Source organism: Corynebacterium sp. LaCa_205 (assembly GCF_057458085.1).
In genome coordinates, this window is the sequence record NZ_CP190931.1 from 502,839 (window position 1) to 558,772 (window position 55,934).

Below are 55,934 nucleotides of genomic sequence, written 5' to 3' on the forward strand. Positions count from 1 at the left end.
TCCAACACGCTGAAAATGGCTCTTGTCTTGTACCAATTGTGTGGGCCACTATGTGACCTATGACTGAACAGGTAAATGAACAAGGACGCGCCACTACGCGCGTGAAGCGAGGACTAGCCGATATGTTGAAAGGCGGCGTCATCATGGACGTCGTCACGCCGGAGCAGGCGCGCATCGCGGAGGATGCGGGTGCGTCGGCAGTCATGGCGCTCGAGCGCGTGCCGGCCGATATCCGTGCGCAGGGCGGGGTGGCCCGCATGTCGGACCCAGAACTAATTGAGGGCATCGTCGAGGCGGTGGACATCCCGGTCATGGCCAAGGCCCGCATCGGCCACTTTGTGGAGGCTCAGATCCTCGGCGAGCTGGGTGTGGACTTCATCGATGAGTCCGAGGTGCTCAGCCCGGCCGATTATGTCAACCACATCAATAAGTGGGACTTCGACGTGCCATTCGTGTGTGGCGCGACCAACCTGGGTGAGGCGCTGCGCCGCATCACCGAGGGTGCGGCCATGATTCGTTCCAAGGGCGAGGCCGGCACGGGCGATGTCTCGGAGGCCGTGAAGCACCTGCGCACGATTAAGGCCGAGATTGCCCGCCTGCGCCACCTGGATCGCGATGAGCTCTACGTCGCGGCCAAGGAGCTGCAGGCGCCGTACGACCTGGTCGCAGAGGTTGCGGAGACCGGCAAGCTCCCGGTTGTGCTTTTTGTTGCCGGTGGCGTGGCCACGCCTGCCGACGCCGCCCTTGTCCGCCAGATGGGCGCCGAAGGTGTCTTTGTCGGCTCGGGCATCTTCAAGTCCGGCGAGCCCGCCAAGCGTGCGGAGGCCATCGTCAAGGCGGCGACCCTCTACGACCAGCCCGCCGAACTAGCCAAGCTCTCCCGCGGCCTGGGCGAGGCCATGGTGGGCATCAATGTCAACGACGTGCCCGCGCCGCACCGCCTGGCTGAGCGCGGATGGTAGCCACCGTTGGGGTGCTGGCGCTGCAGGGCGGCGTCGAGGAGCACCTGCGCATTCTTGATGAGCTCGGTGTTGCTACTCGCCGGGTGCGGGTGCCGCGGGACCTGGACGGGCTCGACGGGCTGGTGATTCCGGGCGGCGAGTCGAGTGTCATCGACAAGCTGGCGCGCAGCTTCGATCTGGCCGAGCCGCTGCGCGACGCCGCAGCTGCAGGCCTGCCCGTGCTCGCGACCTGCGCTGGGCTCATCTACTGTGCCCGCGAGCTCGATAACCCCGCGCCGGGCCAGCAGACCTTGGGCCTGCTGGATGTGACGGTGCGGCGCAATGCCTTTGGCAACCAGCGTTTTTCCGCCGAGCGGACAGTGGACGTGGTCGTTGCTAAAGACCAGTCGCTGCCGATTGAGGCGAGCTTTATCCGCGCACCGCTGGTCACCCGCGTAGGCGAGGGCGTCGAGGTCATCGCGACGGCGCCGGGCGAGGACGGCGACGCGGTGGTCGGTGTGCGCCAAGGCCGCGTGACGGCGCTGAGCTTTCACCCAGAAGAAAATGGCGACGCTCGCGTGCACGCCGCCTGGCTCGATAGCTTCTAAATCTGCGCGCATACCAAAGCCGCCCCGCAGCGAATTGATGAACGCTGCGGGGCGGCTTTTGCCTGGGAAGAATTACTTCTTCAGTCCGTCAATGATCTCGTTGAACCTAGCAACTGGGCGCATGACGGCAGAGGTCTTCTCGTCATTTGGCCAGTAGTAGCCGCCGAGGTCGGCGGGGCTGCCCTGGGCGTCTACAAGCGCCTGGGCGATCTCGTCTGCCTGGGAGGACAGCTGGGAAGCCACGTCCTTGAAGGCTGCGGCGAGATCGGCATCATCGGTCTGGTTAGCCAGCTCTTCGGCCCAGAAGGTGGCCAGGAAGAAGTGGGAACCGCGGTTGTCGATTTCGCCTACCTTGCGGGACGGGGACTTGCCCTCATTGAGTAGGCGCTCGGTGGCCTTGTCCAAGGTAGCGGCTAGGACGCCGGCTTTCTCGTTGCCGTTGGTCTGCTTTTCGTGGCGGAAGGACTCGGCCAGGGCCAGGAACTCGCCGAGGGAATCCCAGCGCAGGTGGTTTTCTTCTTCTACCTGCTGGACGTGCTTCGGGGCGGAGCCGCCGGCACCGGTCTCGAAGAGGCCGCCACCTGCCATGAGTGGAACCACAGATAGCATCTTGGCGGAGGTGCCCAGCTCGAGGATGGGGAAGAGGTCCGTGTTGTAGTCACGCAGCACGTTGCCGGTAACGGAGATGGTGTCCTCGCCGCGGCGGATGCGCTCGATGGAGGTCTTGGTAGCGGTTACCGGGTCCTCGATGGAGATGTCTAGGCCCTCGGTGTCGTGGTCCTTAAGGTACTTCTCCACTAGGGACTTGATGTTGCGGTCGTGGCCGCGCTCTGGGTCGAGCCAGAAGATGGTCTTCATGCCGGACAGGCGAGCGCGGTTGACGGCGAGCTTGACCCAGTCCTGGATCGGGGCATCCTTGGTCTGGCAGGCGCGCCAGATATCGCCTTCCTCCACGTCGTGGGAGATGAGGACCTCGCCCTGGGAGTTGCGAACCTCAACAGTGCCCGCGGCCGGGATCTTGAAGGTCTTATTGTGGGAGCCGTACTCCTCGGCCTTCTGCGCCATCAGGCCAACGTTCGGCACGGTACCCATGGTGGTCGGGTCGAAGGCACCATTTTCCTTGCAGTCCTCGATAACAGCCTGGTACACGCCAGCGTAGGAGGAATCCGGAATGACGGCGAGGGTGTCCTGCTCCTCGTCGTTCTTATTCCACATGTGGCCGGAGGTACGGATCATGGCGGGCATGGAGGCGTCAATAATGACGTCGGAAGGCACGTGCAGGTTGGTGATGCCCTTGTGGGAGTTGACCATGGCAAGGTCGGGGCCGTCGGAAAGCGCGGCATCGAAAGCGGCCTTGATTTCTTCGCCATTGTCCAGGTTCTTCAGGCCCTCGTAGATAGCGCCCAAGCCGTTCTCGCCGTTGAGGCCGGCAGCCAGCAGCTCCTCGCCATACTTGTCATATACATCAGCAAAGAAAGCGCGGACGACGTGGCCGAAGAGGATGGGGTCAGAGACCTTCATCATGGTGGCCTTCAGATGGGTGGAAAAGAGCACGCCCTCTTCCTTGGCGCGCTTGACCTGTGCGATGAGGAACTCATCCAGAGCCTTGGCGGACATGAAGGTGCCGTCGATGACCTCGCCCTTGAGAACCGGCAACTCCGGCAGCAGGGTCTGCTCGCCGTCGGCGGTCTTAAGGACGATGGACAAGGTGTCCTCGTTTTCCAGGATGACGGACTTTTCATTGTGGCGGAAGTCGTTGTCCGCCATGGTGGCAACGTTGGTCTTGGAGTCCTTGGACCACTCACCCATGCGGTGCGGGTGCTTCTTGACAAAGTTCTTCACGGCCTCCGGTGCGCGGCGGTCGGAGTTGCCCTCACGCAGCACCGGGTTAACAGCGGAGCCCTTGACGGAATCGTAGCGGGTAGCGATGTCCTTTTCTTCCTCGGTGGAAGGGTTATCCGGGTAATCAGGCAGGTCGTAGCCGGCAGCCTGCAGCTCCGCGATGGCCTTCTTCAGCTGCACCAGGGAAGCGGAAATATTCGGCAGCTTGATGATATTTGCTTCCGGAGTCTTGGCCATCTTGCCCAGCTCTGCCAAGGCGTCTTCGACCTTCTGCTCTTCGGTCAGGCGCTCTGGGAACTGCGCGGCGATGCGGGCGGCCAGCGAAATATCTCGGGTTTCTACGTCAATGCCCGCAGTAGAAGCGAAGGCCTCCACGATGGGCTTGAGGGAGTAGGTCGCCAGCAGCGGCGCCTCATCGGTACGGGTCCACGTAATCTTTGCCATGATTCTCCTAATTAACGTTGGAAAATTGCTCAAGTGCCCAGAATACCGATTTTGTGGGCGGCATGTGGGCCAGTTTGCTGATAGTGATCCCCCATTTGTTCCCCTTGAAAAGGGTTGCGTGGCTAGCATCACCCACTGGCTGGCGGGGTGGAGATATTCACGGCCTCCCGCTGCGGGCATGCTGCAGATAAACGCGGGGTGTACCCTCACTCTCCATGAAAATCATCGACGAGCTAAGCCCGCGCAGCGCCCATGAACCCCGCATTCGGCGTCGTCCGTTGCCTTTACAAACGGAGATTACCGCTGGTCGCCGCGCTATTGTCATGGTGGCGATGGCGCTTGGTGCCTTTGCCATTGGCACTACGGAGTTCGTGTCGATGGGCCTGCTGCCGCTTATCGCGGATGATTTTGGCATTTCGGAAGAAAACGCCTCGACTCTCATCACCATTTACGCGATGGGCGTGGTGGTCGGTGCCCCGCTGATTGCGGCCTTTACCGGCAAGCTCCCACGCCGTCGCTTGATCCTGCTGCTCATTGGATTCCTCGTGGTGGGAAACCTGCTATCGGTGGTGGCACCGAATTACGCCATCCTCATGGTGGCGCGCTTCATTGCGGGTATGCCGCACGGTGCTTATTTCTCCGTGGCGAACCTTTCGGCCGCATCCATGGCGCCTCCAGGCGGCCGCGGCAAGGCCATGGCCTACGTAGGCATGGGTCTGGCCATCGCCACGGTCATTGGGGTGCCGGCCGCGCAGGCGCTTGGCTCCGCGTTAGGCTGGCAGGCGGCCTACCTTGTGGTTGTGGCGCTGGGCATTATCACCGCCATTGCGTTGTTTTTCCTGATGCCGCACATGACGGAGATGAAGCAGACCGATATCCGCACGGAGTTCGGGGCGTTTAAAAACAGCCAGGTGTGGTTCACCGTCATCATGGGCGTGGTGGGCTTCGGCGGTATGTTCTCCGTCTATACCTATATTTCCTGGACCATGACCGAGGTCGCCGGCATGGATCAGAGCCTCATCTGGGTGGTGCTCATGGCCTATGGCATCGGCATGACCATCGGCAATGCCTTCGGCGGCTGGCTGGCGGACCGCAACCTGGAGTTTGGCATCATCTTTGCCTTGGCCTGCCTTATCGTTATCCTTACCGCTTTTTACTTCCTCTCTGGACACGCCATCCCGGCCACGATTTGCTTTGGCTGCGTGGCATTTATGGGCTCGACTCTGGTGCCTTCGCTGCAGCTGCGCTTGGTGCATGTGGCTGGCGACGCCCAGACTTTGGCCGCCGCGCTCAATCAGTCCGCGCTGAACATTGCGAATGCAGCGGGCGCGACCATTGGCGGTGCCGTCGTGGGTGCTGGCTTGGGCTACTCCGCTCCGGCACTGGCGGGTGCTGGCCTGGCGGCTGCGGGTTGCCTGGTGTGGGCTGCGACGATGTGGGATAAAAAGCGTCTTGCTCGCCATTCATAAGCGGACCGATATGCTGTTGGCATGACCCTTACCATCGCGAGCGTTAACGTCAACGGAATCCGCGCTGCGTGCAAGCAGCGCAATGAAAATAACCCCGGCATGAATGCCTGGTTAGAAGAGACTTCAGCCGATATCGTGCTCATGCAAGAGGTGCGCGCTACCCCGCAGCAGGCCGAAAAGGCCTTGGCCCCGGCCCTGGAGGCGGGCTGGCATTTGGCTCTTGCCGACGCCGCCGCAAAAGGCCGCGCCGGCGTGGGCATTTTGTCTCGCACCCCGCTTGCCGACGTCGAAGTGGGCTTCGGCTCCTTTAGCGACGCCGGCCGCTGGGTTGCGGCCACCACCCGCGATATCCGCGTCGCTTCTCTGTACCTGCCTTCCGGTGATACGGATTCGCCGAAGTTGGATGAAAAGTACCGCTTCTTGGACGAGTTCCAAGACATTCTGGCGGATAACGCGGCGCGCACCAATCCCGATGGCAGCCCGGCCGAAATGGTGATCGGCGGCGATTGGAATATCTGCCACCGCGCCCAGGACCTAAAGAATAATAAGGCCAATGAAAAGAAGGCCGGCCACCTGCCCGAAGAGCGCGCCTTCATGGACCATGTCTTTGGGGCGTTCCCGGATGATGAGCCGCAGGAAAAGAAGAACCTGGGGCAATGGCAGGGCGTCGTCGACTACGCCGGCGGCGAGCCGTGGGCCCCAACCACAGAGCCACAGTGGTTCGACGTAGCCCGTCGCCTCCATCCGGACGAAGACGGACCCTATACCTGGTGGACCTACCGCGGCCAGGCCTTTAATAACAACGCCGGGTGGCGCATCGATTACCAGGCGGCTACCCGCCCGATGCTGGAGCGCGCGCAGCGCACCTGGGTGGAAAAGGCCCCCACCGTGGAGCAGCGCTGGTCCGACCATTCCCCACTAGTGGTGGAGTACAGCTGATGACGCCACTATTTAGCGTCCTTTATGTAGTCGGCATTACGGCCGAGTCCATGACTGCCGCATTATCCGCTGGACGCCAAAAACTCGACCTATTTGGTGTCACCATGATCGCCTCCATGACTGCGCTAGGCGGCGGCACGGTGCGCGATATGATCCTCGATGATCCTCCATTTACTTGGGTAGAACACCCCATTTATCTGGTGATTGTCATCGTGGCAGCAGTGGTGACGGTGGGCATGTCCTTCCTTATGCACTACTTCCGCCATCTCTTCCTCATCTTGGATGCCCTAGGGCTCGCGGTCTTTTCGGTGCTGGGCACCCAAATCGCAGTCCACCTGGGCCACGGGTTCATTATTGCCTCGGTGTCTGCGGTGATTTCCGGCGTCTTTGGTGGCGTGCTGCGTGACCTGCTGTCAGATCGCATTCCGCTGGTCTTTTCCGGCGAGTTCTACGCCGCTATCTCGGTGCTGGCCGCGGTGCTCTTTATGACGCTCTACCACGGCGGTCTGGCCGAGGAACCGGCCGCGATCATCACCGCCTCTGTGTGTTTCATTGCCCGCTTGGCTGCGATTTACTTCAAGAAAGGCCTGCCCGTCTTTGAATATCGCGATGCCGAACAGCAGATGGACCCGCGCCTGCGGTTGTCCGCGCGCATCGTGCGCGATGGCGCCCGCAAAGCCAAGCGCAAGGCAGGCGCGGCCACGCGTTACGCCAGCCCCATCACGCGTCCGTTGACTAGGCCTTTAAGCCGCCCGTTTAAGAACAAGACACGAGCTTTTTCTACTGCGGCAGAGGGGGCGGACTACGACGATGTTTCCAGCAACCGCATCGCGCGCCGCCCGAAGCAACAATCGATTACCCGGCCGAGTGGCCGGCACTCGCCAGGGGCGAGGGGAGTAAACGTGGAGCAGCAGTGGAGCTTCAATAAGGGGGACGTCGGCAAGCGCAAGGCGCCTAAACACAAGCAGTAGTGCTACCATAGGCAGGTCAAAAAAATCAGTAATCTGCAACGGAGAAAGTTCATGGCTCGCGCAATTATTTCTTTCGTCCTCGGCGCTGTAATCCTCGGCCTGAGCATTTGGTGGTGGACCATTGTTGGTCCGTCCTTCGCTTTCCTCGGCCCCATCGTGCTCATGGGCGTAGGTGGCGCGCTGATGGTTTCCGGTTGGGCCATCCTGATGGACGTGGTCAGCCCCACCTCCCGCAAGATTTAAAATCTTTGCGTCGCATTCCCTCTGCCCTCCGGGCGGGGGGGAATTTTTCGATCCGGGAGGGGCACTGCTGGGGGAAGGATGTGGACCGCGCGCGGGAGCTAGGGGGTAGGATAAAGCACCATGACTGCAGACAATTCCACCGTTTCCCGCGTCCTGTCCGGTATCCAACCCACCGCTGATTCCTATCACCTGGGTAATTACCTGGGAGCGCTCAAGCAGTGGATTGACCTGCAGGACGGCTATGATGCCTTCTACTTCATCCCTGACCTGCACGCGATAACCGTAGAACAAAATCCCGAGGAGCTGCGCAACCGCACCATCGCGGGTGCCGCCCAGCTTATTGCCCTAGGCATTGACCCGGACAAGTCCACGCTCTTTGTCCAGTCGCACGTGCCTGCGCACACGGAGTTGACCTGGGTCTTTCAGTGCCTGACCGGTTTTGGTGAGGCCTCCCGCATGACCCAGTTCAAGGACAAATCCGCCAAGCAGGGAGCGGACCGCACCTCGGTAGGCCTATTTACCTACCCGATCCTCATGGCCGCAGATATTTTGCTGTACTCGCCGGATTATGTGCCCGTGGGCGAAGACCAGCGCCAGCACCTAGAGTTGACCCGCAACCTGGCCGAGCGCTTCAACAATAAGTACGGCGATACCTTCAAGGTACCGGAGCCGTTTATCCCAGAGGGCGCGGCCAAGATTTATGACCTGCAGGAGCCGACCTCCAAGATGTCTAAGTCCGGTGCCAACCCCAAGGGCTTGGTCAATCTCTTGGACGCGCCGAAAACCTCAGCCAAGCGCATTAAGTCCGCCGTGACGGATGACTTGGGTTCGGTAGCCTTTGACCGCGAAAATCAGCCGGGTGTGTCTAACCTATTGGTCATCCAGTCCGCGCTGACCGGTGAATCCATCGATTCCCTGGTGGAGAAGTACGCCGACCAGGGCTATGGCCACCTCAAGGTCGATACCGCAGATGCGCTGCAGGAATTTACCACTCCGCTCAAGGCACGCTACGACGAACTGATGGCGGATCGCGGCGAGCTCGAGCGCATCCTGGCCAAGGGCGCAGAAACGGCGCAAGAAATTGCCCAGCCGCTTGTCGACGACGTCTATGAAAAGGTCGGCTTCCTTCCCCGCCTGCGCAAGTAGCAAGGGGGCTGCTTCCCCGTGCTCCACCCTACAAAGGGACAACAGGGCATTTGCCAGTTACTCTAGGTGGGATAAATACTGTGCGAGCAAGAAGGGAAGCACGTGCCTACCACCACGCAATCCTCCTCGAAGAAGACGGACCACTACGGCATCGAACGCGCCAATGCCGACGATCCTGGTGCGGTAGATAAGATCCGCGCCAAGTCCGGATTCGTTGATCATCTGATGCGCATGAACGAGCGCTATGGTGCAGAAGGTGGCAATCAGTTTGCCGCCGGCATCACCTATTACTCGGTGCTATCCATCTTCCCGCTCGCGATGCTGATCGTGGCTACCGTTGCCGCCGTCTTGGCTAACCGCGAGGACTTGCTCAATGATTTGCAGTCCCAGATCACCAGCTCGCTAGATGGAGATATGGGCGATACGGTCAACGAGATTCTCGATACGGCCATTGAGCAGCGCGGGGCCATGTTTGGTATCGGTGGTTTGACCACCCTGTGGTCCGGACTGGGCTGGATGAATAACCTGCGCATCGGCATCTCGGCTATGTGGGGCATCGACGCCAACGAAGGCGGTTCCTTCCTGAAGAAGAAGCTTTCTGACTTGGTAGGCCTCATCGGCCTGATCCTGGCGTTCCTCATCGCCTTTGGCGTGACTGCCGCCGGTTCCTCTGGTCTTACCCAGAAGATTTTTGAGAAGGTCGGCATCGAGTCCTTCCCGGGCATGGATTTTGTGATTTTCTTTGTCGGCTTGGCAGTGGGCCTCTTGGCTAACTTCATCGTCATGTGGTGGATGATTATGATCCTGCCGCGCACCAAGGTGCCGAAAAAATCTGGCCTCATCGGTGCGGCCATCGGTGCGGTGGCTTTCGAGCTGCTCAAGCAGCTGTCTACGGTCATCATGTCTTCTGCTACCGGCAGCCCGGCCGGCGCGGTCTTCGGTCCGGTCATCGTGCTCATGGTGGTCATGTACCTGATTTGGCGCGTGGTGCTGTATATCTCTGCGTGGACCGCCACCACCGCCGAGTCCCTGAAGTTTGCGCACCCGCCCGTCCCAGAGCCAGCCGTTATTCGCGTGCGCAATGAGGTCAAGGAGGGCGCACCGGCAGGCGCGACCTTTGGCATTGGTGCTGCTTTGGGTGCTGCGGCCGTGGGTGCGTTTAGCTTGCTGCGCCGCAAGTAAATCTCCTCCTAAGGGGTGAGGACGCCGCTGCTATTCGGCTTTAAGATAGAACATTATGAACGCCAATGACATCGCACCGAATCTTTATGAAGAATGGGGACTAGACCGCCGCGATGGCGAGCGGGAACTCTTAGTTTTACTGGAGTCCAAGGATTTGTCGCTAGAGCAGCAAGGTCAAGACATCGAGGACCCGCGGCGTGCGCAGCTCCGCATCGCCGCCAGCGTCTTGGGGTCTGCTGCGAAGCGCGCGGAATACGATAAGGCGTGTGAGACGGGTCTGCGCCCCACGTGGGGTGACTTGGGACAGCTGGGCGCGATAGGCCAGTGGAGCCCGCGGCCGCAGCAACAGCACGCTCAGTCCTTCCAGCCCGGTCAGCCGGCAGGACCGGGGCACCAAGCGCACCAAGAACCACGATTTGCGCAGACTGCTAGCCCTTATGGGTCGCCGTATTCACGCAACCCCTTTGCCCCGCAGCACAATCCTTTCCCTCCGGCGGCGGCGAATGCGTCCATGCCCGCACCGCAGATACAGCACCCAGCGCCTGAAATTAGTCAGCGCGCCGGTCAAGATGCGCGTATCGGAATGGCCATTTTGGATCTATTCTTTTTCTCACTTATCAGTGGTAGCTTCGGCGGCGCGCTGCTTTCTGGTGGTGTGGATGAACTCTCGACGTTTATCGGTGGTGTCATCATCTTGCTGCTCTACGTTTTGGGCACTGAGTGTTGGCTCGGCGCCAGCCCGGCCAAGCTGCTGATGGGCTACACAGTGCGCGATGTCGATACCAAAGAGCGGCTTAGCCTCACCCAGTCCGCAAAGCGTCAGTGGTGGCGCCTAGTCAATATTGTGCCGGGCCCCGGCACCTTCGCCAGCTGGGTGGGTGCCGGCGTGCACACCTTCACCATTACGGAGAAAAATAACCGCCGCGGCTCCCACGATGAGTGGGCTAACGCCGAAGTAGTGAAAAAGCACCCACGCAAATAGCCAGCAAAGCTACAGCGCCAGCGATGACCCAGCCAAGCCACCCCTGCACCCCAGCTAAAGAGGAGTTTGCAGATTGTTCCTGGGTATCGGGCGCAGGTGTGGGTGCGGGGGAGGCAGGGGAGTCGGCGTCGGAAAGCAGCTGGCCTACGCCATCCCCAGGGGAAACCTTATAGGCCTCGTACAAAAGCTTTTGGGCCTGTTCCCAGGCACGCGGGCCGTGCTCCACGGTGGTATCGAGTAAGACCGCCTGCAAGCGCCGGCCGTGGCGGTCGAGCGCACCGACGAAGGTATGGTGCGCATCATCGGTAAAACCCGTCTTGCCACCAATGCCGTCCGGATCGTTGAGGAAGAGCCCGTTATCGTTGCCTAATTGGTAGCCGTCAAAATCTCCCCAGCCGGGAAAATCTACGGACTCCGTATCGACAATGCGCGCAAAGGTCGGGTTATGGAAGGCCGCGCGGTAAATGAGGGAAATATCCTTGGCCGAGGTAGACATGCCGGGGGCGTCGAGCCCAGAGTAGCTGGCCGCAAAGGTGGAATTCGTGCCAATCTCGGCCGCCTTGTCATTGACCTTGCGCAAAGTGACCTCGTCGCCACCCAATTCCTGAGCCAGCGCGTGCGCGGCATCGTTGCCGGAGGCCATAAGCAATCCTTCAAGGAGCTGCTCCACCGTGTATTTGCCACCGGGACCGATGCCCACCGCAGAGCCGTCAATCTGTGCAGATTCTTCGCCTACCTCGACCTTCTTGTGCAGATCCAGTTCGTCGATGACCACGAGCGCCAGCAGCGCCTTAATGATAGAGGCCGGCCGGTAGCGGCCGTTAGGGTCCTTCATCGCGATAATCTCGCCGGTATCGATATCGGAGACCATCCATGCTGCGGCCACTACATCCTTGTCCACATGGAACCCCGCAGGCAGGGTAGTGCCACAGGCCTCATCGCTATCCACCGGCGGCAGCGGGGTGGGAGAGGCTTGCCCGGGGGCGAGCCGCTCCGAGGTGGTAGTGGCCTTTTCCGGCCGCTCGGCGTGGGGGCACCTATCGGTATCCGGGGCAGTGGTTCGCGTGGTGGTAGGAGTAGTCGGCGCTTCCGCCAGCGCGAGCGGTGGGCCGCTCAGCAAGACGGCGGTGAGAGAACTAGCGAGAATTCTTTTCATGACATGACACATCTTAGGCCCGTGCCTACGATGGGACGCATGCATGACGCGCCTTTGATTAGCCCTGAAAACAAGGACTCCGCCGCCGACGTGGTGGCCAAGCTTCCTAAGGTCTCCCTCTTTGAGACCATTACCTCCACGGCCGCTACGCCGGAGGAGCTTACCGCGACCATCCGTGAGCGCTACGAGGCCTTGGCCGCAGACGGCGTGGTCTACGCAGAGGTGCACCTAGACCCCGCAGAGCTTGGCCTCGACGCTGCCGCTGTGGTGGAGGCCGCCGCAGCCGCCTGCATCGCTGGTCTTGACTCCCGCCTTGTCCTCGCTGGCTCGGCCCCAGAGGAAGCAGTGCCTGATGATGCCCCCGTGGTGGGTTATAGCCTGCCGCAGGGCCAAGCGAGCGGGGCCGCAGATTTTCGTGCGGCTTACCTGCCCACCCAGATCCAGGTGGGAGAAGACTTCGCAGAAGTAGAACGTGCCGCCCAGGCAGGCGTGAATCGCCTGATCCATCCGGTCAATATGATCGATGACTTCAGCGCGAATATTGAGGGCATTGTGCCCGGCCAGGCCTCTGGATACATCCGCGACCGTCACATCCCGCTCGTCTTTACTCCCCTTGAGGAAACCGAGGACCTCAATGACCACCCGCTGCCACTGTTGCAGCAACTGGGCTTTACCTGCACTATTTCCTCTGGTGATACCACGCTGACCAAGCAGTTCCTCGCGCTAAGCGAGGCCTTTGGGTATGGGCTGGAGGAATTTTTCGATCTCACCGTCAAAGCGATAGAGAATTCCTTCGCTGACCAGGAATTACGGCAGCATCTGCTAGAAACGGTTATCCTGCCAGCATACGAGGAACTATCTGATCCGGAGCTTGCCGGCCCGGATACGGAGGAATCCCTCGCTGATGCGGCAGAAGCCGCTGAAGAATGAAAACGATTAGAGGAGATTTAGATGCCTTCTGTACTTTTTGTTGTTACCGCCGCTGAGGAATGGACGCTGGCCGATGGCACTAAGCGCCCTACCGGCTACTGGGCCGAGGAGCTTATTGCTCCGCACCGCGTCTTCCAGGGCGCGGGCTGGGATATCCACTTCGCTACTCCGGGCGCGAAGGCTCCTGTAGTAGACGAGTACAGCCTGGAGGTTCTGCCAGACAATGTGCGCGAAGCGCAGGAAAATTACCTCGCAGAATTGGGCGTAGCACTGGAAAACCCGATGAACCTGGCCGATGTCAATGAGGAAGACTATGACCTCATCTTCTACCCAGGCGGCCACGGCCCAATGGAGGATCTGGCCTATGACCAGGATTCCGCTAAGCTTCTGCAGGCTCGCATGGATTCTGGCCGCGCCCTCGGTTTGGTCTGCCATGCCCCGGCTGCGCTCTTGGCAGTAGATAACGAGAATTGGCCGTTCAAGGGTTACAAGATGACCGCCTTTAGCAATGCCGAAGAAGGCGAGGAGATGGTGGCCGCAGCTAAGTGGGCGCTGGAGACCCGCCTGCGCGAGCTCGGCGCGGATTACCAGGAAACCGATCCCATGTCCCCGAACGTCATCGTGGACCGCAACCTCTACACTGGCCAGAACCCGGCATCTTCCGAGCCGCTGGCACAGCGCATCTTGCGCGACTTCTAAATGCGCATGCCGCGATTTCTCAAGGCCGGGGCAGCCCTAACCGGGGTTGCCGCGGCCGCTGGGGCGGTGGCATATGCACTAAGTCGGCGGCCGTACCTGCGCGAGGTAGCACCGGGGTTGCGCAGCCCGGTTTTATATCTGCCGATGCACGTGCTTCCCGACGCCACCTTTGCCCGCGCCAGCCGCTTCTTCGCCACCATCGACTTTTCTCGGCCGATCCGGCATGCGGTGGACATTACGGAGCTTTCCGCCTCCTTCGATGGCCACGCTTTTAGCGCCCGCGTACTTACCCCACGCAGTGCTTCCGCAGGAGCAGCCGCATCAGGACCGCGCCCCGTGGTGGTGTGGACGCACGGCGGCGGCCATCTCATCGGTGGTCCGGCCATGTATGACCCGCAAAATGCTCGTATGGCGGCCGAGCTGGGCGCGATCGTGGTAGCCCCGCGCTACCACAAATCCACCCAGGAGCCGTTTCCAGCAGACCATCATGAATGCTATGCCGCGCTGCGTTGGGTACAAGAACACGGCGATACCTTGGGCGGAGATACCTCGCGCATCGCCGTCGCCGGTGATAGCGCAGGCGGCGGACTCGCCGCAGGCTTGGTCCAGCGTGCTTTCGACGAGGGCCATCCGGTCCGCGCACTCGGCTTGGTCTATCCCATGCTCGATCACCGCACCACGGATAAGTCCGGCGCGGTGGGCCAGTTCATCTGGACGGCCGGCTCGAACCGCGGCGCGTGGTCCATGTACCTGGGAAACGATCACCTGGATGTTGACCTGCCGCGCTATGCTTCGCCGGCCACGCGAGCCGATCTCTCCGGCCTGCCGCCGACCTGGATCGGAGTCGGTGGCATTGATCTTTTCTGCGATGAATCCGTCGCTTTTGCTCGAACCCTCGACGCAGCCGGCGTGGAAACCACCCTCGATGTATGGGCCGGTGCCTACCACGGGTTTGACCAGATTAAACCCAAAGCCCCGCAATCGAGTGAGCTTATCGACGCCCTCATTGACCACCTCCGCCGCCACCTTTAAAGTCACACTCAGGGAGGTCAAGCGGTGAACTACAACACGCACGTATCGTGGGTCGTATTCTTCGTCAGCGCTATTGTGCTCGGCCTGATACTGGGCGGGGTCTTTGGACTAGGGACCCTGGCCCGGTCCATTGTCGGGCTCGGCTTGTTTATCGTATGGCTGCTTTTCGATAAATACATGCGCGACCGGAGCCGACGCCAAGAAAAAGAAGAACGGGGCCACTAAACGCAGAAAGCCGCCCCGCTCCTCCCACCTGTTGTGTGGTAGAGAAGAAGTGAGGCGGCACAGACCGTGCTGGTTTAGAACTTGGAGAAGCGCTTGATGAGCATGTCTTCCAAGCCCTTCCACGACTCGGCGTGCTCGGTATAAGGCTTGGAGGGAACGTAGCCGGCGTGCTCGGTAGAGCCGAGCATGTAGCCCAAGTAGTCCTGCAGGCGGGGGTTGGCCAGCATATAGGAGTTAATGGAATCGTCGCCGGCCCAGTCGGCGGCATCGGCGCATACTTCGTAGCAACGCGCCATCTGATCGGAATCGACAGCCTCTGGGCCCTTTTCAATATCGCGCACAATGCCATTGAAAGAGTACTGGTTATCCGGGTGGACCTGTACCTCCAATTCGCCGGCGTTGGCAGCGGAGACAACCTCTTCCCAGGTGGATACGCGGGCTAGGTCGTGGTCATCGTTGTCCATGATCCAGCGCACCAAGGTCTTCGGAGAATCGAAGGTGAAGATTTCGCCCCACTTGCCCAAGAAGATGGGTTTGCCGTCCAGGTAGGTGCGCAGGGTGTAGACGGACTTGGATTGCGCGGTGATCTTGATGGGATCGATGCCGGCGGCGGCCCACGGGGAGTTGTCGTACGGGTCGGCTGCCTCGGCGGCGGCCTTGCGCTTTTCTTCGGCTTCCTTAGCCGCTGCTGCGGAGGCGGCGGCAGCAGAAGAGATGCGCTCCTTGGCATCGGAAACCTTGGCCGCGTCAAAGTCATCGGTGGAGACCACGCGAACGTGCTGATCCAGATCCTCGATGACTCCCTTCCAATTGCCGGCGATGACGTGGCCCACGCCGGACCACTCGCTCATGCCCTGCTCGCCGGAGTAGTGGTCGGCGCCGCGGGAAACATTGCGCAGGATGGAGTGGGAAGCGAAGAAGATGGTGGTGTGTTCTGCACCGGCGACGTCGGCAAGCGCGGAGGCAATCTCCAAGTTGCGGGCCACGGTGGAGACGTTCTGGTGGCTCGGGCGACCAGCCAGAGCCTCCGGCATGCCGATGAGGTCATACTCATGGCGCTCGGCAGGGGTAACGCGGTCCGCATCGCGGCCGGCGAATTGGTCCCACTGCGGATGGTCCAGCAAATCGTGCTTGGTGCCAGACTCCACGAAGCACAGCAGCTCGGCCGGCGAGTTAAAGGCTAGGACATCCTCATCATCGCCCAGAAAGGCCTGCCACTCGGAGCCATTTTGGCGCCACTTGGGTGCCCAGAGGGTATAAAAATCGCCCTCGGTCAGCGAGAGCTTTACAGGTACAATTGCGCGGGTGCTCATGGCGTTTTAGTCTACCCAACGCCCCAAGTAGCGCGCGAGAGAGCATCGGCCTTAGGCCGTAGGGCGCCAAAAGCCTTTGAACTGCATACCCATATTTGTAGTGCGCAGCGGGTTAGTTTGCACCGGATCTCCAGCCTCCACGATTTCGCCATTGCCGGAATACATTGCCACGTGCCCGTCCCATACCACCAGGTCACCAGGCTGGAGTTGGTCCGCGCTGACTTGTTGGCCCACCGCTTGTTGATCCGCGGTGCGGGGTAAGTCCACCCCGGCCTGCGAATAGGCCCATTGGGTAAGTCCCGAACAATCAAACCCGCCGTTTCCGGTACCGCCCCATACATAGGGCTGGCCCACTTGGCTCTTCGCGGCGGCGACGGCAGCCTGACCCGCGGCCGAACCACCTTCGGCCGCGGGCTCTGGTGCGGGGGAGGGAAAGGGAGCCTCGTGTGCCGTGGCGTCGGCACCAGCGCCCGCCGCGGATTGTTCCGGAAGAGCGGTGGCTTGCTGGGCGCCGGTGGGGCTTACGGGGGCGTCGGCAAGCGCGGAGTGCACCGGCCGTTGCGCTACCGGCTGCAAGGATTGAGCGGCAGCGCTGAGATCACCCATCAGGCGTTGCACGCGAGCAGAGGCCATGCCCAGGTGCTGGGAGATAAGTGCGCGAAGCTGAGCCAGAGCGGCTGCACGCGCCGACGGATCCAGCGAAAGGAGACCCAGCGCGGTGGGAAGTCCCTGGCGCAGCAATTGTGTCGCGATGCCCACCAGATCCCGGATGGTGCCTGTCACTAAGGTGCGGGCCTGGCCGAGCGCAGCCGAGATGGTTTCCTTATCGAGGTCGATGTTTTTCGCTGACTCGAGTAAAGGAGCGGGATTGCCGTGGGCGATGGCTGCCAAAGGCGCGGCGGCGGAAAGGTCCGGTACGCGGGGAAGCTCTACCTCCGGAAGCTGCGCCGGTTGCATGGTGGCCATCTGCTTGAGCGCGGTATCGAGCATCTACATCGCCGCCCCAAGATGCTGGCCTAGCGCGGCATCGGTATCTTCTGCCTCGCGCGACATGCGGAAACCGGAGTGGGCTACCTGCCCCATATCGTTGCGTAGCACGCTCATGCGCGCGCCCACATTATCGAGCGCGGCATGCACGGCCTCATTAAAAGCAGTGAAAGTGGAATCTTCAGGCAAAACGGGATGGGGCGGATTCTCTCCTTGGGACTGGGCATGCAGGTCGCGGGCGAGGTGGCGGGCATAGTCGGTATCGATCGTGAAAGGTCTCATGCCCTATTGGACTGCCCAATGGCCCATTTGGTTCCCAAAAAGTTTAAAGTGGTGGTCATGGACATCCACGTAGTAGACCACCCGCTAGCCGCCGCCCGCCTGACACTCATGCGCGATGCGCGCAGCGATAACTCCGCCTTCCGCGCCGCTTTAAAAGACTTGGGCGCCATGCTCGTATACGAAGCATCCCGCGACCTTGCCGTGGAGAACTTCGACTGCGCCACCCCGGTTTCTACCGCACAAGGCACCCGCCTGCAGGACCCGCCCATTATCGTGCCGATCATCCGCGCCGGGCTGGGCATGGTGGATCCGGCCCTGTCCATGATTCCGGATGCACAGGTCGGCTTTATCGGCATGGCCCGCAATGAAGAGACACACGAACCGGTGCCGTACTTGGAAGCACTGCCGGAAGATCTCACCGGCCGCACTGTGTTTGTGGTGGATCCGATGCTGGCTACCGGTGGTTCTCTGCTGCACGCATTGCGCCTACTTGCTGACCGCGGCGCCACCGATATCACCGCCATTTGCATGGTCTCGGCACAGCCAGGCGTGGATGCACTGGCCGAATCCGGCCTGCCGGTACGTTTGGTTACCGCCGCCATCGATCCTTCCCTGAATTAAGATGCTTATATCGTGCCGGGATTGGGCGATGCTGGCGACCGCCTCTACGGCCCGCGCAATATCGACCTTTAAGGTAGTGTTCTCCCTGGAAAGGCGACCGCACTTTCCAGGGGGAGTATATGAGTTTCATTCATTTAATGTGGTCGAGTTATGGCCACGGATTTTCACAGCAATTGCGGCGCGTGCGGAAACGTAGGGGGATTTCGCAACAGGCGCTCGCGGAGATTTCTGGGGTCTCCCGCAGCCAAATTTCCAATTTGGAGCGCAATGAAAATGGCGTGCATGCCATGGCCGACCCGCAGCTTTCTACGGTATATAAGCTGGCCCTAGCCCTAGAGATCCCGCCGGCGGTATTGCTGCCAGCCGGCGGAGACGTGGTGGAAGGGCACTTAGCTGATTCCGCGGTGGCGGCCGCCGAGGATGTCGCGCCCTTCCCACAAGGCTATGTGGATCAGCGTCGGTTTGCCGCTACGTGGAATGGGGCCTCGGCCTAGCGCGAGCCGTATCACCACCTGAGTTACTGAACCGCATGGTCTAGTTGTAGACTTTGCACCCAGACGTATTTCAACGACAGGGAAGGCACGCGGATGATCTCGGAATTCATCAACGAGTGGTTCAATGCCCACCGTGCGGAGGTCATCGCGTGGCGGCGCCATATCCACCGCCACCCGGAAACCGCGAACCAAGAGGTAGAAACCACCAACTTTCTCGCCTCAATCCTGCAGGACTACGGTCTGGTGCCCCAGCGTTTCCCACAGACCGGCCTCATGGTAGACATTGGCCCCGATACGGAATTAGGCCGATTAGCTTTCCGCGCGGATATTGATGCCCTGCCAGTCACCGAGGTCACCGGCCTGGAATATACCTCTGAGGTGCCCGGCAAGATGCATGCTTGCGGCCACGATGTACACACCACCGTGGCGCTCGGCTTGGCCTGCGCGTTGGCGGATTTTCAGCGTGTCCACGACCTGCCGCTGGGTATTCGAGTCATCTTCCAACCCGCCGAAGAAGTATGGGTCGGCGGTGCGACCGACGTTATTGAATGGGGCGCGTTGGAAGGCGTGCATTCCATTTTTGCTATCCACGCCGAGCCCAAGCTGCGCGTGGGCCGAATTGGCATTCGCGCCGGGGCGATAACCTCCGCTACTGACGTAGTGGAGCTCAATATCAAGGGTCCGGGCGGGCATACCTCCCGTCCGCACCTGTCCGCCGACGTCGTCTATGCCCTGGGCAAGGTCATCACCGAACTGCCCGCGCTGCTCTCGCGCCGCGTTGACCCGCGCACCGGCACCGTTTTGGTCTTTGGCCAGGTCAACTCGGGGTATGCACCCAATGCCATTCCAGAGACCGGCAGCCTGACTGGCACCATGCGCACGGCCGATATTGGCATCTGGCGCGATATGCAAAGCCTCTTTACCGAACTGGTGGATCAAATCCTCGCGCCGGTAGGCGTAGAACATGAGCTGACCTATAACCGCGGCGTACCACCGGTGCTTAACGACGACGTCGCAACCGCCCTGCTTGCCTCCGCCGCCCAATCCATCGATCCGCAGGCCGTGGTCCAGGCCCCGCAGTCCTCCGGTGGCGAAGACTTTTCTTGGTACCTGGAAAAGGTCCCTGGTTCCATGGCGCGGCTGGGCTGCTGGTCCGGCGAAGGCGAGCAGCATGACCTGCACATGGGCGATCTCATCGTGGACGAGCGAGCCATCGGCGTGGGCATCAAACTCTTCGGCGCCGTGGTTGAGCAGTTCATAGGGGAGAATGCGGAGACAGACTAACGCGCTTTAAGGTCCCACACGTTAGACTCGTAAGCGACTTTTAAAGTGGAGCCGATAAAGGAGCAAGTGCGTGTTGAACCAGACCAAGCGAATCGTCATCATCGGCGGCGGCCCAGCCGGCTATGAGGCCGCGTTGGCAGGTGCTAAATATGGTGCAGAAATCACCATTATTGAAGACCAGGGCATGGGCGGCAACAGCGTTATCTTGGACTGTGTTCCTTCCAAGTCCTTCATCGCTGGTGCCAATATCAAGACCGACCTGCGCCGTGCCGAGGATATGGAACTTAACCAGGGCATTGGTCAGGCCCATCTTTCCTTGACCGCACTGAATAAGCGCGTGCAGGATCTGGCAAGCAAGCAGTCCTCCGATATCCGCGCCACTGTGGAGTCCCTGGGCGCACGCGTTATCGATGGCCGCGGCTATTTCCCAGAGGATCAGGAAGCCGATGCCTTCGGCGGCCATAAGGTCACTGCCGTATTCAATGAGGATGGCCACGAGGAAACCATTAACGCAGATCTCGTCTTGGTAGCTACCGGCGCCACCCCGCGCGTGCTACCTGGTGCGCAGCCGGATGGCGAACGCATCCTTACCTGGCAGCAGGTTTATAACCTCACCGAGCTGCCGGAGCACCTCATCGTCGTCGGTTCCGGCGTCACCGGTGCCGAGTTCGTCTCCGCCTTTGCGGAGCTGGGCGTTAAGGTCACCATGGTTGCCTCCCGCGACCGCATTTTGCCGCATGACGACGCCGACGCTGCCGACGTCCTCGAGACCGTGCTTAGCGAGCGCGGCGTTGAGCTGGAAAAGAACTGCCGCGTGGAAACCGTCAATCGCACCGAGGACGGCAATGTGCTGGTGACCACTCAAGACGGCCGCGAAATTACCGGTTCCCATGTCATCATGTCTATCGGCTCCATCCCGAATACCAAGGACTTGAAGCTGGAGAACGTTGGCGTGGAAACCGCCAAGTCTGGCCACATTCAGGTTGACCGCGTCTCCCGCACTAATATCGCGGGCATCTACGCCGCTGGCGACTGCTCTGACCTCTTCCCGTTGGCTTCCGTTGCTGCAATGCAGGGCCGCGTAGCTATGTATCACGCCCTCGGTGAGGGTGTGTCCCCTCTGCGTCTAAAGACCGTGGCTAACGCCGTCTTTACCCGCCCAGAGATTGCCGCTGTAGGCTTCACCCAGGCAGAAATCGAGGCCGGTGAGGTAGCCGCCCGCACCATCACCATGCCGCTGAATACCAACCCGCGCGCCAAGATGCGCTCGCTCCAGCACGGCTTTGTCAAGCTCTTCTGCCGCGCGACCTCCGGCCGCGTTATCGGTGGCGTCATCGTTGCACCGACCGCCTCCGAGCTCATTCTGCCCATCGCCATGGCCGTGACCAACCAGCTCACCGTAAATCAGCTGGCCGATTCCTTCGCCGTTTACCCGTCTCTGTCCGGCACCATTACCGAGGCCGCGCGACGCCTCGTGGCTCACGACGATCTGGAGTAAAGTTTCTTTCGGTTCCTTTCTTTTGCGCCCGCCTTGGTAACCAGCCTAGGGCGGGCGCTTTTGCATGCGTTGCTAGAAGGTGGAGTAGGAATGCTCGGCGGTGCGATTGAGCGAAACCTGGATGGGGCGATCTGCTTGTGGAAGGGCACGCTGGGGACAATGTTCACGCGGGCACGCGATGCAACCAGGGCCGATAGGGGTGGCGGCGGATACATCTAGATTAAGAGCATCGGCGTAGACGATGCGGTCGGCCTCAGAGATATCGCAGCCTAAGCCCACGGCGAATTCCTTGCGTGGGGTGCCCCAGGATTTTGCGGTTCCTTGCACAAAGCGGCCTATCCACAGGTAGGCATGGCCATCTGGCATGGCGGCTACCTGGCGAGTGATGCGGTTGGGCGTTTCAAAGGCGCGGTGGACTACCCACAGCGGGCAAGAGCCTCCTGAGCGGGCGAAGTGGAAGGCGGTGGAGGATTGGCGCTTGGAGATATTCCCAGCGCGGTCAGTGCGGATGAAGGAAAAGGGAACGCCGTTAAGGCCTGGGCGCTGGAGAGTAGCCAAGCGTTGCGCGGTGGTTTCGAAACCGGTGCCAAAGTAGTTGCACAAAAGGTCGATATCGTAGCGGGTTTCCTCAGCCATCGAGAGGAACGGTTGATAGGGCATGGTGACCGCAGCAGCGAAGTATTGCGCGAGACCTAAAGTAGCTAATTCTTGGGCTTCGCCTGCCGGAAGTTCGGAGACGAGGTTATCGCAGACATCGCGGTAGGCAAGCAGGCAATATTGGAGCGCCATTTCAAAGACTAGCTGGGCTTCGGAGAGGCCGTCGCGAAGCGCAAGCTCTCGGGTGTCAGGGTTGAAGCTGCGGCGTGGGCCCGGCCGGGAAAAGCGGACGGTAACGCCAAGGTCCTCGTGCATGCGGGAAGCTAGGCGGCCACGGCGTAGCACCCGGTCACCGAGCTGGCCGGCGAGCTCTTCTGCCAGCACATCGAGCTCGTGAATGTAGTTATGGGCGTCGTAGAAAAAATCTCGCACGAGCTCAAAGGGGGAGCGCTCGCGCGCCGGAGCGCGGGTGGCGACATCGACGAAGCGTGGCATGAGCTCCGGAAAGCGCGAGGCGAGGTCGGCCAAGGAGTCTTCGGTGGCCTCGGGGAAGATCCGGCGCAGGTCGGTAATGGTGCGTGCATCGCGGTCGTTCGCAAAATAGCCGGGGTCCAGGTTAAAACGCTGGGCTAATTGCATAAGCACGGTGACGGTAAGCGGGCGCTGGTCGTTTTCGAGCTGGTTGAGGTAGCTGGTGGACAGCCCCAATTGTTTGGCCATCGCTACCTGTGTGAGTCCCCGTTGCTTGCGCAGTGCATGGATTCGTGCCCCCGCATAATGCTTGGTCATCGGTTGCTATGCCGCCTTTCACCGCCATGAGCAGTTGAAACCACAAACTTTGCAGATTTCACTGACTCATTCCGCTAGATTACACACACCATACTTATAGCGCGCAGCACATTCAAGCATTTAGTGTGATCCACAACGCATTTACAGAGTGGAGGAGGATCCATCTAGTGAAGAACCACGAGGTAAGAACCCATAAATCCGCTGAGGATTTCCCCTATGAGGAGCACCTGGCGTACAAGGTGGCAGAAGTAGCCGCGGATCCGGTAGAGGTTCCCGCCGAGACCACCGATATGATCATCAACCGCATTATTGATAATGCGGCCGTGGGGATGGCGTCCGTAGCGCGTGGCCCGGTAACCTCTGCCCGCGTCATGGCTCAGGCACACCCAGTAACTAAGGGAGGCTCCACGGTATTTGGTGTGGATGGTACTTACTCGGCCGAATGGGCCGCGCTTGCCAATGGCACTGCAGTCCGCGAGCTGGATTACCACGACACTTTCCTGGCTGCTGAATACTCGCACCCCGGGGATAATATCCCACCTCTGCTTGCTACCGCCCAGCATAAGGGGCTTAACGGTCGAGACCTTATCCGGGGCATCGCTACCGGCTATGAAATCCAGGTCAACCTCGTGAAAGGCATGTGCCTGCACGAGCACAAGATTGATCACGTGGCACATCTTGGCCCCTCCGTGGCCGCCGGCATCGGCACCATGCTTGGACTAGATAGGGACACCATCTACCAGGCGGTGGGCCAGGCGCTGCACACCACTACCGCCACCCGGCAATCCCGTAAGGGCCTGATTTCCTCTTGGAAAGCCTACGCCCCAGCCTTCGCGGGAAAGATGGCTATTGAAGCCGTTGACCGGGCGATGCGCGGCGAAGGTGCGCCGGCGCCCATCTGGGAAGGCGAGGATGGATTCATCGCGTGGATGCTGCATTCGCCGGAGCGTACCTACACGGTCCCCTTGCCAGAACCTGGTGAGGAAAAGCGCGCCATCTTGGATACCTATACCAAGGAACACTCGGCGGAATACCAGGCCCAAGCGCCCATCGATATGGCCTTTGCGCTAAAGAAAACTCTGGCGGAAAAGGGCCTGAAGACTGCGGACATCGAGTCCATTGTTCTGCACACCTCGCACCATACGCACTATGTCATCGGTACCGGTGCCAACGATCCACAAAAGATGGATCCCTCTGCTTCTCGCGAGACGCTGGATCACTCCATCATGTACATCTTTGCCGTAGCCCTCGAGGATGGCGAGTGGGACCACGAGGCTTCCTACGCGTCCGAGCGCGCCAACCGCCCGGAGACTATCGAGCTGTGGCACAAGATTTCCACTGTCGAAGACCCTGAGTGGACCCGTCGCTATCACTCCAACGACCTGTCTGAAAAGGCCTTTGGCGGCAAGGCGGTTATCACCTTCAAAGACGGCACCGTGGTAGAAGATGAGCGCGCAGTTGCAGATGCCCACCCGCTGGGCGCGCGTCCTTTTGCCCGCGAGCAGTACATAGAGAAATTCACCAAGCTTGCGGCCGGCATCGTGGAGGAGGCCGAACAAGAACGTTTCCTCAATGCGGTCCAGAACTTGGAAAACCTCACCGACCTGACCGAGCTCAACGTTCGGGTGACTGATGCTCACGTGGCCAGCGCGCCTGAGAAACCGAAAGGAATCTTCTAATGGCAGGACTATTTGGCTCTATAAAAACTGCCGCGGAAAAGCGCCAGCACTTCCGCGCTGACCTTGAATCCGGCACCATCACCCGCTTGCCGGGCGCGTTTAATCCCCTGACCGCGCGCCTAATCCAGGATATCGGTGGTTTCGGCGGCGTTTATGTCTCCGGTGCGGTGCTGGCTAATGATTTGGGTCTTCCCGATATTGGCCTGACCACCCTGAGCGAGGTGGCGCAGCGCTCCGGGCAGATTGCTCGTGCGACGGATTTGCCTGTGCTTGTCGACGCCGACACTGGCTTCGGCGAACCCATGTCCGCCGCCCGCACCATCGCCGCACTCGAGGACGCTGGTCTTGCCGGCTGCCACCTTGAGGACCAAGTTAACCCGAAGCGCTGCGGGCATCTCGACGGCAAAGAAGTGGTGGACAAAGACATCATGGTCCGCCGCATTAGCGCCGCGGTCAACGAGCGGCGCGACCCGAATTTCATTATCTGCGCCCGCACCGACGCCGCAGGAGTAAACGGCATCGATGATGCCATCGACCGTGCCAAGGCTTATGCCGATGCCGGAGCAGACCTCATTTTCACCGAGGCTTTGTACCGTCCGGAAGACTTTGAGAAATTCCGCGCCGCGGTGGATACCCCACTGCTGGCAAATATGACCGAGTTCGGCAAAACCGAGCTGCTTTCGGCGCAACAGCTAGAAGACCTCGGCTATAACGCGGTTATTTGGCCCGTTTCCTCTTTCCGCGTGGCTATGGGGGTGACCGAAGACTTCCTGCGCGATATGCAAGAAACCGGGATTCAAACCGATTGGCTTGAGCGCATGCAACACCGCTCCCGCCTTTATGAACTGGTGCGCTACGAGGAATACAACGACTTCGATAAATCCGTATTCACCTACTCCAAAGACACCTACCAGCCCACTTTTGAAAGCTAAGGAGATTTCCCACCATGTCTGATAAGAACCACACCCCCGAAATCCGCAAGGGCCTATACGGCGTCGTCGTCGATGAAACTGCCGTTTCCAAGGTCGTTCCTGAAACCAACTCGTTGACCTACCGCGGTTATCCCGTCCAGGAGCTGGCTCGTTACTGCTCCTTTGAGGAAGTGGCCTACCTGCTGTGGAACGGCAAACTACCAGGCCAAGAATCGCTTATTCGATTCTCCGCCCGCGAGAAGGCCTTGCGCCACCTAGAGCGCCACGTCATCGACCTCATCATGTCCATGCCGCTCTCGTGTCACCCGATGGATGTACTGCGTACCGCCATTTCCTATATCGGTTCCCAGGACCCAGAGGAATACACCAAGGATTCCGAACATATCCGCCGCACCGCGCTGGAGCTTATGGCTAAGATTCCCACTATCATTGCGCTTGATATCCGGCGCCGCCGCGGCGAAGGCTACATCCAGCCCTCTCGCAAGAAGGGCTTTGCGGAGAACTTCCTCTGGATGGTCTTCGGTGATGAGGAAGGCTCCCCAGCTACCAACCGCGCCGATATCGAGGCCTTTGATAAGTCCCTCATCCTCTATGCGGAGCACTCCTTTAACGCCTCCACCTTTGCAGCCCGCGTGGTGACCTCGACCATGTCCGATACTTATTCCGCCATCGTCGCGGCCATCGGCGCGCTCAAGGGGCCTCTGCATGGCGGCGCCAACGAGGCTGTGATGAAAAACTTCCTGGAGATTGCTGATCCTGCCAAGGCAGAAGAGTGGACCAAAAAGAAGCTGGCGAACAAGGAATTGGTCATGGGATTTGGTCACCGCGTCTACAAAAATGGCGACTCCCGCGTGCCAACAATGGAGGCAGCGTTTAAGGAGCTGGCCGAACAACACGACCAAACTCAGTGGGTTGAGATGTATGACGTCATGGCCAAGACGATGGAGGAAAATACCTCCATCAAGATCAAGCCCAACCTCGACTTCCCGGCTGGACCTGCCTATCACATCCTGGGCTTTGACATTGAATTCTTCACACCAATCTTTGTCATGGCCCGCATTACCGGTTGGACTGCGCACATCGTAGAGCAGAACGAGAATAACTCGCTTATCCGTCCGCTTTCCGCCTATAACGGCGAGGAGCAGCGTTCGGTTCCACCGAAGTCCTTCTAAAACGTGTCAGCTCCCCCAGACTCCGGCACCGTCAAGTTGGCCGGAGCGGGGGAGCCGACATTTCTGTCGTGGTTTTTCTGCAGTCGGGCTATGGCTGGATACGCCGCGCCAGGATGTGAATTGCTGCGGTGCAGATAAGGACAGCTAAACCAGCGAAGAAAAACATGCCGGGCCATGGGGCGCCGATTTCTACAGCTCCAAATGATTCAGCGAGAGTAATCACGATGCCATCCGCTAGGAATAAGCCGATGATGATGCCGGCGATTAGCAGGAGCCGAACGAATAGGGAGCTTTGGTTTGCGCTACTTACTACCACACCGATGAGTGCGCCAATGTATCCGGTTATGAGGTGACCACAGGCGAAGCTACCGAAGGTTGCCGCGTAGCAAAACGGAAGGCTGGCTTCTACTGCGCCGGGGGTGATTGCCCACGAAGAATTCGCGTACGCACCCGATTGCAGCGCGATGTAGTAAGCGGTCCAGGCGACGGCTCCAAAAATGAGCGCGGCTAGCCACAGTGTCGCGTGCATGCTGCTAAGCCATTGCCGGGGTCGCATCCCCAGGCCACGCAAGGAACGGTATTCGGTTGCGGCGAAGGCGCAGTAGAGACCCCATATAAAGACTGCGAAGATTCCCCAGCCAGTCGGATTGGCACCGATGGCAGAGGGATCGCTGGGGACGGCATACGGGAGAACCCACAGCAAAATGACGATGATGCTAATAACGATGAGCGCTTTGGTGGCGTTGAGGTTGAAGGACTTCAATAGCTTCATGACTAGGACTCCTCTTGTGAGGTGCGGGTGGATTCATGGGCGCGGGAGACAAGGGAATCAATGAGTTGACCATCGTCGAGGTAGGAAACAGTGACGTGGGCGGCGGCTGCGGTATCAGCTGGAAACGGTACTGGGGACCAGGCATGAACCTTGGCGGTGGAGCCGAGGGAGGATTGGTGGAGGGGGAGGGCGTCGGCAAGCGCGAGTGCTTGCTCAACGTCTTTTGCGCTGCCGGTGAGCACGGGGTAGTGCGGCCGCTGAGATTCAAGATCGGTGGGCTTATTAACAGTGCCGTCGTGCACGGTAATGACCTGGTCAACCAAGCCGACGAGGTCTTCGGCGCGATGAGAAGAGAGCGCGAGTAGCCAATCCGGAGTGGTGGCGGCATGGGCGATGATGAGCTCTCGCAGGCGCGTGCGCGTCGGTGCGTCCAAGCCATTGAAAGGCTCATCGAGCAGAGTGACCGGGGTGCGCGCTGCCAGGGCAGTGGCACAGGCAACCAGCTGGCGCTGGCCGGTGCTGAGAGAGCGATTCTTGCTGCGCTTGTCGACGCCCAAACTATCCAAAAGCTCCTCCGCATACCCCACGTCGAATCTTTCGCGGACGTGCTCTGCGGCCCGCAGGTGTTGGGCCACAGTAGAACCGGAAAGCAAGATATCGGCGCCGGTGCGCGCGATCGCCACCTGTGGGGTATCGATGCTGCCCTTGGTAGGCAGGAACCCCGCTACCGTGCGCAAAAGCGTGGTCTTGCCGGCGCCATTGGGCCCGATCAATCCGTACATGCCGGAGTTGAGAACGAGGTGCGGCACGTGCAGGCGGCGCTTGCAGGTAACGTTCTGCAACTTAAGGTGCGTCATGATGGTCTCCTTCGGCTTCGATGAGGTCAGCGATGTCACTAGCGCTTAATCCCAATGCGGCCCCTTCTTTCAGGAGGGGAACGATGAAGTCTTCCCTGAGTGATTCTTGGCGTTGATGGCGAACCTTCTCGCGCGCGCCTTCGCGTACAAACATGCCCAAGCCGCGGCGCTTTTCTAGCAGCCCTTCCTCGAAGAGGACAGTGAGAGCCTTGGCAGAGGTAGTCGGATTGACGGAGTGGAATGCGGAAAGCTCGTTGGTGCTGGGGGCGCGTGTCCCCTCTGACAGCTCGCCGCTGATAATCATGTCCCTGATTCCTCCTGCCAGTTGCTGGTAAATAGGCCGGGTGTCACTCATGATGTGGCCCCTCTGATTCGTGGCATATGGTTCCCTTCCTGGTGTATGGGTTATCCACCTATGTGTGTAACCATATAACGAAAAGTGACCACGGTCAACGGTAGGCGTGATACGAGGTGGAGCTGCGGTGTAAAAGCGGGTGTCCCCGTTGTGTAAGTTGTTGAATCAAAAATTTGCAACATTTACAGAATCGCTAACCTTGTTATTACTGGTCGACCTGTAGAAATATCCGCAAGGCGGCTCCGTGGCTGGTAAGTGTGGCGAATTAGGCGTCAAAAAGGGCAGACATTTGAGGAGTGGCCCTCTAGACTGAGATGCGGATCACCCAACAGGAGGCGTTGCATCGCGGCGTCTTCCGAGCTGAAAGGAACACAGAAGTGGCTAATCCCGCGCTTCCATCGTTCAAAAAGATTCTGGTAGCCAACCGCGGCGAAATCGCCGTGCGTGCATTCCGCGCTGCCTTTGAAACTGGGGCAAAGACCGTCGCGGTCTACCCTCGTGAAGACCGTAACTCCTTCCATCGTGCCTTTGCAGATGAAGCCGTCCGTATTGGTACCGAGGGGCAGCCGGTAAAGGCTTATCTCGATATCGATGAAGTTATTCGCGCCGCGAAGAAGGCGGAAGCGGATGCTATTTACCCCGGCTACGGTTTTCTTTCGGAGCGCGCGGATCTCGCTCGTGCCTGTGAGGACAATGGAATTAAGTTCATTGGCCCGACCCCATCCACACTGGATTTGACTGGTGATAAGGCTGCAGCGGTAAGCGCGGCGAAGGAAGCTGGGCTGCCGACGTTGCAGGATTCGGAGCCATCGACGGACGTCGATAAGCTGGTGGAATACTCCAAGGATTTCAATTTCCCCGTATTCGTTAAGGCCGTTGCCGGTGGTGGCGGGCGCGGAATGCGCTTCGTAGAATCCGAAGATCAGCTGCGCGAGAAGGCTGCCGAGGCCTCCCGCGAAGCGGAAGCCGCTTTCGGCGATGGCAGCGTCTACCTCGAGACCGCGGTAATCAAGCCACAGCACATCGAGGTGCAGATTCTGGCTGATAGCCAAGGCAACGTTATTCACCTCTTTGAGCGTGACTGCTCCGTCCAGCGCCGCCACCAGAAGGTAGTGGAAATCGCCCCAGCGCCGACGCTAGACCCAGAGCTGCGTGACCGCATCTGCCAGGATGCGGTGAAGTTCTGCGAGCACATCAACTATGAGGGCGCGGGTACCGTGGAATTCCTCGTGGATGAGCGCGGCAACCACGTCTTTATCGAGATGAACCCGCGTGTGCAGGTTGAGCACACCGTGACCGAGGAAATCACCGGCGTCGACATCGTGAAGGCCCAGATGAATATCGCAGCCGGTGCCTCGCTGGAGGATATTCACCTCTCCCAAGACAAGATTTCCATCACCGGGTCTGCCCTGCAGTGCCGCATTACCACTGAAGATCCGAATAATGGTTTCCGCCCGGATACCGGTACGCTGACCGCGTATCGTTCGCCGGGTGGCGCTGGCGTGCGTTTGGACGGTGCAACTTCTGTGGGCGCAGAGGTATCGCCGAACTTCGACTCCCTGCTGGTAAAGATGACCTGCCGCGGCGTCAATTTCGAGCAGGCCGTGCAGCGCGCCCAGCGCGCGCTCAACGAGTTCCACGTCTCCGGTGTGGCCACCAATATCGGCTTCTTGCGCGCCCTGCTGCGCGAGCCGGACTTCACTCAGACCCGTGTGGACACCGGCTTCATCAACGCGCATCCGCACCTGCTCAAGGCGCCGCCCGCCGTCGATGAGTCTGGTCGAATCCTCGAGTACATTGCGGAGACCACCGTTAATAAACCCAACGGCGAGCGCCCGACGGCACTTCGTCCCTTTGACAAGCTCCCCGAGCTGGACCTTTCCGAGCCGCTGCCACGCGGTTCGCGTGATGATCTGCTCGAGTTTGGTCCACAGAAGTGGGCAGAAAAGATCCGTAAGCAGCACGCACTCATGGTTACGGACACCACTTTCCGCGATGCCCACCAGTCCCTGCTGGCCACCCGCGTGCGTAGTACTGCGCTGGTTTCCGCCGCCGAGGCTGTCGCTCGCATGACCCCTAATCTCTTCTCCGTGGAGGCATGGGGTGGTGCGACTTATGACGTCGCCATGCGCTTCCTCCACGAGGACCCCTGGGTACGCCTAGACATGCTGCGCGAGGCTATGCCGAACCAGAATATCCAGATGCTCCTGCGCGGCCGCAATACCGTGGGCTATACCCCATACCCGGATTCGGTCTGCCGCGGCTTCGTCCAGGAAGCAGCCAAGTCGGGCGTCGATGTCTTCCGCATTTTCGATGCACTTAACGACGTCTCCCAGATGCGCCCCGCCATCGAAGCCGTCCTCGAGACCAATACCACCGTTGCTGAGGTGGCCATGGCGTACTCCGGCGACCTTTCCTCACCGAAGGAGAACCTGTACACGCTGGATTACTACCTCAAGCTGGCCGAGCAGATTGTGGAGTCCGGCGCCCATATCCTCGCCATCAAGGATATGGCCGGTCTGCTACGCCCTGAGGCCGCTTCCAAGCTAGTTATGGCGCTGCGCAAGGAATTCGACCTGCCGGTGCACGTCCACACCCACGACACCGCGGGCGGGCAGATGGCTACTTATTATGCGGCTGCGCTCTCTGGTGCCGACATCGTCGATGGCGCCTCCGCACCACTGGCCGGTACTACCTCGCAGCCATCGCTGTCTGCGCTTATTGCTGCCTTCTCCCAATCCAATCGGGATACCAGCATTGACCTGCAAGCGGTTTCCGATCTCGAGCCGTACTGGGAGGCCGTGCGCCAGCTCTACGCCCCGTTCGAGAACGGCATCCCTGGCCCGACCGGTCGCGTGTACAAGCACGAGATTCCAGGCGGTCAGCTCTCCAACCTGCGTGCCCAAGCCGTTGCTCTTGGCTTGGCGGATCGCTTCGAGGTCATCGAGGACACCTATGCAGCGGTCAATGAGATGCTGGGCCGTCCGACCAAGGTCACCCCGTCTTCCAAGGTTGTAGGTGACCTTGCCCTGCACCTTGTGGGTGCAGGCGTAGACCCTGATGACTTTGCTGCCAACCCGACCAAGTTCGATATTCCGGACTCGGTCAACCAGTTCCTGCGTGGCCAGCTCGGTACTCCTCCGGGCGGTTGGCCGGAACTGCGCGATAAGGTGCTCGACGGTCGCGAGGCGACCGGCGCCCAAATCAGCGAAGTTCCTGCTGAGGAGCAGCCACACCTCGAGTCCGATAACTCGGAGGAGCGCCGTGCCTGCCTGAACCGTCTGCTTTTCCCGAAGCAGTTTGAAGAATTCAACGAGTTCCGCCGTAAGTACGGCAATACCGAAGCACTTACGGATACCACCTTCTTCTACGGTCTGACTGAAGGCGAAGAAAAGGTCGTCCACTACTTCCCAGAGGACTCCACCGATCGCGCAGACCTCAAGCAGGTCGTGGTGCGTCTCGACGCCGTGGGTGAGCCGGACGAGAAGGGCATGCGTAACGTGGTTCTCAACGTCAACGGCCAGATCCGCCCAATGAAGGTGCGCGACGAGAACGCCGAATCTACGGTCGCCACGGTAGAAAAGGCCGACCCCTCCAACGAGGGCCACGTCGCCGCACCATTCGCCGGCGTGGTCAACCCGACCGCCAAGCCTGGCGACGAGGTAAAGGCCGGCGACCAAATCGCCGTCATCGAGGCGATGAAGATGGAAGCATCCATCTCCGCCACCAAGGATGGCGTGGTCGAGCGCGTGGCCATCGGCCAGGCCACCAAGGTTGAAGGCGGCGACCTCATTGCCGTAATCAACTAGTCTGCACACTTAAACGCCCCGCTTCCTTCGATTTATCTCGAGGCAGCGGGGCGCTTTGGTGTCTAGCTGTGGTGAAAATCAACGATTTCGCCCGTCCAAATGACCAAAACCGTCGACGAAACCGTTGGTTTAGATGGACGAAATCGTTGATTCGCGATGATATCGGAGGCTTGTCTTAGTCTAAGATAGCGGGCAATGCTAAAGAACCAACCAAGATGAGTGCTACGAGGCTGAGAAAGACTTTGGCCTGCCACCGGGCATAATTGAAGGACATTCCCGTACCGAAGCGCTTGTCTACCAGTACCGCCGGATCATCCGGGTTGTAATACATCACACCCCATTTATAGAGGTGGTCATTGTCCGGCGATTCATTGTCTTCATCGGGAAAGCGGATTCCACGCAGTTGCTCAGACAATTGAGATTGCTTGTAGAGAAGAAACGCAACCAGTCCGATGCTGCCACCGACGGTAAGAACCAACATCGTGATAACGGCGGCGCCGGTGAACCGTTGAAATTGCGGTACAGGGCCGGTTACTTGTAGGAAGGTCATGCCGGCACACACGAGCAGGGTGAGAACTCCCATTCCGGTGTTCGTGAAGGCGAGGTTTGCTTCGTTGCGCAGTCGCGCTTTAATGCTGCGTTCTGAACGTGGGGATACCTCACTATGTGCGATAAAAGAGCAGATGACGGCGAAAAGAAAGAGCATTCCTAAGGCGGTGAATGAGGTAAAAAATACGCTGCCGATATTCTTTTCGCTCCAATTATCTGCCTCCATGGAAGAATTCCAGTGCACTGGAACGGGGGCAGGAATATCGGACCAGTGGGAAGCGACGATGATTACACCGGCCGCGATGCACAACAGGGAAGAGAGCATGGTTACCCATGGAAAAGTCGGCGTAGGGAAGCCGTCGAAGTTGGGCGTGCCAATGGATTTGTGGGAAACACGGGCAGCGATGGTGGTTTCCACCTCGTCGAACCAGCCGCCCGCTTTTTTAGCGGCGATGATGCGGCGGCGCTGGGATAGATAAGCCCACATGCCACCGAGCGCTACCACGAGGGAAGGTACGGCGGCTAATAGCGGTAGTTTCCAGGCAAAGAGGGACAGGACCGTCGCCGCAATGCCACAGGTCCACGTTCGTACCTTGAATCCGGCAAGGGCGGAGGTAACGGCAGGATCGGAAAGATAAGCCTTGGGTACGCGGACGCCGAGCGGTGTGCCAGGTGAGGCCAGGGAGGGCGTTTGGGCCATAATCCAAGTGATAGCAAGGGTGGTGGCGGCCATTAAAAGTGTGAAAATCATGACGATACTTCCAGGTCATTAAGGGTGGAGCTGAGTCGAGCGTGTAGCTCATCTGGGCTAAAGCCCTGTGCGCGGGCTAGTGCGACTATGCGGCTTAATTGCTCTTCCAGTTGTTTTTCTTGCGCGGTGGTGCGAGCACCAGGCCGGACGATGGAGCCGGAGCGGCCAGCGGTTTCTACGAGGCCATCGGAAACCAAGAGGTCGTAGGCCTTCTTCACGGTGGCGGGGTTAATGCCTATATCCTTGGCAACGCGGCGGACGGGATCTAGCTTGTCGCCATCGGAAAGTTGTCCGCGAGCGATAGCCACGACGATTTCATCGTGAATTTGTTGAAATACGGGGACGTCAGATTCGGGGTTGAGGTTAATAAACATGTGTCACCTCCAATCTCTTTTGTATCACTTACAGTAACACAATCTGTATTGCTTAGTGTAATACAAAATAAGATCACAAAGAAACCCCAGGTATGTGTGACTTAAAGCAGTGATATACCTGGGGCGTTGAGGCGAGGAGACTAGAGGAAAAGGGCTACTGCGATGGCAGCAATACCGTAGCTCCCGCGCATGAAGTAACCGAAGACCTCGGGAGAGAAGGAGGCGCCGAAGCCGCCGGTATCGATGATATTCATGGTGGTCACACGTGCGGGGCGGGAACGTTTAAAGGCGGCGTAGGTAAGCCCTAAACAACACGCTGCGAGCGTGATCAAAGACAGCTTCCACACCAAGGCGATGAAGGTGGTGCCAAGAACTGCGGCACCTGCGGAAGCAGCCAAGGGTAGCCCCCAGTCGGGCCAGGTGCCGTCGGTGATGCGGCCAAAGGATGCAGCGCGGCCGGTGGCGGCGCCGACAATTGACCATGCGGCAGCGAATCCTATGAGCGCCAAGCTGCCGAGTTGTGGGGCAAGCGCTAGGGTCAGCCCCATGACGGCGACCGCACCGAGGGGGATGTACCACCGGCGATACAGGCGCCAAGCAAAAAGGAGACTGAGCGAAGCCGTGGCACGCGAGCGCGGGCGCAGGCGCGCGGATTGGGAGGCGATGGCATCGGCAGAAACCTCAGAATCCAGTAGCCCAAAGGAGGACGAGCCGATGGCACGGGTACGGCCCGCGTGAAGGAGCGAGGCGAGATCGAAGGACCGCCAGCCGATGACAAACCGCAGCAGGGGTAGGGTTATCGCCGCATAGAGTGGAAGATGCAGTGACGTGCACAGGGCGAGGCCAAGGAGGCTTATGCCGGCGAGTTGCGCAATAGACAGCTTATCGACGCCTCCCATGCGCCCCCGCGGCCTATCCGCATAGACCCAACGCCCGAGCGAAAGGCTGCGCAGCGGATAGAGCGCCTCGAGGAGAACGATGAGGGCGATCGAGCCGAGCCCGGCGCCAATGGTCGCGGTTGCGGGCAGAGCAGCGGCCGTGCGCTGTGTTAGCGAGGGCAGAAGCGCTGCAGCATTGTGCCAGGCGTAGACGCTGACGCTCGCGATAAGTGCCGCGATGAAAGTGTAATAGATGGCTGAGGAGGCTGTGGAGAGAAGTTTCATGAAATCTCCACCACCTCGTCGCAGGCATCGAAGATGGCTGGAGAATGGGAAGCAAGTACAACACAGCGGCCATCGGCTGCGAGGTGGCGTAGCTCCTCGGCCAAAAAGTCGATCCAGGTGTGGTCGAGGTGGCGTTCGGGCTCGTCGATAAGCAGGGCTTTGGCCGGCTGATAGAGCTGGGCTGCGAGGTAGACGCGCTGGCGCTGGCCCGAGGAAAGATCGCTGACCGCAGAATTCAGGATGGCTTGGTCGAGGGCCCAGAGCTCATGGATCTCGGTAAAGTCCACGCCGGTCCGGCGGGATAGCACACTAAAGTGCTCACCCACGGTGAGGTCGGGGAGAAAGACTGGGTCCCCGACGGAGATGACGGAACCGGCCGCCGCAGCGCTACCGGGCGCGGCACCGTCGATGAAAACGGTGCCATTTAGTGGGGCAATCTCGCCGCTCAACGTCTGCAGCAGCGTAGATTTACCCGCACCATTCGGGCCTTTCAGGCCGTATACGCGACCGACATCAAAGCTGCGATTTAGGTGCCCCAAGGCGGCGGAATGTCCGTAGTCTGCATCTATTGTCAACATTGTTGCCAGGTTAGCAGACAGGCGGCTGGACCCTGGGGGGGCTAAAAGCGGCGGAAGAATTTACCTGGGGCAAGCTCCTCGAAACCAGGTAGGGGCGTGGCCGACGAGATACCAGGAGCGGTCTGCTCGGCCGCGAGGTCGATGGCGTTGCTAATGAGCAGGGTGCGGGCGGCTGGATCGTCGGTGGCGACGACGAGCTCGGGGATTTCCTCGGGATCGAAGGGGGTGAGCCAGGCGGCGTCGTCAAGCGGGTGGGCTAAGGGATCGCCCAAGAAAGCTGGGCCTTTGTCAGCGGCGGGGTAGTAGCGCAAAAGCGCGGCGCCGCGGGGAGCAGTGGTGGGATCCTCGTTCGCGGACATGGGCAAGGCGAGGACACCGCCGTCCACGATGGGGGACCACTCAGAGATATAAGAAGGGAAGAGGACCGCGAGATAATCACGATCCTCTTCCTTGGCCAAGCGTACGCCGAGGGAAGAAGCAGTCATTCTTCCAAGGCTAGCGGGGTAGGCTACTTGATTTCCAGCAGCACGCTGCCCTTGGTGGTAGAAGCGCCTGCTTCTACTGCCAGACCGGTAACGGTGCCGGCCTTATGCGCCTTGACGGGATTTTCCATCTTCATGGCCTCGAGAACGAGGAGGACCTCACCTTCGGCGACCTCCTGGCCCTCTTCCACATTGACCTTGATGACCGTGCCCTGCATTGGGGAGGTAACCGCATCGCCGGAAACGGCGGCCTTGGCGCCGGAACCCTTGCGCTTTTTCTTTTTACGTGGGGTGCCGTTGGCACTGAAGGACGCGGGGAGGGCTACCTCGATACGTCGGCCGTCGATCTCCACGGTGTGTACCTGGGAAGGTTCTGCCTCGGCGGCTTCGGCATCAGTGGAATCATCGTGGGCGGGAAGCTGGTTATCCCCTTCCTCTTCGATCCACTTGGTGTAGACGCCGAAGTTGCCATCTACTGCAGTGAAAGCTGGGTCAGCAACGATAGCCTGGTCAAACGGGATAACGGTGGGCAGGCCCTCAACCGTGTACTCGGATAGGGCGCGGGCGGAGCGACGCAGTGCGGTCTCGCGGTCTGGCCCCCAGACGATGAGCTTGGCCAGCATGGAATCGAACTGTCCACCAATGACGGACCCCTGGACGACGCCGGAATCTACGCGCACGCCCGGACCAGCTGGTTCGGAGTACTTCACGATGGTGCCGGGGGCTGGCATGAAGTTTGCGGCGGCATCCTCACCGTTGATGCGGAACTCGAAGGCATGGCCGCGCGGGGTGGGGTCTTCCTGCAGGGAGAGCTCGTGGCCCTCAGCGATACGGAACTGCTCGCGCACGAGATCGAGGCCGGTAGTTTCCTCGGATACGGGGTGCTCCACCTGCAGGCGAGTATTGACCTCCAGGAAGGAAATGAGGCCATCGGCGCCCACCAGGTACTCAACGGTGCCGGCGCCGTAGTAGCCGGCCTCGCGGCAGATGCGCTTGGCAGACTCGTGGATGGAGGTGCGTTGCTCATCGGTAAGGAAAGGCGCGGGGGCTTCCTCGACTAGCTTTTGGAAGCGGCGCTGCAGGGAGCAATCGCGCGTGCCGACGACCACTACGTTTCCGTGCTTATCTGCCAGCACCTGGGCCTCGACGTGGCGGGCCCGATCCAGGTAGCGCTCTACGAAGCACTCGCCGCGGCCGAAGGCGGAGGTTGCCTCACGGGTAGCGGATTCAAAGAGCTCGGGGATTTCCTCTGCGGAGTAGGCCACCTTCATGCCGCGGCCGCCGCCGCCAAAGGCAGCCTTGATGGCAACGGGAAGGCCGTATTCCATGGCGAAGGACTGCACCTCATCGGCGCCAGCCACCGGATCCTTAGTACCCGGGGCCATAGGGGCTTCGGCGCGCTCGGCGATGTGCCGCGCGGTGACCTTATCGCCCAAGTTGCGGATGGACTCAGGAGAGGGGCCAATCCAGGTCAATCCGGCATCAATGACGGCCTGAGCAAAGTCGGCGTTTTCGGATAGGAAACCGTAGCCCGGGTGGATGGCATCCGCGCCGGATTTTTCTGCGGCCTCCAGAATCTTGTCAAAGACGAGGTAGGACTCGGCAGAAGTGGTGCCCCCGAGTGCAAAGGCTTCGTCGGCAAGCGAGGCAAAGGGTGCCTGGGCGTCTGGCTCGGCGTAGACGGCGACGGAAGCAATGCCAGCGTCGCGGGCCGCGCGGATCACGCGAACGGCGATCTCACCGCGGTTCGCTACGAGAACCTTTGAGATCTTTTTGGTTTCTACTGCCACGGCAGCAACCTCCTGAACACATTAGGTTGAATACGCAATCTATTCTTGCACACAAAAGCATGAGTTAATTTTCACGCACGCAAGGGGGACATTTTTGAACAAAAATAAACCCACATCCAGTGTGGACATGGGCTTATACGGCTAAACCGAAAAACTAACGCTCAATCGGCATTTTCACCATATTGCCCCACTCAGACCACGAACCATCGTAGACCTGCGCCTTTGTGAATCCCAAAAGATGCGTGAGCACAAACCACGTATGCGCGGCTTGGGCGCCTACGTGGGAATAGAGGATTGTGGCAGATTCAGGCTCCAACATTCCGTAATTGACCTGAAGCTCTTCGGCCGAGCGGAAGCAGGAGTTGGGGTAGGTGGAACGATCCCACTCGAGGTTGATCGCGCTAGGGATATGGCCGTGGCGCATGGTGGTGCCGTAGGCGGAATCGCCATTGGGATCGTGTTCGGTGGCCTCGCCCGCAAACTCTTCTGGGCTGCGGGTGTCTACGAGCGTGCCTTCGGTCTCGCGCACCTGATCTACGAAGGCGCGCAGCATAGAGTCATCGCGGCTTACTTCGGGATATTCGGATGCTGGGAAGTCTGGAACCATGAAAGAGGTATCGCGTTCCTCGGCCATCCACGCATTGCGGCCGCCATCGAGCAGGCGAACGTCCTTGTGCCCGAAGAGGGTAAATACCCACAGGGCGTAGGCAGCCCACCAATTGGACTTGTCGCCGTAAAGAACAATCGTATCGTCGGCGTTAATGCCCTTCTCTCGCATTAGGGAAGTGAATTCTTCTCCGTCGATGAAATCACGGGTAAGTGGGCTAAGTAGTTCCGTGCGGAAGTTAATGCGGGTGGCAGTGGGGATATGGCCAATGTCATAGAGGAGCGAGTCTTCATCCACCTCAATAACGCGCAGGCCTTTGATGCCTAGGCGTGCGGACAGCCACGGTGCAGACACGAGGCGTTCGGGATGTGCGTATTCCTGGAATGGGGGATAGGGATCAACGTCAGCCACTGTCCGCCTGCCTTTCCTATAAGGGTTAATAATTCGCTCCCACCACTTTAACCCGATTTTTCCCGTGATGATCACTCGGGCATTATTCCTGTGGCCTGAGATACAGGTTTTAACCGGTGATTGGGGCTGCCGGCCGGCGGGGTTAAAGGGAGGGGGCAGTTGGGCGCGCGGAGGAAGAAGAGCTGGGATAAACTCGGGATATGGTGCGACAACGTGCTATGAACACCACCTATGAAGGGAACTGCAAGTGCACAAGGCAATTGTTGTATTTGAGGTAGAAGGCGGCTCGGATAAAGGCGCAGATGGCCACCGCAAGGACACCATGCCAATCGTCAATGCGATCAAGGAACAAGGCTGGGAGGCAGAGGTAATCTACTTCCATCCGGACAAGTCTGAAGAGATCTACACTCAGGTTTCTGAAAACTTTGATGCCTATATCTCCCGCGTCAACCCCGGCAATATCCCCGGCGGTGAGAAGGGCTACTTCGAATTGCTGAGCAAGCTGGCAGATGCCGGCCTGGTAGGTATGTCCACTCCGGCGGACATGATGGCCTATGGCGCCAAGGACGCACTGGTCAAGCTCAATGACACCCCGCTAGTGCCGGACGATACTGCGGCGTACTACGAGGTGGAAGAGCTGCATAATACCTTCCCCACCTCCTTGTCCTATGGCGAGCGCGTGCTCAAGCAAAACCGCGGTTCCACGGGTGAAGGCATCTGGCGCGTGCGCCTCGCGGACCAGGATCTTGCCCAGTCCGTTGAACCGGGGACCGCACTTCCGCTCGATACCGCTTTGAAGTGCACTGAGGCAGTGGATAACCAGACCCATGACTACAAGCTGGGCGCTTTCATGGACTTCTGTGACCAGTACATTGTGGGCGATAACGGTATGCTGGTGGATATGCGCTTTATGCCGCGCATTGTAGAGGGCGAAATCCGCATCCTGCTCGTGGGCAATGAGCCGGTATTTATCGTGCACAAGAAGCCGGCGGAGGGCGGCGATAACTTCTCCGCTACGCTCTTCTCCGGTGCCAAGTACACCTACGATAAGCCGGAATCGTGGCCGGAACTGCTGGAGATGTTTGATAAGGCGCGCCCCGTTATCGCAGAGAAGCTCGGCGATACCAAGGATGTTCCGCTGATTTGGACTGCGGACTTCATGCTTGATGACGCCCCCGATGGCACCGACACCTACGTCCTCGGCGAGATCAACTGCTCCTGCGTTGGCTTCACTTCCGAGCTGGACATGGGAATCCAAGAAAAGGTTGCCGCCGAGGCGATTCGTCGCGTGCAGGACGCGAACGCCTAGCGCACGCTGTATCCTGCCAAGTAGCCCCACGGGAGACCGTGGGGCATTTTCCTACCATCCCTAAAACATTTTGAGGACCGCATAATGGCTGATAATGACTTCAATTCCGACGGTTTCCCGAAGGATTTTTCCCCGCGCGATTTTTCCGAAACTCCGCACCACCGCGCTGGGGATGTTGCGAAAAACGCTGAGGGAGCCAGCGCTGCCGAGGTGAATGAGACCAAGGAGTTTGGCTCTTTCGATGTAAATGAAACGAAGTCATTTGGTCACACTGATAAGTTTGGTGATTCTGGAAACTCGCGGGATCTTTCCTCTCAGAAGCCAGCCGAGGAGGACAGTTCGACTGCTTCTGCGGCATCTCCAAGTACCGGCAACTCCGATTTCTGGGCCATGCAGTCCTCCGCCGCAGGTCAGGGCGCTGCCTCCCGTGCGCATAACCCATTCACGGATTCGGCATCAACGGACGCTGCTGCGAACGGCAACCAATTCGGTTCCGTCCAGTCCACGAACGAGCAACCGGCTTTTGGCGGTTACGCTCAACAGCAGAGCACGGGCCAAGGAATCGGAGAGTTCCCTTCGGTTAGCGCTGCTCCTGCCGATTCTGGCCAAGATCTGGGTAATAAGAACAGTCGCATGAGCGGTGCTCTCAAGGGCTTGGCCAAAAAGGATGGGCTCTTGGGCGGACTTTTTGAATTCGAGTTCAAGCACTTCTTGACCATCACCCACGTGAAGGAGATCTATAAGGTCGCCATGATTCTTGGTGGAATCATGTGGATTCTGCACCTTCTCGGTGCCTTCTTATTCGCTACCGGCATGGGCATTTATGGCATCCAGGAGGACTCCGCGTCCGCCATCTTCGGAAGCATTTTTGCTTTCATCTTCCTAGCGGTCCTGAGCACCATCATCTTCTACGCTTTTATGGTGGCTATCAGGCTGTTTCTAGAAGCCATGGTGGCAAACGTGAGGATCGCCCAAAACACCGGCGATATCCTCGACAAAATGGACTAATCTTTTGTGATGAGTGGCTCGCTGAACAAAGCGAGTGGCAATGCGAGAAATGAGGAACGCCCCAGCAGATTGCGCTGGGGCGTTTGGCGTAGAGTCCTAGGCCTTTTGCGGGCTGGCTAAAGGCTAGTCGTAGGTTCCGAGCTGGTAACTGGGAAGATCAACCCACATCTTGTTGAATTCCTCGACTTCACCAGAAATTGGTTCAACGGTGTCGCCTTGTGCCTGTAGGCGCACGGTGTGGTGCGCGGTAATGCCCTCCGCGGTGGAGCGACTGCGCTCTCCCCAGGTGAAATCGACTTGGTTGTCGGAGACTGGGGTGACGCTTTCTACCCTGTCGAAGACGGACATGTCCTTGGCCGGGGCGCCGTTGACATAGAGGGCTAGCCCATCAGCAATCGAGGCACCGGTGCCTGTTGGGCCCTCCACATCGCCCATTGAGCCGCGGAAAATGATCCAGCTGATCGTGGCGCAGGGGTCGTAGGAGTTGTCGATATCGGCGATCCAGTAGTTGAAATCGCTGCCATCGTCAGCGGGCATGCGCCCAGGTGCGGTGCCAGAGGCATAGACCGTGCGCGGGTCGTTGGGCAGTTCTGTGCATGTGCGGTCTTTGCCTTTTTCCTGTTGCTGCGTGGTGGCCTTTTCACCTTTGTCGGTTGAGTCTGACGGGGATGACGCCTTAGTAGCAGCGGCCTCGTCTCCTGCGGATGCTTCAGTCTCGGCCGGTGCTTGGCTGGAAAAGACTGGCTGTTCGGAGGAAGAAGAATCTTCTTGGGAACTGCAGGCGCTAAGCGCTAGTGGCAGGGAGGTGGCAAGTAGTAGGGCGGCAGAGAATCGCCGTAAGCGGCGAGGAGGCACGGCAGGCATGGCGGCTCTCCAACTCTAGTCGAGGAGGGTGGCGACGCTGTCCGGGTCGGCGTCGGAAAGCATTTGGCGAATGCGGTCGTACTCATCGTCCTCGCCGATGGCCTTAGCGGCATGGCCGAGGGCGGCGATGGCGCGCAGCACGCCCTGGTTCGGTTCGTGGGAGAAGGGGACCGGGCCCCAGCCCTTCCACCCATTCCCGCGCAGGCGGTCCAGGCTACGGTGGTAGCCCGTGCGCGCGTAGGCGTAGGCGGTGATGAAAGCGGCTGGCTCAGCGCCCTCCTGCTGCTTAAGCTCTTGCTCAGCAAGCAAGGCCCACAGCAGCGGAGAATCCGGATGGGCAACGATGCCGGCGGCGAGATCCGAGGTGGAGTCCGCACCGGGATCGGCTGGCAGCTCAATGGGTTTCGGGGCAAGCATGTCTTTCATTTCCATGCCACCCCACTGTAGCGACGCCGGCGCGCAGCTACCAGAAATCGGAGACGTTAAGGTCAAATGAATACAGCGCGCGGCGCACCACCGGCAGGGAAAGCCCAATAACGGAGGAAGGATCGCCTTCGATGCGGTCAATGAACCAGCCGCCCATTGCCTCCAAAGTAAAAGCACCGGCGCACTGGAGTGGCTCACCGGATCGGGCATACGCTGCGATATCGGCTTCGCTGGCGTGGGCAAAGTGAACCGTGGTGGTAGATGTTTCCACATGGCGCCTATCGCCAAAGAGGAGGCAGTGGCCGGTAAGCAGCTCGGCCGTGCGGCCGGCTTGCTGGTGCCAGCGTTCGATGGTGGCTTCCTCGGTGTGCGGTTTGCCTTGTAACTCGCCGCCGAGCAACAGCATAGAATCGCCGCCGATGACGGGCTCGGTGGGGTAGCGCTCGGCCACCTTTTCGGCCTTGGCTGTCGCTAGGGCCGCCACGATATCGGCCGGTGGGCGGCCGGCGAGCGAGGCTTCAAGGGAGCGTTCATCAATGTCGGCCGGTTCCAAGACAGGTTCTACGCCCGCGCCGCGCAAGATGGACGCACGCGAGGGCGATTGGGAGGCGAGGATGAGCCGCATTAGAAGTACCGCACTGTATGGAAAGCGGAGGGATTATAAATGCGCTGCGACCCAAAGCGCTCGAAGCGCTCAGCCGGGTTGCCCCATTCATTGCGCTCGCCGGTAGCACCCGAGTGCTTTGCACTCATCTGCGCCAACACCGTGCGCAGGGCCGCGAGCTCGTCTTCAGTGGGATTGCCCTTTACTACCTTGATTTCAGGCGTAGACATCTCGCCTCCTAAACAGTTCCGTGCTTCTTGGGTACCTGCGCCACGGCCTTGCGCTCTAGCAGACGCAGGCCTTCCACCAGGTAGTGGCGGGTGGCGGAAGGCTCGATGACATTATCGGCCAGCCCGCGCTCCGCAGCGGCATACGGGTGCAAGAAGAGCTCGTCCATCTCTTCTTCCTTTTCCTCAGAGCCATAGATGGCCAGGGAAGCCTGGGAGGCTTGGGTGACGGCAATTTCTGCGGTGGGCCACGCGTAGACCAGGTCCGCCCCCAGGTCTTTTGCACCCATAAATACGTAGGCCGGGCCAATAGCCTTGCGGGTAATTACAGTGAGCTTGCCGACGCTCGCTTCGGCCTGCGCATAGGCAAACTTCGACGCCCTACGAAGCAGGCCTGCCTTTTCCTCTTCCGGGGTAGGCACAAAGCCTGGGGAGTCCACGAATTCCACGATGGGAGTATTGAAGGCATCGCACGTGCGCACGAAGCGCGCGGCTTTTTCTGCGGCGGCGGAATCCAGTGCACCGGCCAATGCTAGCGGCTGGTTGGCAACGATGCCGACGGTGCGGCCATCGATGTAGGCAAAGCCAGTGACGATATTTTGGGCCGCTTCTGCAGAGAGTTCGAAGAATGACCCCTCATCGACTACAGCCTTAATGACATCGTTTATGTCATAGGCCTGCGCGGCGGTATCCGGGATGACGCTATTGAGATCAAAGTCCGCGACGCTACCGGCATCCACACGCGGCGCCTCTGCGCGGTTATTGGCGGGGAAGTAAGCCAAAACGTCGCGCACGAGGGACAAAGCCTGCTTGTCGTCGCTGGCCACCAGGTGAGCGGTGCCGGACTCTGCGTGGGCTGCGGCGCCGCCAAAGGTCTCTGGCTCCGCGCCGGCCACGTGGCTGGCAGCCTGGTGGAGGGCGGTGCCTTGGGTGACTATGAGCACATCAGCAAACGTCGGCGCGAACGCCGCAATGCCGCTGGTATTGCCCGCGATAACGGAGATCTGCGGAATGAGGCCCGAGGCTTGGGAGACACGCGCCATGAGGCGGGCGTATCCAGCCATGGTGACGATGCCTTCTTGTACACGCGGGCCGGTGGATTCATAAATGCCGATAACGGGAACACCGGTCTTGATGGCGAGGTCATAAATCTTGGTGAGCTTTTCGGCATAAACCTCACCCATCGTTCCATCGAAGATTTCTCCGTCCTGGCTAAAGACGCATACGCGGCGGCCATCGATGGTGCCGTAGCCGGTAACCACGCCATCTGTATAGGGGCGGTCATGCTCGCGGCCGAAGTCGGTGGAACGGTGGCGGGCCAGTGCGTCCGTTTCCACAAAGGAGCCCTCATCGAGCAGCTGCGTCACGCGGGTGCGGGCGGCCGGCTCGCCTTCTCCCAGCGGTGCGCGGGACTCGGCAAGCTTGGCGTCCAGGTCCTCGATCTTGCCGGCGGTGGTTTTCAGGTCAGTCATAGGCCCCCACACTACTAGCGCACCCCGGTCAATGCGGAATGAAAGGCAGCAAGAGCGAGGAGTGAAAATCGTTTATGTGGTACTTGCCACCGCACCGTGGACTAAGCATTAAACCTGGGAATTCCTTGAATGGCACCCCGCTCGCTTACCCTATTGTGGGGGTGGTGACCAGTGTAAACATTTTAGGGCGCTGGGCAGGTGAGCGCTAATTGTTGCACCTCAAGGGAGGTAAAAAGATTAGAAAAGTTTTCATTCAACTATTGATGTGAGTCTTGTAATCCCTTATTATTATCTGAGTCTTCATGAATGTTTCCCCTGTTTTTTAACGATCTATTAAGGACGGTCTTCTGGTGATTAAAAAGGGACTGCGCTTGCTCGCACCGCTCGCCGTAGCGACTCTCTTCACGCCAGTGGCGCACGCGGGAGATATTCCCCCGATGCCGCAGGCATATCCCATTTCCAACCTCTATAAGAGCTGCAGTGCCGCTGGCGACAATGTCGAGCGCGAATGGCGCTTTGCAGAAACCGGCCGCCGCTACATGAGCGATGGCACCCTGCAGTTCAAAAACACCACCAATCAAGAAGTGCCCTACACCGCCGAGGTAGAAACCGGTACCAATCACGAGATTGATGCCAATTCTAAGGCCAAGCTGCCTTCTGGTTGGGACACCACCGCCAAGTCCGATATTGGTCTGAAGATGACCAATGGTTGGCGCGATAAAGAAACTTTCGGCCCAGTGAAGCTGAAGCCGGGTGAGTCCTTCCGCGTCGAGTACGGGGTCATCGAAAAGGACTTCATCTCCATGTTCGTGGGCTGCAATGATGACCGCCTGGAAAACATCCCGGGTGCCAACGTCATCCGCGGTAAGGGCCCGGCCGAGCGTTACGCCTTTGCCTACATCATTAAGGCAGATGGCTCCGTGTCCGATCTGGCCATGGAAATTCCTTCCCGCTCTCCGGGGGCAAACTCCAAGCCGATCGAGGGTAACTACACCTCCGTATCCGGCCCGAGCCTAGAAAAGATTGCCGATCCTAAAAAGGATGAGATCATGCAGCCGGCCGCGGAACTGCAGCGCGATCCATCCTGGCCAAAGGAAGGCGATAAGTGTGAAGCTGGCGATACCTCCTGGTACCCGCTGGACATCACCGCTGTAAAGCCGACCTACCGCAAGGCCGGCTACTCCACCGACTTCCTCAACTGGTCTAAGGGCGATTATGAATTCGCCCCGGTGACTGACTTCGTTGTTGGCGCCGAGCACGCCCCGTACACCAACTGGCAGGGCAACCGCGGCGATATTCCGAAGGGCTGGCTTGAGTCCGTCGGTGCCGTAAAGCGCGCCTACATGCCGGTCGGCACCGAGCTCAAGCACGTTGACCTCAAGCCAGGCGAGCGCGTGCGCGTGGAGTATGGCACCACCATGACCCGCATCAACTACCGCGAGATTCACTGCGGCAAGAGCGGAAACTACGACCTCACCTCTAACTACAAGCAGACCTCCGCCCCGAGTGGGTTCTGGGCAGAGGCCAAGATCACCGATAAGGCCGGCAATACCCGTACTGAGGACGTCACTCCGGACGAATTCCGCGACCTGCCGGTTCCGACCCAGACCATCTACTAAACCCCACCACACCTACACAAGGAGAAAGTTCCATGTTCAAGTCCAAGATTGCTTCTACCACCGCGGCTCTCGCCGTTGCCTCCGGCCTGATCTTCGCTCCGGCCGCTAACGCCCTACCACAGCGCGACCTAAGCCCAGCTAACCCGACCACCATCGGCGAGCGCTGCTCCAACCCAGGTGACACCGGCCAGACCGTAAAGATCAAGCGCACCTATTTTGATGGCTCCGCCGGTTCCTGGACTGTGTCCAACTACAACGATGAGCCATTGCCTGTCACCCGTTCAATCAAGGAGACCAAGACAAAGACTTGGAACGTGTCTGCTGGCGTCGATTTCAAGCTGTTGGATCTCATTAATTTCACCTTCTCTTCCAGCTACACCGATAGCCAGTCCTACGAGGTAGGCGAACAGGTTGGTCCGTACGACATTGCTCCGGGCAAGACTGCCGTGCTGCGCGCCGGTTGGCTTGTTTCTGATTTCGAAGGTCAGAAGACCGTGTGTGGCTCCGACCACAAGTGGCAGGCTAATGGCGGCACCTTCACGGCTTCTCTGCCGAAGGAACGCCACGTCGAGGTTTCCACTCGCGATAACAACGATTGGGGCTAAACATGAGCAAGACGTCCATCGCCAGCGCCCTTGCGGCGCTGAGCCTGGTGGCCGCTCCTGTTGCCCACGCCGCTGATTTCGGTGGGGACTTCGAGCTGCCCCAGCGCTGGAACGACGATTATAAGCCGGGCACGCATTGCTCGACACCGGGTGAAAACGGCACCTACGTCACCGCAAAGCGCCGCTGGTTCAAACAGACTGATGCCACCAGCGTGGCCAACCGCAACGACGAAGAAGTGCCGGTCAAGCACACCGTCACCAAGGCCCGCACCCAGACCATCGAGGTCTCCGGCTCCGTTGAGGGTACCGGTGATCTGGCCAAGGTGTTGACCAAGACCTATGGCTTCAACTACGTCAGTGAGCAGCACTGGAAGCTAAACCAGGTGGTTGGTCCGTACACCCTGCCAGCGAATTCGCAGGGCAAGCTGGTGTGGGGCTTTACCATGCTCGATACTGACGGTCAGGACGTTCGTTGCAACTCTGACCAGCAGTGGGAAGCCCAGGGCAAGCCGTACTCGGCCTCCGTGCCAGAAGCGCGCTACTCTGAGCTGCGCTTGGAAGACGCCCCTGAGTGGAACTAATCCACCCCATTAAGGAAGCGCCTCGCCAATCTGAAAGGACTGGCGAGGCGCTTTTCTTTCGGCTAGGCGCTTTCGGAAGCTTGAGTCGAGAGGACAGGGGTTAGGCAGGTAGCCAAGCGTAGCCATAAGGGCCAAGCTCCACCGGTCCGAGATCGATGGAGCGATCGCTGAAATTGTGCAGGCACAGCAGATCGCCGCGTTGGTAACCAAGGACGGCCTCTTCGCCGGTCTCAACCGGCTCACACGGCGCGGTACCGAGATCAGAGTGGGCATGGCGCTCGGCGATCATGGAGCGCACAGTATTGAGCAACGAGGCGGCGTCTTCAATCTGGGCGGCCACAGACGTTCCGCCTACAACCGGCAGCCGGGATGGCGCATTGATGCTGAAACCGGCGTGTTCGGAATCGTCCCACTGCATGGGGGTGCGCACCGCATAGCGGTCTGGGAGTGTCGTGTCATCGAGCATGCCAATCTCATCGCCGTAGTAGATAAACGGTGCGCCCGGCAGGGTCATCAATAGGGAGAACATCAGCTCCACCTTGCGGCGGTCGCCGTTCATCAGTGGCATAAGCCTGCGGGCAATACCCACGTGCGCGCGCATACTGTCTTCTGGCAGGTACTCCTGGTACATCAGATCTCGCACGGTATCGTCCACCATTTCCAAGGTGAGCTCATCGTGGTTGCGCAGGAAGGTACCCCACTGGCAGCCTTCCGGTAGGGAAGGCAGTTCGTCGAGGATGGAGTAGACCGGGGTGGCGTCGCCAAGCGCCAAAGCCTGATACAACCGCGGCATGACCGGGAAGTTGAAGACCATGTGGAAGCGCTCGCCCTGGCCGTAGAATTGCATGGTTTCGGCCGGCGGCTGGTTGGCCTCCGCGATGAGCACGGCATCCGGGTAGTGCGCGTCCATGAAGGAGCGAATCTTTTCCACAAACTCGATGGTCTCCGGCAAGGATTCGCCGCCTATACCATCGCGTTCAAAGAGATAAGCAATAGCATCGAGGCGCAGACCGTCCAAGCCCTTGTCCATCCAGAAAGACAAAATTTTGAATACTTCCTCCTGCACGGCCGGGTTATCGTAGTTCAAATCCGGCTGGTGGGAATAAAAGCGGTGGAAGTAGTACTGGCCGCGCTTGTCATCCCAAGTCCAGTTGGAAGTCTCCACGTCAGTGAAAATGACGCGGATTTCGGGGTAGCGCTCCGTGTCATCGCCCCAGACGTAGAAATCGCCATAGGGGCCTGTGGGATCCGTGCGGGAGGCCTGGAACCATGGGTGATCGGAGCTGGTGTGGTTGAGCGCCAAGTCCGTCATAATGCGCATGCCGCGGCGGTGCAGCTCCGCAATGAGCTCTTCAAAATCCTCCATCGTGCCATAATCTGGGTGGATGGAGTAGTAGTCCGCAATATCGTAGCCATCATCGCGCAAGGGGCTGGCATAAAACGGCGAAAGCCACAGGCAGTCCACGCCGAGCCATTGAAGGTAGTCCAGCTTATCGATGATCCCGCGCAGCGTTCCTACCTCCTTATCACCATCGGCCTTAAACGAGCCGACGAGGGCCTGGTAGAAGACTGCATTGTGGTACCAGCTCATGAAAGGTCCTTTCTTTTGGCCCGCCAGGTTAGGTAGGTAAGAAGGCACAGTACTCCGGCCACGAGACCGGGCCAGATGGCGGGGGAGTCGTGAAAGAGGTTGATGATGGCCTGAATAACCGCGAGGATGCTGAAGAAACCAAGGAAGCCCAGCGCGGTATCCCACAGCATGGCCCTGCGCATTAGGCCTTGACACCACCTGCGGTCAGGCCAGCGACGATGCGGTGCTGGAAGATGAGCACCATGATGACCAGTGGGATGGTAACCAGCGCGCCAGCGGCCATGGTCGCGGCATAGGGGTACTCAAAGGCCGAGGGGCCGGAGAAGCGTGCAATGGCCACGGTCACCGGCTCAGTATCGGTGGTGGAGAGCTGCTTGGCCAGCATGAACTCATTCCACGTGGTGATAAAGGCGATGATCGCGGTGGTAAACAGCGCTGGCGCCGCCAGTGGCAATAGCACCAAACGGAAAGCTTGAGAACGCGAGGCTCCATCTACCCGGGCTGCTTCTTCCAGTTCCCAGGGAAGTTGGCGGAAGAAGCTCAGCAGCGTATAGACCGTGAGAGGAAGCGCAAAGGAAATATTGGGGATGATCATTGCGCGGTAGGTACCAATCCACTCCAGGTTGCCAAAGAGCTGGAAGAGCGGGGTGACCAAGGCAATGGCCGGGAACATGGAGGCGGCCAGAATAATGCCGGTCACGATTCCCTTGCCAGGAAAGTCATAACGGGAGAGCGCATAGGCGGTAAAGACACCGATGAGCACGGCCACCGCGGTGGTAATCAGTGAGATGAGAAGCGAGTTACCGAGCGCGGCAAGGAAGTCATTTCCCTTATCGGTAGCCAAGGCATCGCGGAAATTATCCAGCGTGACATGGGTAGGCCATGGCGTTGTATCAAAGGTGAATCGCTGATCTCGCAGCGCGGTTACCAGCATCCAGTAGAAGGGAGCGAGGCCCCAGAACATGATGAAAATGATGCCGGCGAAGTGTCCGAATTTACGCATTATTTAGCTGCCTTCCTGCCGGAGACATCCGCACCAAGGAAGCGAATGAGGATAAAGGCGACGACGAAGATAAGAAGGAAAATGAGGGTGGAGAGCGCGGAGGCGGAATTGAAGTTGCCTTGGCGCATATCCTCCACCACCAGCTGCGAGATGGTCGCGGTAGGGGAGTTGGAGGAGCTAGAAATCATGATGACCGGCAGGTCATACATGCGCAGTGCGTCCAGGGTGCGGAAGAGTACGGCCACCATGAGCGCCGGGCGCACCAGCGGGAGGGTGATCCGGAAGAACGTCTGGATACGATTGGCGCCGTCCACGCGGGCGGCGTCGTAGACGTCCTTAGGAATCATCTGCAGGCCCGCCAGGATAAGCAGTGCCATAAACGGGGCGGTCTTCCACACATCCGCGATGATGACGGCCAGGCGGGCGTAGAACGGGTCCGTGGTCCAGGCGATCTGTGCTCCAAGCAGCGAGTTGACGATGCCATCCGGGGCAAACATGAACTGCCATAGCTTGGCCGTGACGGCCGTTGGAATGGCCCAGGGGATAAGTACCGCCGCACGCACGAGGCCGCGGCCGCGGTACTCACCATTCATGATGAGAGCCATCAGCATACCCAGGATGGTCTCCAGCAGCACGGTAACGACGGTGAAAAAGAGCGTAATCTTGACTGCGGGCCAGAAATCTGTGGCGATAACCCCCGGTGGGCAGGTGGAAATCTGGCCGGTACCGGAAACGCATCGGTTATTGATCCAGTACAGGTAATTTTCCAGTCCGGCAAAACCGCCTTCCTCAAAAAGCCCCGTCTGCGGGTTGAGGTGCCTATTGCCTTGGAAGGACAGGAAGATGGCGCGGATGATGGGGTAGCCGATGATGACGGCGAGCACGATGAGCGCCGGAGCAATCAGCCCGGCCACGCGCCCGTAATTTTTGCGCTGGGGTTTCGGCGCTCTTGCCGACGCCCCTTTCGGCGTCCCCTTGGACGCAGTCGGCGAAGCTATAGCCACGCTGGTCCGCCTTTCTGTTAAAGAAATGCTGTCTATTGGCTAGATTCTATCCCCAATAGGGGAGTGAAAACCACAAAGGGTGAGGCGGCGGTATGCCCGCCTACCTCACCCGGATTGGGAATTTAACCCTGGGAAGCCGATTCGATGGCCGCCTTCATATCGGCGGTGGCATCATCGACCGACTTGTCATCCGTCAATGCAGCGTAGGCATTGTCCTGGATGGCCTTAGAAATCGCCGAGTAGAACGGGGAAACCGGGCGCGGTGCCGCGTTCTCCAAGGACTCCTTGAGCGCCGGCAGGTATGGGAACTCCTGCTGTAGCTGCGGGTCATCGTAGATGGAGGCCAAGACCGGTGGGAAGGACTGCTCCGCGAAGGACTTCTGGTTGTCTTCGTTGATGATGAACTTCATAAAGTCGAGCGCAGTGCCCTTATTCTTGGAGTTGATATTGATACCGTTGTTGTAGCCACCCAGCGTGGAAACGCCTACGCCGTCCTTGCCCAGTGGGGCCTGGACCTCGACGTCGACGCCGGCATCAACCGCATTGGAGTACATATATGGCCAGTTCACGGCGAAGGCGGTCTTGCCTTCGGTGAAGGCCATATTGGTTTCTTCCTCGGTGGCGGCGGTGGAGTCCTTGGAGATGGTCTCCTCCTTGTACGCATCCACCATGGCCTGCAGGCCGTCTTTGGCTTCCTTGGAATCCACGGTGACATTGCCGTCCTTATCCAAGACAGAGCCGCCCCAGCCTTCCATGAAGTCAGCGGTATTGAGCGCAAGGCCTTCATACTGCTTGAGCTGGGTGGTCAGACAGTTCTTGCCGTCTTCCAGCGCCTTACATGCAGATTTGAGATCTGCGAACTTCTCGGGAGCCTTATCCGCGAGCTTGGTATTGCGGAAAAGCAGCTGACCATTGGTGTTTTGCGGCAGCGCGTAGAGGACGTCGTTATAGGTGGCGGACTCTACGGTGGCCGGCAGTAGCTCATCCGTATTGGTTTCAAAATCACCATTGAGCGGCTGGAGCCACTGGTTGGCAGCGAACTCCGCGGTCCACACGACGTCCAGCGCCATGACATCGTAGTCATCGCTGCCCGCCTGCAGGGACTGCACGAGGGTCTCGCGCTGGGCGTCAGCCTCGCCGGCCAGCTCCTTGAGCGTGACCTTCTCGTCTGGGTGCTGCTCGTTCCACTTTTCGATGATGGGGGTCACCTTGTCCGTGTCATTTTTGCCCATGGCAAAAGTGATGGGGCCGTGCGCATCCGCCCCGCCTTCGGAGGAACCGCCCGCAGCGGAATCGGAGGAGGACGAAGAGCAGCCGGCCAGGGCCAGAACTGCAGTAGTCGCAACGGTGGTGCGAAGCAGGAATCTCTTCATGGAATTCACCTTTCGGAAAACTTTCGGTTCTTTAAACCTAAAATACGGAAATCGAAAGGTGGATAATTTTGACCTATTTAACTCTAAATGGGGGTAGTAAAGGGGCGGCGGGAGGTTGGACTACGTACCTGCGGCACTGTGGCCCAGTGTCCGCCGTGGGGCTAATCCTGTGAGATACGGCGCCCCGTTTCTGGGTCAAAGCGGAGTGCTTCGCGCGGGTTGAATGTCAGTACTACATCTTCGCCGCGCTGTGGTGGGGTACCTTCGGCGCGAGCAACAAAGCGGTTTTCGCCCACGGTGACGTAGACGTAGGACTCGGCGCCCAGCTCTTCCACAATGTCCACCACACCCTGAAAACCCACTGGACCCTTGTTGATAAACATCTTTTCTGGGCGTACACCTACGCGGCCGCCGTTGTAGTCAAAGATATTCATGGCTGGCGATCCGATGAAACCGGCGACGAATTCGTTTGCGGGGGCGTCATAAAGCTCGCGCGGCGGGGCAACTTGCTGCAGCTCGCCGTCCTTGAGCACCGCCACACGGTCACCCATGGTCATCGCCTCTACCTGGTCGTGGGTGACGTATACCGTCGTCGTACCCAGTCGCTGCTGCAGGCTGGCCAACTCGGCGCGGGTCTGAACGCGCAGCTTGGCATCCAGGTTGGATAGTGGCTCATCCATGAGGAAGGCCTTCGGCTCGCGCACAATGGCGCGGCCCATGGCCACGCGCTGGCGCTGGCCACCGGAAAGGTCCTTGGGCTTGCGCTTGAGGTAATCGGTCAGACCGAGTGTCTCCGCAGCTGCGTGTACCTTGGACTTGATGTCGGCCTTGGGCAACTTTGCCAGCTTCAAAGCAAAGCCCATGTTTTGTTCTACTGTAAGGTGTGGGTAAAGCGCATAATTCTGGAAGACCATGGCGATATCGCGATCGCCTGGCTCTAAGTTGGTCACGTCCTTGCCATCAATGGTGATGCGGCCGCTCGATGTCGGCTCTAATCCCGCCAGTGCGCGCAGCGTCGTGGATTTACCGCAGCCCGAAGGACCAACGAGCACCAGAAACTCGCCGTCCGCGATTTCGAGGTCCAAGTCCTTTACCGTGGGCGCGCTCGCGCCAGGGTAGGTGATATTGACCTTTTCAAAAGTGACCTTTGCCATGCGCAACACACTAGCACCATTGATGGCCGGTATCCTTAAAGCTTATGACTGCACTTGATTTGGAACGCATTCGCACCGCATTGGCCGATGATTTCACCACCATCGATTTCGTGGAAAAGACCGGCTCCACCAATACCGACTTGATGCAGGCCACCAACGTTGCGGATGGCACCGTGCTGCTTGCCGACGAACAACTTTCCGGCAAGGGCCGCCTCGGCCGCTCCTGGACCGCGCCGGCCGGTTCGCAAGTCATTTTCTCTGTGCTTTTGCTGCCGGAATCCCTCGATCACTTGGGCACCCTACCTCTGGCCGCGGGCTTGGCGGTCACCGATTCCATCGAGGGCACCGTGCTCAAGTGGCCGAATGATGTGCATATCGACGGCAATAAGCTGTGCGGCATCCTCGCTGAGGCTGGACCCGTGGGCCAGGCTTTCAAAGCCGCGCCAAAGACCGAGCTCACCAAGGTGGAAGTGGGCAAGGCTGAACTTAATAAGGCTGAGGTCAACAAGGCGGAAGTAAATAAAACCGAAGTCAATAAGGCGGAGCTCAATAAAGCCGTAGGCGGTGCCGCGCCCTCTGCGCGCGTCGTCGTAGGAATGGGCATCAATGTCACCTTGACCCGCGAGGACCTGCCGATTGAAAAGGCCACCTCGCTCGCGCTCGAAGGCCGCGATACCGACCGCACCGAGCTCGCCATTAACGTGCTGAAGAACCTGCGCCGTCGTATTGTGCAGTGGGAGAACCACGATCCGCAGCTCCTGCGCGATTACCGTGCGGTGTGTTCCTCACTGGGACAACAGGTGCGCCTAGAAACTCCATCCGGCGATGTTATTGGGCACGTGGATGAAATCGGCGAGGACGGCCGCATCATGGTCGCTGGTGAGTACTATTCCGCGGGCGATGTCACGCATCTGCGCCCACAGCAGTAGACCGCACAAGAGACACGGGAGGTAGCATCCATAGCTATGGGATTAATGAAGATGGGCCAAGGCGAGATCAAGCGCGCAGATGTCTCCGCGCCTTTTCGCGCATTGATTTTCCCTTTTCTCGAGCTCATCCTCATTACCGGTCTACTGTGGATTGCCATCGGTTGGTGCGATGTCCAAGCAGTAGACCCGATGCTGCGCAATGGACTGGTCGCGGTGTGGGCGCTGTTGGGAATCTGGCGCTTTGTCATCCCGCTTTATAAGGCCCGTCGCAAGCGCTTCATAGTGACCAATAGGCGCGTCATCGCGCGCGAGGGGCGCACTATCGATTCGATTCCGCTGCAGGATATTCGCGGTGCTCGAAAACGACGCGGCGGAGTGTCTCTAGCCATCCATGGTTGGGACCGCGCCATGTATTTCCCTAATGTTGCTAAGCCCAAGCGCGTGGCTGAGATTATTAATGATCGCCCTTGGTTTTAACCTCGGTGGTGTGCAGCTGGCTATCTAGGTCCTCCGGCGAGAGGTTGGCGCGGCTAAATTCCTGCGTCAGCGGCAGGCGCAGCTCTAAATCAGAGGCGGGGCAAAGCTCAACCGTTGCCTTATCTACTACGTAGTCCAAAACGTGCCCACCGGAGGTGCGGGCGGCGTCGATAAAGTGCACGTGACAGCCTGGCACCGAAATTCCTTTTTCATAAACGGGGGTGCGGAAGCCGCCGATGACTCCTTCGACGTTCTGAAAGTGCAGCTCTTTATCTCCGCCGACGGCCTCTGACATCGGTGGGTAGGGCTTTTCCTGCTTGACCACCGTGCGGGTGGTGACCTCCTTAAAAGTGCCCACGATGCGCACCGCATACATGTAGTTGGCGGAAGGCTCGAGCCTATCGATAAAGGCGGAGAGCTGATCGCGGCGCAGGCCCGCGGGGGCGTCGGCAGTAATGCGAGGAACAAAATTGGTGGCTACCGCATAGGGGGTGCGCTGATCCAAATCTGCAATCTGTGCGGAACCATCGCCCCGCAGTTGGTAGCAGGTGCCGTCCAAAATGATCATCTCACCGTCGAGGCCATCGAAGGTGCCCAAGCCGAAGTTTCCCTTACCTAGCAGCTCTGAAATGGTCATTTCGCCGTCATAAATGCCATCAAGCAAAGCGGTCATGAGTGAATTTTGGAAGATGGTATGACGAGTGAACATAGTATCCAGGCTAGTATTGGGGGA

General features: G+C 59.4%; 53 protein-coding genes and 1 pseudogene. 27 read left to right on the forward strand and 27 right to left on the reverse strand.

Annotated features, from left to right (window positions below; all coding sequences use genetic code 11):
- The first annotated feature begins 59 nt into the window (after window positions 1-59).
- Both pdxS and pdxT read left to right on the forward strand, forming a co-directional pair.
- On the forward strand, window positions 60-962 hold the full coding sequence (pdxS, locus tag ACP8J1_RS02560; RefSeq protein ID WP_023020656.1) for a pyridoxal 5'-phosphate synthase lyase subunit PdxS: 903 nt from the start codon (window positions 60-62) through the stop codon (window positions 960-962).
- Entirely contained in the window at window positions 956-1,549 is a 594-nt protein-coding gene (gene pdxT / locus ACP8J1_RS02565; protein ID WP_023020657.1) for a pyridoxal 5'-phosphate synthase glutaminase subunit PdxT, read from the forward strand. The genes pdxS and pdxT overlap by 7 nt, the downstream gene beginning before the upstream one ends.
- A 72-nt stretch (window positions 1,550-1,621) precedes the next feature.
- On the opposite strand, the gene ACP8J1_RS02570 is transcribed toward pdxT, so the two are convergent.
- Window positions 1,622-3,835: an NADP-dependent isocitrate dehydrogenase gene (locus ACP8J1_RS02570; RefSeq protein ID WP_023020658.1), complete on the reverse strand. Its 2,214-nt coding sequence runs from the start codon at window positions 3,833-3,835 to the stop codon at window positions 1,622-1,624.
- Window positions 3,836-4,050: 215 nt separating this feature from the next.
- On the opposite strand from ACP8J1_RS02570, the gene ACP8J1_RS02575 reads away from it, so the two are divergent.
- The 7 genes from ACP8J1_RS02575 to ACP8J1_RS02605 all read left to right on the forward strand — a co-directional run bounded on the left by ACP8J1_RS02575 (window position 4,051) and on the right by ACP8J1_RS02605 (window position 10,767).
- Entirely contained in the window at window positions 4,051-5,304 is a 1,254-nt protein-coding gene (locus ACP8J1_RS02575; protein WP_023027815.1) for an MFS transporter, read from the forward strand.
- A 21-nt stretch (window positions 5,305-5,325) separates the two neighbouring features.
- Window positions 5,326-6,243, forward strand: a complete 918-nt coding sequence (locus ACP8J1_RS02580; protein ID WP_023020660.1) for an exodeoxyribonuclease III — start codon at window positions 5,326-5,328, stop codon at window positions 6,241-6,243.
- Window positions 6,243-7,214 carry a trimeric intracellular cation channel family protein gene (locus tag ACP8J1_RS02585; RefSeq protein WP_023020661.1) on the forward strand — a complete coding sequence of 324 codons (972 nt, stop codon included), beginning with the start codon at window positions 6,243-6,245 and terminating at the stop codon, window positions 7,212-7,214. The genes ACP8J1_RS02580 and ACP8J1_RS02585 overlap by 1 nt, the downstream gene beginning before the upstream one ends.
- Window positions 7,215-7,265: 51 nt before the next feature.
- A complete protein-coding gene (locus ACP8J1_RS02590; RefSeq protein WP_023020662.1) occupies window positions 7,266-7,457 on the forward strand; it encodes a hypothetical protein in 192 nt (63 codons plus the stop codon).
- Window positions 7,458-7,577: 120 nt separating this feature from the next.
- A complete protein-coding gene (gene trpS, locus ACP8J1_RS02595; RefSeq protein ID WP_023020663.1) occupies window positions 7,578-8,603 on the forward strand; it encodes a tryptophan--tRNA ligase in 1,026 nt (341 codons plus the stop codon).
- A 102-nt stretch (window positions 8,604-8,705) separates the two neighbouring features.
- Window positions 8,706-9,785: a YhjD/YihY/BrkB family envelope integrity protein gene (locus ACP8J1_RS02600; RefSeq protein ID WP_023020664.1), complete on the forward strand. Its 1,080-nt coding sequence runs from the start codon at window positions 8,706-8,708 to the stop codon at window positions 9,783-9,785.
- 55 nt (window positions 9,786-9,840) lie between these two features.
- Complete coding sequence (locus tag ACP8J1_RS02605) at window positions 9,841-10,767, forward strand: RDD family protein (protein WP_023020665.1); 927 nt, start codon at window positions 9,841-9,843, stop codon at window positions 10,765-10,767.
- On the opposite strand, the gene ACP8J1_RS02610 is transcribed toward ACP8J1_RS02605, so the two are convergent.
- Window positions 10,730-11,923: a D-alanyl-D-alanine carboxypeptidase family protein gene (locus ACP8J1_RS02610; RefSeq protein ID WP_034655769.1), complete on the reverse strand. Its 1,194-nt coding sequence runs from the start codon at window positions 11,921-11,923 to the stop codon at window positions 10,730-10,732. The genes ACP8J1_RS02605 and ACP8J1_RS02610 overlap by 38 nt on opposite strands.
- Window positions 11,924-11,962: 39 nt before the next feature.
- On the opposite strand from ACP8J1_RS02610, the gene ACP8J1_RS02615 reads away from it, so the two are divergent.
- From ACP8J1_RS02615 to ACP8J1_RS02625, 3 genes are read left to right on the forward strand one after another with little or no spacing between them, the layout of a single operon-like run.
- Window positions 11,963-12,853 (forward strand): amidohydrolase family protein, encoded by an 891-nt coding sequence (locus tag ACP8J1_RS02615; protein WP_232212576.1) that lies wholly within the window; start codon window positions 11,963-11,965, stop codon window positions 12,851-12,853.
- A gap of 21 nt (window positions 12,854-12,874) precedes the next feature.
- Window positions 12,875-13,552 carry a type 1 glutamine amidotransferase domain-containing protein gene (locus ACP8J1_RS02620; protein WP_023020668.1) on the forward strand — a complete coding sequence of 226 codons (678 nt, stop codon included), beginning with the start codon at window positions 12,875-12,877 and terminating at the stop codon, window positions 13,550-13,552.
- 6 nt (window positions 13,553-13,558) lie between these two features.
- Window positions 13,559-14,584, forward strand: coding sequence for an alpha/beta hydrolase (locus ACP8J1_RS02625; RefSeq protein ID WP_232212577.1), 1,026 nt, complete (start codon window positions 13,559-13,561; stop codon window positions 14,582-14,584).
- A gap of 299 nt (window positions 14,585-14,883) precedes the next feature.
- Here ACP8J1_RS02625 and ACP8J1_RS02630 read toward each other — a convergent pair whose 3' ends face one another.
- The 3 genes from ACP8J1_RS02630 to ACP8J1_RS02640 are packed head-to-tail and all read right to left on the reverse strand — an operon-like array spanning window position 14,884 to window position 17,391.
- On the reverse strand, window positions 14,884-16,122 hold the full coding sequence (locus tag ACP8J1_RS02630; RefSeq protein ID WP_023020671.1) for a hypothetical protein: 1,239 nt from the start codon (window positions 16,120-16,122) through the stop codon (window positions 14,884-14,886).
- Window positions 16,123-16,173: 51 nt separating this feature from the next.
- A complete protein-coding gene (locus tag ACP8J1_RS02635; protein WP_023020672.1) occupies window positions 16,174-17,112 on the reverse strand; it encodes a C40 family peptidase in 939 nt (312 codons plus the stop codon).
- Window positions 17,113-17,391, reverse strand: a complete 279-nt coding sequence (locus ACP8J1_RS02640) for a hypothetical protein (protein ID WP_023020673.1) — start codon at window positions 17,389-17,391, stop codon at window positions 17,113-17,115.
- Between the two features lie 57 nt (window positions 17,392-17,448).
- Here ACP8J1_RS02640 and upp point away from each other — a divergent pair.
- The 4 genes and pseudogenes from upp (at window position 17,449) to ACP8J1_RS02660 (ending at window position 21,288) form a co-directional block, all read left to right on the forward strand.
- Window positions 17,449-18,084, forward strand: a pseudogene (upp, locus tag ACP8J1_RS02645) (uracil phosphoribosyltransferase).
- Window positions 18,085-18,131: 47 nt separating this feature from the next.
- Window positions 18,132-18,506, forward strand: a complete 375-nt coding sequence (locus ACP8J1_RS02650; RefSeq protein WP_023020675.1) for a helix-turn-helix domain-containing protein — start codon at window positions 18,132-18,134, stop codon at window positions 18,504-18,506.
- Window positions 18,507-18,599: 93 nt separating this feature from the next.
- Window positions 18,600-19,790 (forward strand): M20 family metallopeptidase, encoded by a 1,191-nt coding sequence (locus ACP8J1_RS02655; RefSeq protein ID WP_023020676.1) that lies wholly within the window; start codon window positions 18,600-18,602, stop codon window positions 19,788-19,790.
- Between the two features lie 70 nt (window positions 19,791-19,860).
- Complete coding sequence (locus ACP8J1_RS02660) at window positions 19,861-21,288, forward strand: NAD(P)H-quinone dehydrogenase (RefSeq protein ID WP_023020677.1); 1,428 nt, start codon at window positions 19,861-19,863, stop codon at window positions 21,286-21,288.
- A 72-nt stretch (window positions 21,289-21,360) separates the two neighbouring features.
- On the opposite strand, the gene ACP8J1_RS02665 is transcribed toward ACP8J1_RS02660, so the two are convergent.
- Window positions 21,361-22,674 (reverse strand): short-chain fatty acyl-CoA regulator family protein, encoded by a 1,314-nt coding sequence (locus ACP8J1_RS02665; RefSeq protein WP_023020678.1) that lies wholly within the window; start codon window positions 22,672-22,674, stop codon window positions 21,361-21,363.
- A 167-nt stretch (window positions 22,675-22,841) separates the two neighbouring features.
- Between ACP8J1_RS02665 and prpD the strand changes: the two genes are divergently transcribed.
- Genes prpD through ACP8J1_RS02680 form a run of 3 tightly spaced genes read left to right on the forward strand, consistent with a single transcriptional unit; the run spans window position 22,842 to window position 26,457 of the window.
- Complete coding sequence (gene prpD / locus ACP8J1_RS02670; RefSeq protein WP_023027816.1) at window positions 22,842-24,353, forward strand: 2-methylcitrate dehydratase PrpD; 1,512 nt, start codon at window positions 22,842-22,844, stop codon at window positions 24,351-24,353.
- Window positions 24,353-25,285, forward strand: coding sequence for a methylisocitrate lyase (gene prpB, locus ACP8J1_RS02675; protein ID WP_023020680.1), 933 nt, complete (start codon window positions 24,353-24,355; stop codon window positions 25,283-25,285). Before prpD ends, prpB begins: the two co-directional genes overlap by 1 nt.
- Window positions 25,286-25,299: 14 nt before the next feature.
- Complete coding sequence (locus ACP8J1_RS02680) at window positions 25,300-26,457, forward strand: bifunctional 2-methylcitrate synthase/citrate synthase (protein ID WP_023020681.1); 1,158 nt, start codon at window positions 25,300-25,302, stop codon at window positions 26,455-26,457.
- A gap of 88 nt (window positions 26,458-26,545) precedes the next feature.
- On the opposite strand, the gene ACP8J1_RS02685 is transcribed toward ACP8J1_RS02680, so the two are convergent.
- The 3 genes from ACP8J1_RS02685 to ACP8J1_RS02695 are packed head-to-tail and all read right to left on the reverse strand — an operon-like array spanning window position 26,546 to window position 28,441.
- A complete protein-coding gene (locus ACP8J1_RS02685) occupies window positions 26,546-27,229 on the reverse strand; it encodes a hypothetical protein (protein ID WP_023020682.1) in 684 nt (227 codons plus the stop codon).
- 2 nt (window positions 27,230-27,231) lie between these two features.
- Window positions 27,232-28,086 (reverse strand): ATP-binding cassette domain-containing protein, encoded by an 855-nt coding sequence (locus tag ACP8J1_RS02690; protein ID WP_023020683.1) that lies wholly within the window; start codon window positions 28,084-28,086, stop codon window positions 27,232-27,234.
- Entirely contained in the window at window positions 28,073-28,441 is a 369-nt protein-coding gene (locus ACP8J1_RS02695; RefSeq protein WP_034655774.1) for a GntR family transcriptional regulator, read from the reverse strand. The genes ACP8J1_RS02690 and ACP8J1_RS02695 overlap by 14 nt, the downstream gene beginning before the upstream one ends.
- Window positions 28,442-28,818: 377 nt before the next feature.
- Between ACP8J1_RS02695 and ACP8J1_RS02700 the strand changes: the two genes are divergently transcribed.
- Complete coding sequence (locus tag ACP8J1_RS02700; RefSeq protein WP_023020685.1) at window positions 28,819-32,250, forward strand: pyruvate carboxylase; 3,432 nt, start codon at window positions 28,819-28,821, stop codon at window positions 32,248-32,250.
- A 175-nt stretch (window positions 32,251-32,425) separates the two neighbouring features.
- Here the strand turns inward: ACP8J1_RS02700 and ACP8J1_RS02705 are convergent, their stop codons facing one another.
- From ACP8J1_RS02705 to ACP8J1_RS02735, 7 genes are all read right to left on the reverse strand, one after another.
- On the reverse strand, window positions 32,426-33,550 hold the full coding sequence (locus ACP8J1_RS02705) for a DUF5808 domain-containing protein (RefSeq protein ID WP_023020686.1): 1,125 nt from the start codon (window positions 33,548-33,550) through the stop codon (window positions 32,426-32,428).
- Entirely contained in the window at window positions 33,547-33,924 is a 378-nt protein-coding gene (locus ACP8J1_RS02710) for a GntR family transcriptional regulator (RefSeq protein WP_023020687.1), read from the reverse strand. The genes ACP8J1_RS02705 and ACP8J1_RS02710 overlap by 4 nt, the downstream gene beginning before the upstream one ends.
- A gap of 140 nt (window positions 33,925-34,064) precedes the next feature.
- Window positions 34,065-35,087 carry a hypothetical protein gene (locus ACP8J1_RS02715; protein ID WP_023020688.1) on the reverse strand — a complete coding sequence of 341 codons (1,023 nt, stop codon included), beginning with the start codon at window positions 35,085-35,087 and terminating at the stop codon, window positions 34,065-34,067.
- Window positions 35,084-35,665, reverse strand: coding sequence for an ABC transporter ATP-binding protein (locus ACP8J1_RS02720; protein WP_023020689.1), 582 nt, complete (start codon window positions 35,663-35,665; stop codon window positions 35,084-35,086). Before ACP8J1_RS02720 ends, ACP8J1_RS02715 begins: the two co-directional genes overlap by 4 nt.
- Window positions 35,666-35,706: 41 nt before the next feature.
- Window positions 35,707-36,150 (reverse strand): hypothetical protein, encoded by a 444-nt coding sequence (locus ACP8J1_RS02725; RefSeq protein ID WP_023020690.1) that lies wholly within the window; start codon window positions 36,148-36,150, stop codon window positions 35,707-35,709.
- 23 nt (window positions 36,151-36,173) lie between these two features.
- Window positions 36,174-37,937, reverse strand: coding sequence for an acetyl/propionyl/methylcrotonyl-CoA carboxylase subunit alpha (locus ACP8J1_RS02730; protein ID WP_023020691.1), 1,764 nt, complete (start codon window positions 37,935-37,937; stop codon window positions 36,174-36,176).
- A 154-nt stretch (window positions 37,938-38,091) separates the two neighbouring features.
- The gene (locus ACP8J1_RS02735; RefSeq protein WP_023020692.1) at window positions 38,092-38,955 is read right to left on the reverse strand and encodes a sulfurtransferase; all 864 of its coding nucleotides are present in this window, start codon (window positions 38,953-38,955) and stop codon (window positions 38,092-38,094) included.
- Window positions 38,956-39,202: 247 nt separating this feature from the next.
- Here ACP8J1_RS02735 and ACP8J1_RS02740 point away from each other — a divergent pair, with 247 nt between their 5' ends.
- The gene (locus tag ACP8J1_RS02740) at window positions 39,203-40,264 is read left to right on the forward strand and encodes a Cj0069 family protein (RefSeq protein WP_023020693.1); all 1,062 of its coding nucleotides are present in this window, start codon (window positions 39,203-39,205) and stop codon (window positions 40,262-40,264) included.
- Between the two features lie 84 nt (window positions 40,265-40,348).
- Window positions 40,349-41,272: a DUF4282 domain-containing protein gene (locus ACP8J1_RS02745; protein ID WP_023020694.1), complete on the forward strand. Its 924-nt coding sequence runs from the start codon at window positions 40,349-40,351 to the stop codon at window positions 41,270-41,272.
- Window positions 41,273-41,395: 123 nt separating this feature from the next.
- Here the strand turns inward: ACP8J1_RS02745 and ACP8J1_RS02750 are convergent, their stop codons facing one another.
- Genes ACP8J1_RS02750 through ACP8J1_RS02770 form a run of 5 tightly spaced genes read right to left on the reverse strand, consistent with a single transcriptional unit; the run spans window position 41,396 to window position 44,865 of the window.
- Window positions 41,396-42,136 (reverse strand): hypothetical protein, encoded by a 741-nt coding sequence (locus ACP8J1_RS02750; protein WP_023020695.1) that lies wholly within the window; start codon window positions 42,134-42,136, stop codon window positions 41,396-41,398.
- A gap of 15 nt (window positions 42,137-42,151) precedes the next feature.
- Complete coding sequence (locus ACP8J1_RS02755) at window positions 42,152-42,568, reverse strand: DUF3151 domain-containing protein (RefSeq protein ID WP_034655777.1); 417 nt, start codon at window positions 42,566-42,568, stop codon at window positions 42,152-42,154.
- Window positions 42,569-42,599: 31 nt separating this feature from the next.
- Window positions 42,600-43,187: a Maf family protein gene (locus tag ACP8J1_RS02760; protein WP_023020697.1), complete on the reverse strand. Its 588-nt coding sequence runs from the start codon at window positions 43,185-43,187 to the stop codon at window positions 42,600-42,602.
- Window positions 43,187-43,396 carry an acyl-CoA carboxylase subunit epsilon gene (locus ACP8J1_RS02765; protein ID WP_023020698.1) on the reverse strand — a complete coding sequence of 70 codons (210 nt, stop codon included), beginning with the start codon at window positions 43,394-43,396 and terminating at the stop codon, window positions 43,187-43,189. Before ACP8J1_RS02765 ends, ACP8J1_RS02760 begins: the two co-directional genes overlap by 1 nt.
- Before the next feature lie 8 nt (window positions 43,397-43,404).
- Window positions 43,405-44,865 (reverse strand): acyl-CoA carboxylase subunit beta, encoded by a 1,461-nt coding sequence (locus ACP8J1_RS02770; RefSeq protein ID WP_023020699.1) that lies wholly within the window; start codon window positions 44,863-44,865, stop codon window positions 43,405-43,407.
- 350 nt (window positions 44,866-45,215) lie between these two features.
- Here ACP8J1_RS02770 and ACP8J1_RS02775 point away from each other — a divergent pair, with 350 nt between their 5' ends.
- Genes ACP8J1_RS02775 through ACP8J1_RS02785 form a run of 3 tightly spaced genes read left to right on the forward strand, consistent with a single transcriptional unit; the run spans window position 45,216 to window position 47,670 of the window.
- Complete coding sequence (locus ACP8J1_RS02775) at window positions 45,216-46,484, forward strand: hypothetical protein (RefSeq protein WP_023020700.1); 1,269 nt, start codon at window positions 45,216-45,218, stop codon at window positions 46,482-46,484.
- Between the two features lie 32 nt (window positions 46,485-46,516).
- Window positions 46,517-47,089: a hypothetical protein gene (locus tag ACP8J1_RS02780; protein ID WP_023020701.1), complete on the forward strand. Its 573-nt coding sequence runs from the start codon at window positions 46,517-46,519 to the stop codon at window positions 47,087-47,089.
- Window positions 47,090-47,091: 2 nt separating this feature from the next.
- On the forward strand, window positions 47,092-47,670 hold the full coding sequence (locus ACP8J1_RS02785) for a hypothetical protein (protein ID WP_023020702.1): 579 nt from the start codon (window positions 47,092-47,094) through the stop codon (window positions 47,668-47,670).
- 100 nt (window positions 47,671-47,770) lie between these two features.
- Here ACP8J1_RS02785 and ACP8J1_RS02790 read toward each other — a convergent pair whose 3' ends face one another.
- From ACP8J1_RS02790 to ACP8J1_RS02810, 5 genes are all read right to left on the reverse strand, one after another.
- Window positions 47,771-49,261 (reverse strand): alpha-amylase family protein, encoded by a 1,491-nt coding sequence (locus ACP8J1_RS02790; RefSeq protein WP_023020703.1) that lies wholly within the window; start codon window positions 49,259-49,261, stop codon window positions 47,771-47,773.
- A 181-nt stretch (window positions 49,262-49,442) separates the two neighbouring features.
- The gene (locus ACP8J1_RS02795; protein ID WP_023020705.1) at window positions 49,443-50,264 is read right to left on the reverse strand and encodes a carbohydrate ABC transporter permease; all 822 of its coding nucleotides are present in this window, start codon (window positions 50,262-50,264) and stop codon (window positions 49,443-49,445) included.
- Window positions 50,264-51,268 (reverse strand): carbohydrate ABC transporter permease, encoded by a 1,005-nt coding sequence (locus tag ACP8J1_RS02800; RefSeq protein ID WP_023020706.1) that lies wholly within the window; start codon window positions 51,266-51,268, stop codon window positions 50,264-50,266. Before ACP8J1_RS02800 ends, ACP8J1_RS02795 begins: the two co-directional genes overlap by 1 nt.
- A gap of 122 nt (window positions 51,269-51,390) precedes the next feature.
- A complete protein-coding gene (locus ACP8J1_RS02805) occupies window positions 51,391-52,641 on the reverse strand; it encodes an ABC transporter substrate-binding protein (RefSeq protein WP_023020707.1) in 1,251 nt (416 codons plus the stop codon).
- Between the two features lie 161 nt (window positions 52,642-52,802).
- Complete coding sequence (locus tag ACP8J1_RS02810; protein WP_023020708.1) at window positions 52,803-53,795, reverse strand: ABC transporter ATP-binding protein; 993 nt, start codon at window positions 53,793-53,795, stop codon at window positions 52,803-52,805.
- A gap of 44 nt (window positions 53,796-53,839) precedes the next feature.
- Between ACP8J1_RS02810 and ACP8J1_RS02815 the strand changes: the two genes are divergently transcribed.
- Entirely contained in the window at window positions 53,840-54,724 is an 885-nt protein-coding gene (locus ACP8J1_RS02815) for a biotin--[acetyl-CoA-carboxylase] ligase (protein WP_023020709.1), read from the forward strand.
- A gap of 36 nt (window positions 54,725-54,760) precedes the next feature.
- The gene (locus ACP8J1_RS02820) at window positions 54,761-55,201 is read left to right on the forward strand and encodes a hypothetical protein (protein WP_023020710.1); all 441 of its coding nucleotides are present in this window, start codon (window positions 54,761-54,763) and stop codon (window positions 55,199-55,201) included.
- On the opposite strand, the gene budA is transcribed toward ACP8J1_RS02820, so the two are convergent.
- Complete coding sequence (gene budA, locus ACP8J1_RS02825) at window positions 55,179-55,910, reverse strand: acetolactate decarboxylase (protein WP_023020711.1); 732 nt, start codon at window positions 55,908-55,910, stop codon at window positions 55,179-55,181. The two genes, ACP8J1_RS02820 and budA, sit on opposite strands and share 23 nt — an antisense overlap.
- Between the last annotated feature and the right edge of the window lie 24 nt (window positions 55,911-55,934).

Bases quoted from the DNA above. Each gene is read 5' to 3' on its own strand.
- ACP8J1_RS02635 (WP_023020672.1), bottom strand. From the start codon at position 17,112: ATGCTCGATACCGCGCTCAAGCAGATGGCCACCATGCAACCGGCGCAG.
- ACP8J1_RS02575 (WP_023027815.1), top strand. From the start codon at position 4,051: ATGAAAATCATCGACGAGCTAAGCCCGCGCAGCGCCCATGAACCCCGC.
- ACP8J1_RS02790 (WP_023020703.1), bottom strand. From the start codon at position 49,261: ATGAGCTGGTACCACAATGCAGTCTTCTACCAGGCCCTCGTCGGCTCG.
- ACP8J1_RS02785 (WP_023020702.1), top strand. From the start codon at position 47,092: ATGAGCAAGACGTCCATCGCCAGCGCCCTTGCGGCGCTGAGCCTGGTG.
- ACP8J1_RS02755 (WP_034655777.1), bottom strand. From the start codon at position 42,568: ATGGAAATGAAAGACATGCTTGCCCCGAAACCCATTGAGCTGCCAGCC.
- ACP8J1_RS02820 (WP_023020710.1), top strand. From the start codon at position 54,761: ATGGGATTAATGAAGATGGGCCAAGGCGAGATCAAGCGCGCAGATGTC.
- ACP8J1_RS02710 (WP_023020687.1), bottom strand. From the start codon at position 33,924: ATGTTTATTAACCTCAACCCCGAATCTGACGTCCCCGTATTTCAACAA.
- ACP8J1_RS02815 (WP_023020709.1), top strand. From the start codon at position 53,840: ATGACTGCACTTGATTTGGAACGCATTCGCACCGCATTGGCCGATGAT.
- ACP8J1_RS02715 (WP_023020688.1), bottom strand. From the start codon at position 35,087: ATGAAACTTCTCTCCACAGCCTCCTCAGCCATCTATTACACTTTCATC.
- ACP8J1_RS02765 (WP_023020698.1), bottom strand. From the start codon at position 43,396: ATGTCTACGCCTGAAATCAAGGTAGTAAAGGGCAATCCCACTGAAGAC.
- ACP8J1_RS02610 (WP_034655769.1), bottom strand. From the start codon at position 11,923: ATGAAAAGAATTCTCGCTAGTTCTCTCACCGCCGTCTTGCTGAGCGGC.
- ACP8J1_RS02725 (WP_023020690.1), bottom strand. From the start codon at position 36,150: ATGACTGCTTCTTCCCTCGGCGTACGCTTGGCCAAGGAAGAGGATCGT.
- ACP8J1_RS02685 (WP_023020682.1), bottom strand. From the start codon at position 27,229: ATGAAGCTATTGAAGTCCTTCAACCTCAACGCCACCAAAGCGCTCATC.
- prpB (WP_023020680.1), top strand. From the start codon at position 24,353: ATGGCAGGACTATTTGGCTCTATAAAAACTGCCGCGGAAAAGCGCCAG.
- ACP8J1_RS02795 (WP_023020705.1), bottom strand. From the start codon at position 50,264: ATGCGTAAATTCGGACACTTCGCCGGCATCATTTTCATCATGTTCTGG.
- ACP8J1_RS02625 (WP_232212577.1), top strand. From the start codon at position 13,559: ATGCCGCGATTTCTCAAGGCCGGGGCAGCCCTAACCGGGGTTGCCGCG.
- pdxS (WP_023020656.1), top strand. From the start codon at position 60: ATGACTGAACAGGTAAATGAACAAGGACGCGCCACTACGCGCGTGAAG.
- ACP8J1_RS02665 (WP_023020678.1), bottom strand. From the start codon at position 22,674: ATGACCAAGCATTATGCGGGGGCACGAATCCATGCACTGCGCAAGCAA.
- ACP8J1_RS02570 (WP_023020658.1), bottom strand. From the start codon at position 3,835: ATGGCAAAGATTACGTGGACCCGTACCGATGAGGCGCCGCTGCTGGCG.
- ACP8J1_RS02760 (WP_023020697.1), bottom strand. From the start codon at position 43,187: ATGCGGCTCATCCTCGCCTCCCAATCGCCCTCGCGTGCGTCCATCTTG.
- budA (WP_023020711.1), bottom strand. From the start codon at position 55,910: ATGTTCACTCGTCATACCATCTTCCAAAATTCACTCATGACCGCTTTG.
- ACP8J1_RS02720 (WP_023020689.1), bottom strand. From the start codon at position 35,665: ATGTTGACAATAGATGCAGACTACGGACATTCCGCCGCCTTGGGGCAC.
- ACP8J1_RS02690 (WP_023020683.1), bottom strand. From the start codon at position 28,086: ATGACGCACCTTAAGTTGCAGAACGTTACCTGCAAGCGCCGCCTGCAC.
- ACP8J1_RS02605 (WP_023020665.1), top strand. From the start codon at position 9,841: ATGAACGCCAATGACATCGCACCGAATCTTTATGAAGAATGGGGACTA.
- ACP8J1_RS02640 (WP_023020673.1), bottom strand. From the start codon at position 17,391: ATGAGACCTTTCACGATCGATACCGACTATGCCCGCCACCTCGCCCGC.
- ACP8J1_RS02780 (WP_023020701.1), top strand. From the start codon at position 46,517: ATGTTCAAGTCCAAGATTGCTTCTACCACCGCGGCTCTCGCCGTTGCC.
- ACP8J1_RS02745 (WP_023020694.1), top strand. From the start codon at position 40,349: ATGGCTGATAATGACTTCAATTCCGACGGTTTCCCGAAGGATTTTTCC.
- ACP8J1_RS02590 (WP_023020662.1), top strand. From the start codon at position 7,266: ATGGCTCGCGCAATTATTTCTTTCGTCCTCGGCGCTGTAATCCTCGGC.
- ACP8J1_RS02630 (WP_023020671.1), bottom strand. From the start codon at position 16,122: ATGAGCACCCGCGCAATTGTACCTGTAAAGCTCTCGCTGACCGAGGGC.
- ACP8J1_RS02620 (WP_023020668.1), top strand. From the start codon at position 12,875: ATGCCTTCTGTACTTTTTGTTGTTACCGCCGCTGAGGAATGGACGCTG.
- ACP8J1_RS02650 (WP_023020675.1), top strand. From the start codon at position 18,132: ATGAGTTTCATTCATTTAATGTGGTCGAGTTATGGCCACGGATTTTCA.
- ACP8J1_RS02680 (WP_023020681.1), top strand. From the start codon at position 25,300: ATGTCTGATAAGAACCACACCCCCGAAATCCGCAAGGGCCTATACGGC.
- ACP8J1_RS02655 (WP_023020676.1), top strand. From the start codon at position 18,600: ATGATCTCGGAATTCATCAACGAGTGGTTCAATGCCCACCGTGCGGAG.
- trpS (WP_023020663.1), top strand. From the start codon at position 7,578: ATGACTGCAGACAATTCCACCGTTTCCCGCGTCCTGTCCGGTATCCAA.
- ACP8J1_RS02770 (WP_023020699.1), bottom strand. From the start codon at position 44,865: ATGACTGACCTGAAAACCACCGCCGGCAAGATCGAGGACCTGGACGCC.
- ACP8J1_RS02585 (WP_023020661.1), top strand. From the start codon at position 6,243: ATGACGCCACTATTTAGCGTCCTTTATGTAGTCGGCATTACGGCCGAG.
- ACP8J1_RS02705 (WP_023020686.1), bottom strand. From the start codon at position 33,550: ATGATTTTCACACTTTTAATGGCCGCCACCACCCTTGCTATCACTTGG.
- pdxT (WP_023020657.1), top strand. From the start codon at position 956: ATGGTAGCCACCGTTGGGGTGCTGGCGCTGCAGGGCGGCGTCGAGGAG.
- ACP8J1_RS02810 (WP_023020708.1), bottom strand. From the start codon at position 53,795: ATGGCAAAGGTCACTTTTGAAAAGGTCAATATCACCTACCCTGGCGCG.
- ACP8J1_RS02695 (WP_034655774.1), bottom strand. From the start codon at position 28,441: ATGAGTGACACCCGGCCTATTTACCAGCAACTGGCAGGAGGAATCAGG.
- ACP8J1_RS02615 (WP_232212576.1), top strand. From the start codon at position 11,963: ATGCATGACGCGCCTTTGATTAGCCCTGAAAACAAGGACTCCGCCGCC.
- ACP8J1_RS02750 (WP_023020695.1), bottom strand. From the start codon at position 42,136: ATGCCTGCCGTGCCTCCTCGCCGCTTACGGCGATTCTCTGCCGCCCTA.
- ACP8J1_RS02805 (WP_023020707.1), bottom strand. From the start codon at position 52,641: ATGAAGAGATTCCTGCTTCGCACCACCGTTGCGACTACTGCAGTTCTG.
- ACP8J1_RS02580 (WP_023020660.1), top strand. From the start codon at position 5,326: ATGACCCTTACCATCGCGAGCGTTAACGTCAACGGAATCCGCGCTGCG.